Below are 56,863 nucleotides of genomic sequence, written 5' to 3'. Positions count from 1 at the left end.
CCATGTCGATCGCCTTTGCCAGGGCCTTGCCGGACAGCACCGAGCCGTCGGTAGCAACCAGGATGCTCTTCATCGGAATCTCCCATGCGGTGTTCGGGCAACGACAGCACGCGGCGCGAGCTGGCAGCTTGATGCACATCAAGCCGATGCGGACAATCATCTCGGCGCAGTCGCCTCGTTGAGCGCCACGATCACCTCCTCGTCGGAGACCTGGCGGAAGTCGCCGTAGAAGTTGCCTATCGCCCCGAATAACACGTGTGACTCCAGACACTCGATCTGATCGGCTTCGCCCCGCAGTCCTTCGATGGTTTCGACCGGAGCAACCGGAATCGCCAGCACCAGCCGATGCGGATGACGCAGGCGCAACGCCCTGAGTGCGGCGCGCGTCGTCGCACCCGTCGCGACGCCGTCATCGACGACAATCACGGTGCGATCCCTGAGTTCCGGCTGCGGCCGCTGACCAAGATACCTGCGCCGGCGGCGCCCGATCTCGGTGATTTCCGCATCCTTGATCCGGCTGAACTCGGCTTCTGAGAGCTGGGCCATCCGGATGACCTCTTCGTTGCGAACCACGATCGGCGTCTCGCCGTCCACCACCGCGCCAGCAGCGAGCTCGGGTTGCTGAGGCACGCCGATCTTCCTGACGATCAGCAGGTCCAGCGGCGCGCTGAGCGCCTTGGCCACTTCGAGCGCCACCGGGACCCCACCGCGTGGCAAGGCGAGAATGATGGGTTTGTCGCCTCGATAGCGCATCAGCGCCTTAGCGAGGCGCTTGCCGGCATCGGTGCGGTCAAGAAAGCTCATCGTCGCCTCCTTCAACCTCGACAGGCGTTCGCCGGCAGGAAGCTGCCCCACCACAACCGGACAGGGCAGCCGCAGACCGTCTCACCCGCGCGAGGTCACAGCGATCTTCTTCTCGGGCTTCAGCGCTTCTGCCGACTTGGGCAGCGACACGGTCAGAATACCCTTGTTGAAGTGCGCCTCGATCTTGTCGGGTTCCACGCCTTCGGGCAGCGCGAAGCTGCGTTCGAACGAGCCGAACTGCCGCTCCTGCAGGTAGTAGTCCTTGGATTTCTCCTCCTTCTCTTCCTGCTTTTCGCCCTTGATGACGATGTTGCCGTTGCGCAGGGTCACCTCGATGTTCTTTTCATCGAGGCCTGGCAACTCGGCAGTGATCTCGAAGGACTTGTCCTTCTCGACGATGTCGACCGCCGGGGTGTTCCACGCCATCTCGCCGCGCAGCAGCTCGAGCGTGGGCAGGCTCGGACGGAACGGCCGGAGCCACCCGCCATTGAAATCCTCGAACAACCGGTCAACTTCACGACGAAGGTCGTCGAGGGGATGCCAGGCAGGTGCCGCAGCGGTCTTTTTGCCCTCTGTTTTCACGGGCAACTTGGTCTCAGCCATGATCGGATCCTCCGTTTGCTGAACGCAGCAAGACTAGGTCCGGCGTGGCCGGCCGGGTTTGATCCGCATCAAACGAGCATGATCGCCGGGGCCGGCGCCGACTCGGCATTTGAGCTGGATCAAGCATCGCAAAGGGGTTTGGTGCTCTGTTCTCTGGCTGACGGCCACGAGCCGCCCGCATAGCGAGTGGAGACCAGTATGAGTGACAGCAGCCTCAGACAGAACATTCTCGATGAACTCGAGTTCGAACCGTCGATCGATGCCAATGACATTGGCGTTGCCGTCGAGGACGGCATCGTGACTCTTTCGGGCCACGTGCAGAACTACAGCCAGAAACAGGCGGCCGAACGGATCGTTGCCCGGGTGAAGGGGGTTCGCGGCATCGCCGAGGAACTCGAGGTGCGGTATCCGGGTGGTTCCGGCGTTGCCGACGACGAGATCGCCAGGCGCGTGCTCGATACCCTCAAGTGGAGCACCCGGGTTCCCGATGGCAAAGTCCAGGTGACAGTGCAGAAGGGCTGGGTCACGCTGACCGGCAGCCTCGACTGGAACTACCAGAAGGTCGGCGCGGCCAATGCCATCGAGGACCTCAAAGGCGTGACCGGGGTTACCAACAAGATCACGATCAAACCGCAGGTGACCTCCGTCGACGTGGGGAAGAGGATCGAGGAGGCGCTGAAGCGCAGCGCCGAAGTCGAGGCTGGGGACATCAAGATCGATGTCGCCGCCGACAAGGTCACGCTCAAGGGCCGCGTCAAGACCTGGAGCGAGCGCTGGCTGGTCGAGGACACCGCCTGGGCGACACCCGGTGTCACCCACGTCTCCGACGAACTGATCGTCGGCGGCTGACGAGAGCGGCGCCCCGGCACGTGCACGGCTCGGGTCTGGGGCTCTATGTAGCGGGCGAGATTGCCCCGCAATGGCGATCTCACCCTCGCGGCAAGCGAGGGCGACGGGTCAACATTCCACCGTCTCCCTGCCGCAGGAAAAAGCTGCCTGACGCTGGGACAACGCACCCAGCCCACAGCCGCCCCCCCCCGCGTCCAGCGGTCATTGATCTCCCCCAAGCCTCACCACCCGGGAACATCTGCAGCTGTCATCAGATGACAGCAGGTGAATGTATCTGAAGTTGTTGCGGTTCGCGCTCCAGCGTAGCTTCCCCGCAAGCCAGCCGCACAATGCGGCACTCAGCGGTTTTTGAACGGTCCTCGCAGCTGGAATGGACGCAAGCACCTGATGTCCGAGAGCGATGCGCTGTCGGCCAGGGCGGCGAGTCCCGCAACAGGGGACCGGCACTCGATCCATGCCCAGGTTTCGGCCGTCAGTCATGGATGCTGTTGGGGCGAAGGCGAAACCCTGTTCGGCGATCATGCCGGGAGAGACATATGGATCTGGTATCAATTCTTGTCCAACTGGTCGGCGGCGCCGTGGGTGGTTCGGCCAGCGGCAAGACCATCAAGAGCGCTGACCTGGGTGCACTCTGGAACTCAGTAGCCGGCGCCATCGGTGGCCTGGGCGGCGGCTCGATCATCGCAGCTCTTGGCGGGGCCGCTGGCGGTGCCGCCGGCGGGCTCGACGTCGCATCGATCGCCACCCAACTGCTCGGCAGCGGCCTCGGCGGCGTCGTCCTGCAAGCCATCGTGGGCCTGCTGAAAAACAACATCGTCGGCAAGTAACACGACGCGGGCGCCCGCGCGCTCACCATCCCAACCTGGACCGCACAAGGAACTGCAGTGTATAAATTCGAGCTATTCAAGGACAGAGCGGACGAGTTCCGCTTTCGCTTTCGCGCAACGAACGGCGAGATCATGTTCTCGTCGGAGGGCTACTCGCAGAAGGCGTCTGCTCTTAAGAGCATAGAGTCTCTGAAGCGCAACATTCCCGCTGCAGCGATCGAGGACCAGACGTCAGCGGAAGCTTGACGCCTGGACGCACCTCTTCCTGCCCTGACACGCCCAACCGGTCGTCGACCGGCTCGGCGACACACCCAACCGCAAGACGAAAAAATGACCTTCAAGTTCCTGTTGCCGCTGGCCGCTATCTCGATGCTTGCCCTGGCGGCCTGCGACAGTTCCACCCCCAGTTCCAGCGCCCCGACATCTGCCAATAGTCCGGCTGCCGCGGCCCCGGTTAACCTCGATGACACAATGAAGGCGTTGCAGGATGCTGCCGCCGGCATGTCACCTGGCGACAAGGCGGCTGCAGTCTCCGAGGCTCGCAAGGCGAGTGAGGAAGTGGCGCGCAGCCAGGGCCTTTCCGACGAATTGATCAAACAGGCCGGCGATGCCGCCGAGTCGGCGGTCAAGAAAGCTCTCGGCGTCGAGTAGGTCGCAAAGCTCCTTATGCCTCCGGCAGAGTTACGAAAGGGGAGTGCTTGGGCACTCCCCTTTTCTGCGACAGACAGAAAGCCGCATAAGCCCGATCGCGATCGCCTCGAACAATTCCGAGAAGCTGCTCTCACACGCGCGCCGGTTTCTTCACGGACGAAAGCCACCGAACAGCTTCGTCACCCAGGAGGCCGCGCTGCACGCTCCAACCAAGCAGGATGGGTACTGTGCGACGGGACGGGACACCGCCTCCCCAATTATCGTACCACCAGAACGTGCCCGGATCGTGCGTCCCACGGCTCGGCATGAAGCCATTTCTTGACTCCACAGTCCAGAATTCATAAATGCCTGACCATGGCAAGGTTCAAAGAGTTCGATCGCGAAGCGGCATTGGCTGGAGCACTGGATGTGTTCTGGGCCAAGGGCTATGACGGCGCGTCGACCGACGACTTGCTCAAGGGCATGAAGATCGGACGGCAGTCCATGTACGACACCTTTGGGGACAAGCACTCGCTGTTCCTCGAAAGCCTGCGGTCGTATCACAAGCTCGACAGCAAGAACTTTTTCGACCACCTTGGGGACGATCCATCTCCGCTGGAGGTGCTGCACGGGTTTCTGGCCATATTCACCCGCCGCAGCGCACAAGAGAACGCCCGAGGGTGCATGGGCATTAACGCGACGACCGCGTTTGGGCAGACGACGCCAGAAGTAACCGAGCTCGCGCGCAACACCGCTTCGACGGTACAGACGATGCTCGCGAGCCTGGTTGAGGCAGCCAAGGCTCAGGGAGAGCTGGCCGAAAACCTGGACTCCGCCGCGACCGCCGCTTTCCTGTATGCCACGCTGCAGGGCCTTACGGTCAGGGCCCAAGCTGGCGCCGGTCGGGACGAGCTCGCTGCGGTTGCCGACTTCGCCATGAACGCCCTCACCGCAATGTAGCAACCCCTAAATCAATTACCAGCAAGCCTTCACATTTCTGGACTGATCAGTCCAGAAACCACTCCCCTCTGCCCGACGAAAGGATACAACATGTCGGCATTTCTCCCCCTACGCGATAAACGCGCCATCGTCACCGGCGGTTCACGCGGCATTGGTGCTGCAATCGTCAGGAAACTCTCCGAACAGGGCGCGCACGTGGGCTTTACCTATTCCGCCAGTCCGGATTCAGCCCAACGGCTCGTTGAGGAGATTGAGAGTGCGGGTGGACGTGCCTTCGCGCTGCAGGCCGATAGTGCCGATCCGAAAAACCTCCAGACCGGCATTCGCTTGGCCGTCGATCGGCTGGGCGGCCTAGACATTCTCGTCAACAATGCAGGCACGCTGGCCCATGCGCTACTCGAAGATTTCAGCCAGGCCGACTTCGACAGAACACTGGCGATCAATGTGCGAGCGCCGTTCTTTGCCATGCAGGAAGCAGCTCGACACCTGCAGTCCGGCGGTCGCATCGTAAATGTTTCCAGTAATGTCGCCGTCAGCGCAGCCGTCCCCGGCTCCAGTGTCTATGGCCTCTCCAAGTCCGCCCTCACGGCTATGACCCGGTCGCTAGCCCACGAGTTCGCGCCCAAGGGCATAACAGTCAACGCCATCCAGCCTGGCCCAACAACAACCGACATGACGTCAGGAAAGGAGGAGTTCATCCTTGGCAGAGTGCCCGCCGGGCGAATGGCGCACGCATCAGAGCCTGCAGCGCTGGTGGCGTATCTGGTTGGTCCCGATGCGGGCTTCATCAACGGAGCCGCAGTGACCATAGACGGCGCAATGACAGCTTAGCGATTGAACGCCGCCCACCGTCGGCTCGGAGGCGGGGCGGCCGGAGGCGCGCTTGTGGTGGTGGGCTCAACCGCTCAGCACAACATACTAGTCTCCTGGCCGGGGTGGGGTGTGGGCCATGAAGCGCGCGACGTCCGCCCCCTCCCTCCAGTGCTTTACTCTCAGAACTCTGCCGAAAGACGCGTCGCAGTCCACGGGTTGTGACCGATCCCGCCTGTCAGAGTGCGATGCTCGTATCTGCCGGTGAACTGGCCGACATAGATGACAGGATCGGGGTGCGGGATGCGCGCGCAGACGCTGAAGGGTCACTGGCGCCGGCGAGCACTCGTTCCCTGATTGACCTTGCAGGCGTTGGGCCGCGTCGTGTCTCCCTCAGCAACCGTCGCGCCTCGCCTTTCCCTCATGCCTGTTGTTGCCGCGCATAGGCCGCGGCCGTTCCAGCTTGCCTGGCTTCAAAGGCCCGCTCCCGCGGACCAAGCTGCTTCAGCGCAAGGCTACGCGCCGAAGCACGGCCTCAATCACAAGTTGAGTGGGAATTGGCGCACCCGACGAGATTCGAACTCATGACCTCTGCCTTCGGAGGGCAGCGCTCTATCCAGCTGAGCTACGGGTGCAGCGGGACTAGGCAATAGGCGATTGGTGCGACGAGTGCAAGACGGTCGGCTCAGCACGAGCCGACCGGTGGGAAAGCTCAGGCGGCGCGGTGCCAGAGACGATCGAGTTCGCCGAGCAGCCGGAAGGTGACGCCGTCAGCGGCTTCGAGATCGCCCAGCGGTTCGACCGGGGCGCTGTGCTCACGCGCGGCGTGCAGGGCCGCGAACACCGAGGCGATGCCGTCCTCGAGTTCGACATCGAGCAGCGGCGCGTCGTCATCGGCACTGTCGACCTCGGCATCGAGCTCGACCACCGTGTCGGCATAGGCGGCCGGCATGTTCTCGAACGAGCTGGCGGCGAACGGTTCGGCTGCCTCGTCCAGCAGGGCGGCCTCGATGGCGTCGGCGATGTCGGCGGAGGCGATCACCTGGGCCGGGGCCTCATCGCCGAAATCGGCGGCGGCATCGGCCGGTTCATCCGCCGCAATGGGCGCATGGACCGCCTCGTCGGACCGCATCGGGAGCGCCTCGGCGCCGATGACGTCGTCAGCCGAGGCGAGATCGGTGGCGGCAAGCGGCTCGTCCGCGTTGCCATTTGCGGCATCCGAGAGTTCCAGGGCGCCGGCCTCGGGCGCCGTCAGCTCCACTCCGCCGTCCGCCGGTTCGGCCGCTTCGTCAAATCCCTCCACCGCCGCAGCGGCTTGGGTATCGTCTGCCAGGGCGGCGACGATCGGGTCGATATCGGAAGCGGCGTCCTGCCGGTCCTTGATCTCGCTCATCGTTCTCTCCGAGCTCGGGTTGAGACGATGGCGAGGCTAGAAGGCCGAAATGGCCCGTTTCAGGCCTCAATCCGGCACTCCAATGACGATTTCGTGACAGCCGGAACCGTTTCGGCGGCTCAGAACGGCGCCGGAACGCGGAAATTCACCCAGTGTCCCGACGGGTGATTGAAGCCCAGTTCCTCGGCGTGGAGTTGCAGCCGGTCGGCGGCAGCGAAGGCCTCGCCGGTCGAGTAGAAGGGGTCGCCGAGGATCGGGTGGCCGAGCTCGAGCATGTGGACGCGCAACTGGTGGGTGCGGCCGGTGAGCGGATAGAGCCGTACGCGGGTGATGCCGCCTTCGCGTTGCTCGACCTTCCAGTCGGTGACGCTCGGCCTTCCCCTCTCATAGTCGACGCGCTGGCGCGGCTTGTGCTCCCAATCGGTGGCGAGCGGCAGGTCGACGCGCCCCTCGTCGGCTTCGATATCGCCCCAGACTCTTGCCACATATGACTTTTTGGCGCGGCGCTGCTCGAATTCCTGGCCGACATGACCAAGCGCCTTCTTGCTGAGACACATCACCAGGACGCCCGAGGTGTCCTTGTCGAGCCGATGCGCCATGGCCGCCGTAGGCCAACGCTGCTTGACCCGCGCCTCGAGGCAATCGGCCAGAGCCGGATCCTTGCCGGCAACCGAGAGCAGACCCGAGGGCTTGTCGAGCACGACGATATCGTCGTCGGCATGCACCACGGTGAGCCACGGCTCGGTGGGCGGGCGATAGTCGAAACTGGTCGGCATGGGATTGAGCATTGCGCCGCTCATAGCAGGATCGGGCGACGGTGAGAAACTCTGCGTTACGTACCTCATCCCCTCTGGCAATCGACGCCAATTGCGGCGATGCTGGCAACAAGATTGGAGCGGCGCGCCCGACGGGCGGATCGGCCGACTTAACCGACAGGGACGGAGAAAGTGACTATGGACGGCAAGCGTCGCGTTGGCGTGGGCATTATCGGGTGCGGCAATATCTCGAGCCAGTACCTCAAGGCGATGCGGGATTTCCCGGTGCTGGAGGTGATCGCCATCGCCGACATGAAGCCGGAGGTGGCGGACAAGAAGGCTGCCGAGTTCGGGCTCACCGCGGTATCGGTCGAGGCGCTCTTGGCCGACCCCAGGGTCGAAATCATCGTCAACCTCACCATTCCACGGGCGCATGTCGAGGTCGGCCTCCGCGCCATCGCGGCGGGCAAGCACGTCTATGGCGAGAAGCCGCTCGGCATCACCTATGCCGAGGGCAAGACCCTGGCTGCGGCGGCGTCGAAAGCCGGCCTCAGGGTCGGCTCGGCGCCCGACACCTTTCTCGGTGGCGCGCACCAGGAGGCACGGGCGCTGCTCGACAGCGGCGCGGTGGGCGACATCGTCGGCGGCACGGCGTTCTTCGCCTGTCCGGGGCACGAGCGCTGGCACCCCGATCCGGCGTTCTACTATGACGTCGGCGGCGGGCCGGTGCTCGATATGGGGCCGTATTACATCACCGACCTCATCAACCTGCTTGGCCCGGTGAAAAGCGTGCAGGCAATGAGCGCGACGCCACAGAAAGAGCGGCCGATCTATTCGGAGCCCAAGAAGGGACAGCTGATGCCGGTGAAGGTGTCGACACATGTCGCCGGGCTGCTGCAGTTCCACTCGGGCGCCATCATCCAGGTGACGCTGAGCTTCGACGTGCCGGGCCACGCGCACCTGCCGTTCGAGCTCTACGGGACCAAGCAGAGCGTGCTGGTGCCCGACCCGAACATGTTCGGCGGCGAGGTGAAGACCCGGGCGGCGGGCGAGACGGACTGGACCGCGGTGCCCTACGCCCTGCCCTATGCCGATGCTAACTATCGCTCCCTCGGCGTCGCCGACATGGCGCACGCCATCCTCGAAGGCCGGCCGCACCGCGCCTCGGGCGACCTGGCACTGCACGTGCTCGAGGTGATGGAAGCATTCGAGACGGCGAGCCGCGAGCGCCGGGCCGTGGAGATCACCACGCCGGTAGAACGGCCGGCGCCGCTGAAGGAGTCGGTGATCGATTAGGCGGGCGATAGCGGGATCATTGCCCGGCTGGTGGCTGTGGACCCCCACCCCTGCCCCCTCCCCCGAAGGCGCTGCGCATCGGCTCAAACCGTGAAAGAGCCCCGGGTTCCCCCGCGCAAAAGCTTCTGTTAATAGAGACTTTATGTTCAGGGCCCCTGCTCTCTCGCGCGCTGTGCGCCTCACGCTCGTTGTGCCTGTCCTCGCCGGGCTGGTGGCGGGCTGCTCGATGGCGGGCTTGCCGGGGTTCAAACCGGCCTCGCCGGCGGCAATCGCGGCGATTGCCCCGGTACCCGAGACGCGGCCCGAGAGCGAGGGTGAAGCCTTCGTGCCGCTGGCCTTTGCCGAGGCGCCGGCCCGCAGCTCATCCTCCGGGGTCGATGGGCTGATCGCCAAATATGCCAGCGTCTACGATGTGCCGGAGTCGCTGGTGCGCCGCGTGGTGCAGCGCGAGAGCGGCTTCAACCCGGGGGCGCGCAACGGGCCCTATTACGGGCTGATGCAGATCCGGCACGATACGGCGCGCTCGATGGGCTATGGCGGCTCCGCATCGGGCCTGCTCGATGCCGAGACCAACCTCAAATATGCGGTGAAGTATCTGCGCGGCGCCTATATCACCGCCGGCTACAACTCGGATGGCGCGGTGCGGTATTATGCACGCGGCTATTACTACGACGCCAAGCGCCTGGGCCTGCTCGAAGAGGCCGGCCTGCGCTGATCGGCGTGCTGTCACGCATTCGAGAAGAACGGAACCACCGGCCTCATTCCTGCGACAGCATCACGTCCGTTCGGGAGCCATCTCGAACGAGGTGCTGCTTTGAAGCAGGGAATGATCCGGTGGAGCCGGGCAGCGCGGGGGCGGCGCTGCCGGCGCTCCCCGCGTCCTGCCGGGAGCATTTGCCTGGGGCACCCTGCGTTCGTTGCAACGAGGTTGCCCGGTTCTTGTCCTGTCGCGCCTTCGAGCCGGAAAAGTCTCACAACTTTTCCTGAAAGCACTCAGCTTTCGATGGCGAGGCGGACCAGCTCGGCGGTATTCCGCGCGCCGATCTTTTCCATGATGTGCCGGCGATGCACCTCGACCGTGCGGTAGGAGAGGCCAAGATCGACGGCGATCTCCTTGTTGGTGCGGCCATCGACGACATATTGCAGGATCTGCCGCTCGCGATAGGTGAGCGTGCCGAAGCCCTTCACCGTCACGGTGGACGGGCCGTCCTTGGATTGCTCGACATGGATGTCGCCGCGGAAGATCTCCTGCGCAGCAACCGCCAGTTCGACCGGCGCATAGGGCGGGGAAAACACTGAGCTGGCACCGTGCTTCATGGCGGCCACCACCATTTCAGCACGTACGTCGGGCGGGGCCAGCAGGAAGGTGTGGATGCCCAGGTGCTGGCCGCGGATGGCGCTGAGCGCTTCGAGCGCCTCGCCGATGTCGCGTTCCTCGCCACACAGCGGCATCAGCACCAGGTCCGGCCGTCGCAGCGCCATGAGCCTGGTGAGAGCCAGCACATCGGGGACCATGGATACCTGGAAGCCCTGCGCGATGAACTCGTCACACAGTGCCTTGGATATCCGTGCTTCCGGGTGCGTTAGATAGATCAGCCGGTCTCTGTTGAGATAGGGCCGATAGGGTATCGAGTCCGCAAGTCTGTCCACTTTGCCACCTGGAGGTTGCAGGCCAAAGCTGTTGCCGGTCTGTACCGGCACCAGTAGGTAACGGAGCTCATCCCCGTACCCTCGAATCGCGTCCACATAAGTATTAGAGCACGACTGACAGAAGGCTGACAATGCACAGTAACCGGGTCGTTACCTAATTCCGCAGTGTAATTTGCACACCATCTACGGTGATAACGATAGTCATCCATTAGTTCTATTTTAATCCAAATAGGAAGTTCCACTGCCGAGCTCTGGAAAAGCTGAATTCCGGTATCCGCATTTGTAGCGCGGCTAAAGTTTGCGGAAACGTTTTCGGTGTCGCAAGTTTAGGTCGGCCGAAGTCCGCAGCGACACCCAGATGCCTGCGCCGGCTGGGCTTCCCGTCACGTGCAGGCACAACAGTGGTGCATAACCCGGGGGCGACGATTCACCGACGCAACAAGTGCGCCTAACAGTGTGGTGTGGGAACGACACCTCAGAGGGTTTGGTTATGTTTAGAAGACTATCGGCCGAAGCATTCGGCACATTCTGGCTGGTATTCGGTGGTTGCGGCAGCGCCATTCTTGCGGCGGGCGTGCCCGATGTCGGCATCGGTTTTGTCGGTGTATCGCTGGCATTCGGCCTCACGGTGCTCACCATGGCCTATGCGGTAGGCGGCATTTCGGGTGGACACTTCAACCCGGCGGTCTCGCTCGGCCTCGCGATCGCCGGCCGCTTTGCCTACAAGGATCTGGTGCCCTACTGGGTGGCGCAGCTGATCGGCGGCGTTGCGGGTGCGGCCGTGCTGTTCATCATCGCTTCGGGCGTTGCCGGCTATACGCCGGGTGGCTTTGCCTCGAACGGCTACGACACGCTGTCGCCGGGTGGCTACGGGCTCACCGCGGTGCTGGTTGCCGAAGTGGTGCTCACGGCGTTCTTCCTGATCGTCATCCTCGGCTCCACCGCCAAGGCAGTGCCGGCCGGTTTCGCGCCGATCGCCATCGGGCTCAGCCTGACGTTGATCCACCTGATCTCGATCCCGGTGTCCAACACCTCGGTCAATCCGGCCCGCTCGATCGCCGCGGCGATCTTTGCGCAGAACGGCGCGCTGGGCCAGGTCTGGCTGTTCATCGTGGCGCCGCTGATCGGCGCCGCCATCGGCGCGGCGATCTGGAAATACGTGCTGTCGCCGGGCGAAAGCCCCGCCAATATCGGCCAGGTCGAGTAAGACCACGTATCGACACAAAACCAAGGGCCGGGAGACCGGCCCTTTTCCTTTGCGCATTCGGGTACGGGCTAACCAGGTCGGACGCGGTCGCGGCGCCGGACGGGATCGCAAGTAGCACTCTCCCACCCACCGGCTGTCATCCCAGCGAAAGCTGGGACCCATCTATCAGCTGGTGCGGGCGGCGAGTTGGGTCCCAGCTTTCGCTGGGATGACATCGAGTGAGTCCGCAGATCGAGAACATGACTGCAGATTTCGGGAGGGCATTGGTGAAACCACCCGGGGCCGACGGGCGTTTGTTCCGATCGCAGTCGTTCATCCGGATGTGCCGGCATGTTCACGCATGGCATCGAGCCCAGTTTCACCGATCGACACGAGGCCGGCCGGGCATTGGCCGCCGAACTCGCGCTTCTCCACCTCGACAACCCATTGATCCTGGCGCTGCCGCGCGGTGGAGTGCCCGTCGCGCGTGAGGTGGCGACCGCACTTGGCGCCGAGCTCGACCTGCTGCTGGTGCGCAAGATCGGCGCGCCGGGACATGAGGAGTATGGCATCGGCGCCGTGGCTGAAGGGGCGCATCCGCAACTGGTGGTGAGCGAAGCGGTGCTCGGTCTGGCCGGGGCATCGCAAGGCTACCTCGAGGCCGAACAGGAGCGGCAGCTGGCCGAGATCGAGCGGCGACGGCTGCTGTGGCGCGGCGGCCGACCGCCGATTCCGGTGACCGGACGCACCTGCGTCGTCGTGGACGACGGCGTCGCCACCGGCAATACCGCCCGTGCCGCGATCCGGTCGTTGCGCTTCGATGGCGCGGCCCGGATCATCCTCGCCGTACCGGTGGCGCCGCCCGACGTGATCGAGCAACTGGCGCAGGAGGCGGACATGCTGGTCTGCCTGAAGACGCCCGAGCCATTCCTCGCGGTGAGCCTCCACTACCGGCATTTCGGCCAGCTCGGCGACGAACAGGTGACGGAACTTCTCGGCTAGCGCGTCACGATCAGGGCGCCGCGGGCCGGATGTAATCGGAGTAGACCCAGCCGCGTCCGCCATTAGGGCCGCTGACCAGGGTCCAGTTGCCCTCGATGCGGGTCACCGACAAGCGGGCGCCGCGCTCGAGAGCGACGACCTTGGCGCTGCGCTTGTTGGGTTTGGCGCGCACCCAGAGGGACTCCACCGCCACTTCATGGGTGAGGGCTGGCGGTTCGGAAACGCTGGTCGTGCCGGCAGTGTCCATTGGCTGCACGGGCACGGACTTCGCGATATCGAGGTCGGTAGCGGCAATCCTGGGCAAGTAAGCCACATAGCTGGGCCGCGGGTCCGATTTCACCGGCGCAGCGGCGACTGCCTCGGCCAGCCGTTCGACGGTGAATACGGCTCCGGCGGTGATGACGAGACCGGCAGCGGCGAGCGTGCCGGCGAACCACACGAGAGAGTGAACGGACCGCGCCATGGGTCAGCTCCGTATCGCCTCCCGGCCCGGTCGGAGGTTAGCTGTGAGGTCGGCTGGCGCCTCGGAAGGCGACGCACCTCAAGTCGCATCCGGGCCAAAAGGTTCCGGCGGCATTTCCTCAAATGCCGCCGGCTTGCAGAGCTTCGTCAGGTTTCACCGATGCTGGCCGGAACCCGCCGCAGCACATGCAGCAGGTACTCCTTGCGGTTCAGCGGATTGTTGTCGGAGCGCCGCCGGATGGGCGGCGGCCCGGCAACGGCGCGGTAGCCGGCAAAGCTGGTCTCGAGGACGCCCTCGCCATGCGTCAGCCCGGGCAGCAGTTGCTGCAACTCATGTACCCTCGCCGCGGCGATCTCGCCTTCGACCACGTAGCTCGCGCCTTCCAGCACCGGCTGGCCCGGCAGGGCATCGAGCCGCGCCAGCACCGACAAGGCTGCCGCCAGCGCCTCGGACGGCACATCGATGAGGAAGTGGTGGATCGGCTTGCAGACCGCGGTGCCGGCGAGCCGCAGCGCCTCCATCAGCACGAGCGGCGTCAGGTTGCGAAAATCGCCGGCGGCGCTCATCGGCGCCTTGTGGGCGGCATCGGTGACGCCGACGATCGCGTCGGTCACCTGCCAGCCCATCAGCCCCTGCCGCAGCGTCTCGCCAATCGCCGCTTCTATGGCTTCATAGAATGCCACCGGCATGGCGCCGAACATCGCCTCGAGCCGGATATCGAGACCCGAGCCGACCGGTCCGGGCGCGATGCGAATGCCGACCGTGGCGAGGAACGGGTTGGGCGGCTTGAAGATCAGCTCGACCGCCGCGCCGCTGCCGAGCGGGCGCTCGACGCAGATCATGGTGGTTTCGCGGAACGCTACCCTGAGCCCGTAGTCGGTGAGGAGCGTCGCCTCGATCACCTCTTTCTGCACCTCGCCGTAGAGCGAGACGAAGATCTCCTGCCGGATATCGTCCTTGCGCAGGTTGATCAGCGGATCCTGCTCGGCCAGTTGCCCGAGCGCCGTCCACAGGGCGCGGCGATCGGCGGCCGCGACCGGCACCACCAGCGTTTCGAGCGTCGGAGGCGCGAAGTGCTGCGCTGCCGGGCGCGGCGCGATGCCGATGCTGTCGCCGATCCGCACATCGAGGCCGCGCAGCCGGGCGATCTCGCCGGCCACCACCCGATCGCGCCGCACGACGGCGCCGCGCTCGAACACCTCGACGCCGGTGATCTTGGCGTCTTCGCCGCGCAGCTGCAGACGCTCACGGTTATGGAGGGCGCCCGCGAACATCCTGACATAGGCGAGCTTTTCGCCGGCCGGACCGCGATCGACCTTGAACACCGTGCCCGAGGCCGGGGCCTCGAGCTCGGCAGACGGGGCGGGCAGCAGCTCGGCGATGCCTGACAGCAGCGTCTCCACCCCGGCCCCCGATATGGCCGAGCCCATGAACACCGGGTGCAGCCGGCCGGCACGGCTCTGCTGCACCAATGCTCCGCGCAGCCGGTCGTAAGGCAGGTGGCGGTTGTCGACATAGGCAGCAAGCACGGCCTCGTCGTGCTCGGCGAGATGTTCGGCGAGGCTGTCGCGGAAAGCCCCGTCGTCGGGACCGAACGGGGCAAATGCCGCAGCAGCAGTGCCGAGCCCCTGCCCCATGCCCATCGGCACAATATCCGGCGTCAGCCGACGGCGGATGGTCGCAAGCACCCCGGTCCGGGTCGGCGCCGGCCCGATCGAGCTTGTTGATGAAGATCAGCGTAGGAATCTTGAGCCGCTTCAGCGCCCGCATCAAGACGCGGGTCTGGCCCTGCACGCCTTCGACCGCCGAAACCACCAGCACGGCGCCATCGAGCACGTTCAGCACCCGCTCCACCTCGGCGATGAAATCGGGGTGGCCGGGGGTGTCGATCAGGTTGATCGTCGTGTCATGGGCGACGAACGACACCACGGCAGCCTTGATGGTGATGCCGCGCTGGCGCTCCAGCGCCATTGTATCGGTCTGGGTATTGCCGCCATCGACGCTGCCGAGGCGGTCGATGACACCGGCTGCGTAAAGCAGCCGTTCCGTCAGAGATGTCTTACCGGCGTCGACATGCGCCAGAATCCCAAGGTTCAGTGTTCGCATTGCGCGTCACGTTCTCAAGTTGGGGAAGGGCTCCTTTCTCGATGAACATGACTCGGGGCATTGCGATCTCCATGGGTTCGCCAGGGGCGGTGTTAGAGCACGGGGTGGGAATGCGGGCAAGCGCCTGACTGATAGAGACGGCCCCCTCCCGGCCTCCCCCATGAAGGGGGAGGTGAAGAGTTGAGGCTCTGTCTTGAACTGTGCCCATGAACCAGCGGGACACCTCCCCCTTCATGGGGGAGGAGGGAGGGGGCCGTCTGCTGCAGTCAGCGGCCCAAGGCGCTAGTTCAGGTAATCCTTGTAGACCCAGCCGGTGCGGCCCTGGTCGTCGGTGATCTTCAGCCAGCCGCGCCGGTTTTCGCTCACCGTGACCTTCTCGCCGCCGGCAAGGCCGAACACCCGGCCGTTCGACTTGCCCGGGCCAGAGCGGACATTGACGCCGGAGCCGGCAACGGTGCGGGTGTCGCCGGAGGCGGCCGCTTCCTGTTTGGCGGGTGCGGGTTCCGGCTCCGGCTTGGCTTCCGGCTCGACGGCAGCCTGTTCTTTCACCGGTTCCGGCTCGGGTTCGGCAATCGGCTCGGGCTCAGGCTTGGGCGCGGATTTGGCCGCCTCGGCGAGCTTGCGCTCAGCCTCCGCCTTGACGCTTGCAGCAGTTTCGGCCGGCGCTTCGGCAAACGCGGCGACATCGAGCGGCGTCGGGCGTTCCAGCGGCTTGGTCGTCTCGCCGGCAACGGCATCGGCGGCCTCGACCGCGGTTTCGTCCTGCGATACCGGCGGCCCGGCGCCATCGCCTTCGGCATAGGTTTCGGGGTCGTTGACGGCATTGGCCACCGCGCCCCGCAGCCAGCCCTCATCATCGGAAGCGAGCGCCACGAAGGTATTGCCAATCATCTGGTCGACGCGCTGCGCTCGCTTGACGCCTTCCGGTACCGCCGGAGCCTTGCTCACAGCGACGGCGGAAGCAGCGGGAGTTGGTGCAACCGCCTCGGGGGCGGGCGTGGCGGCCGGGCTGAGCGAAGCCTCGACAGGAGCAGGCAATGTCGCAGCGGGCGCGGCGCTGGCGGCGGCAACCGGCGCCTTGCCGGCGAAGCATTGGCTCAGCCCGCCGCACTGCAGGCCGATAAGCACTGCGCCGATGGCGCCAATGCCAAGCACCGCCAGTGCCGGCGCCCCGACACGGACCAGAAGTTGCTGAGTTGTTGCCCTTCGCCGACGCGCCGAGTGGCGCGAAAGCTCGTCGAATGCCCCGTTCATGGCCCTTACAATGATTAACAAGCTTGGGGAAAGTCTGTCCCGAAAGCGACGCAAATCGGGCAATGCCTTGACGGACTCCGGATTGCCACGATCGGCCGGGCGAAGCATCTAGCCTGCCAATTGCAGCACGACGCTGCCGCGCTTGCGTCCGGTATCGACGTGGCGATGCGCCTCAACCACCTGATCGAGCTGATAAATCCGGTCGATGACCGGCCGCAGCGCGCCCGCCTTGGCGAGCTCGATTTCGAAGGCCACATCCTCGGGCCGGGGCTTGAAGCTGATCGGGATCACCCGCTTGCCGCTGCGCCGGCTGTTCCGGCCGGCGCCGAGCATGCCCTTCAGGTCGAGGATCACCAGCAGCAGCGCCCCGCCCGGCTTCAGCGAGTGCTCCACCCGCTCGAACGGTGCATTGCCGACGCACTCGAAGATCACGTCGTACTGCTTGCCGTTCCGGGCAAAATCCTCAGCCTTGTAGTCGATGACGTGGTCGGCGCCGAGCGAGCGCACCAGCTCGGCATTGCCGGCGCTGGTCACCGCCGTGACCACGGCGCCGAAGTGTTTCGCCACCTGCACGGCCGAGGTGCCGACGGCGCCGGAAGCGCCGTTCACCAGCACCTCGTCACCGGGCTTGATCGGGCATCGCCGGATGCACTCGCCAACGGTGTGGCCGCCGAACACCAACGCTACGGCGTCCTCGAAGCTCCAGCCCTCGGGCTTGAGCACCATCGCCTCGGTCTCATTGAGCGTGACGTATTCGGCATGTCCGCCGAACTTCATGCCGGTGAGGCCCACCACCGCGTCGCCCGGTTTGAAGCGGGTCACGCCATCGCCCACCGCCTCGATCACGCCGGCGAAATCCATGCCGAGGATTTTCTTGCGCGGTGCGAAGATGCCGATGGTCAGCGGCCCGAAGAAGCCGAGCCCCTTGGGCAGGTCGCGGGTGCGCAGCCGATAGTCGCCGGCGCTGACGGTCGAGGCGTGGACGCGGATCAGCACCTCACCTGCCCTCGGCACCGGCTTGGGCAGGTCCTCCACCCGCACCACCTCCGGCCCGCCGAACGACCGATACACCGCTGCCCGCATTGCGTTAGCTCCCTCATGCCCGACCCAAGCTAGACATGGTGCGCGTCGGGGCAATTACAATCGGGGCCGCGGCGCCGGGGCGCCGCCATGTCAGCCTTCGTCAGGGTTCATCCCCGGCGGCTTCTCGGTTAAGGTCCGGCCCCGACCATCCGGAATCGTTTCATGCATCTCGTTCTCGTCGACGGCTCAGGCTTCATCTTCAGGGCCTTCCATGCCCTGCCGCAGCTTACCCGCAAGAGCGACAAGCTGCCGGTCGGCAGCGTGATCGGGTTCTGCAACATGATCTGGAAGCTCGGCGAGGATCTCTCGGGCGATGACGCGCCGACGCATATGGCGGTGATCTTCGACTATTCGAGCAAGACTTTTCGCGATGAGATTTACGCCGAATACAAGCAGCACCGGCCGCCGGCGCCGGAGGAACTGGTGCCGCAGTTCCCGCTGACCCGCGCCGCCACCCGCGCCTACGGCCTGCCCTCGATCGAGATGGAAGGCTATGAGGCCGACGATATCATCGCGACCTACACGGCGCTCGCCAAGGATGCCGGCGGCAAGGTGACGATCGTTTCGTCCGACAAGGACCTGATGCAGCTGGTGGAGCCGGATGGCTCGGTGCGGCTGCTCGACACCATTCCACGCCCCGGCCAGCCGCCGCTGCGCTGGATCGGTTCGGACGAAGTGTTCGCCAAGTTCGGCGTCGGGCCCGACAAGGTGATCGAAGTGCAGGCGTTGTGCGGCGATGCGGTCGACAACGTGCCGGGCGTTCCCGGCATCGGGGTGAAGACCGCGGCCGAGCTGATCAACACCTTTGGCGATATCGAGACGCTGTTGAGCCGCACCGCCGAGATCAAGCAGCCGAAGCGCCGCGAAGCGCTGGAAGCCAATGCCGAGCTCGCCCGCATCTCGAAGCGGCTGGTGACGCTCAACCGCGAGACGCCGGTGGAGCTGCCGCTCGAGGACCTGGTGCGCCAGCCGGTCGAGCCGGCAAAGCTGTTCCCGTTCCTCAAGGCGATGGAATTCTTCGCCATCTCGAAGCGGCTCGGCACCCTGCTCGATGCCGACCCCGAGGCCTGGCCGGCCGACCCTGAGCTGGCGGCCAAACCCGCCGAGCCGGTGGGCTTTGACAACAATGCCCGGGCCGAAGCGCGCGCGGCGCGGCAATCGGCCGAGGGGCGGGCGGACTCCGCCCCGGTGCTGCATGCCAAGCTCGAGCACGAAAAGATTAAGGCGATCCCGCTCGATCATTCGAAATACGAGATCATCCGAGATGCGGCGCACCTGCAGCGCTGGATCGACGCGGCTTATGCCGAGGGCATCGTCGCCACCGACACCGAGACGACCGGGCTCGACAACCAGACCGCCGACCTCGTCGGCATCTCGTTCTCGACCGAGCCGGGCAATGGCGCCTACCTGCCGCTCGGCCATACCGAGGGGCACGGCGACCTCTTAGGCGGCGGCATGGCCGAGGGGCAGATGGACCTCCGCGCCGCGCTCGACCAGCTGAAGCCGCTGTTCGCCGATCGCTCGATCCTGAAAATCTTCCACAACGTCAAATACGACCTCGGCATCCTTGCCCGCTACGGCATCGAGGTGCGCTCGTTCGACGACAATTTGCTGCTCAGCTATTCGCTCGATGGCCCGCAGTTCAACACCATGGGCGAGCTGAGCGATCACTGGCTCGGCCTCGCGGGCATGTCGATCAAGGACCTGATCGGCTCAGGCAAGACACAGAAGACCTTTGCGCAGGTTTCGATCGCCGACGCAGCAAAGTATGCCGCCGAAGATGCCGACCTGACCTTCCGGCTTTGGAAGGTGCTGAAGCCGCGGCTGGTGGCCGAAAACATGACCACGCTCTACGAGACCATCGAGCGGCCGCTGGCCCCGGTGCTGGCGCGCATGGAGGGCCGCGGCATCACCGTCGACCGGCAGATCCTCAGCCGACTCTCGGGCGATTTCGCGCAGCGCGCCGCGGCGCTCGAAGCCGAGGCCTACGAGCTGGCCGGCTCCAACTTCAACCTCGGTTCGCCCAAGCAGCTGGGCGAAATCCTGTTCGACCGCATGGGCCTGCCCGGTGGGACCAAGACCAAGACCGGCGCCTGGTCGACCGGCGCCGACGTGCTCGAGGAGCTCGCGACGCAGGGCATCCCGCTCGCCCGCACCATCGTCGACTGGCGCCAGCTGACGAAGCTGATGGGCACCTATACCGATGCGCTGCCGAGCTACATCAACCCCAGGACGGGCCGCGTCCACACCACCTATTCGCAGCACTCGGTGCTGACCGGGCGGCTGAGCTCGAACGACCCGAACCTGCAGAACATTCCGGTGCGCACCGAAGATGGCCGGAAGATCCGCACCGCCTTTGTCGCGCCCGCTGGCAAGACGCTGATCAGCGCCGACTATTCGCAGATCGAACTCCGCGTCCTCGCCCATATCGCCGATATCCAGGCGCTGAAGGATGCGTTTGAGGAAGGGCTCGACATTCACGCCATGACGGCGTCGGAAATGTTCGGCGTGCCGGTCGAGGGCATGCCGTCGGAAGTACGGCGCCGCGCCAAGGCGATCAATTTCGGCATCATCTACGGCATCTCGGCCTTTGGTTTGGCCAATCAACTAGGAATCGAGCGCTCGGAAGCCGGCGAGTACATCAAGACCTACTTCGCCCGCTTCCCCGGCATCCAGGATTACATGGCCGAACAGCGCCGCAAGGTGAAGGCCGACGGCTATGTCGAGACCATTTTCGGGCGCAAGGTGAACTTCCCCAACGCCAACAGCTCGCACCCCGCCGAACGCAGTTTCGTCGAACGCGCGAGCATCAACGCCCCGATCCAGGGCTCCGCCGCGGACATCATCCGCCGCGCCATGATCCGCATGGAACCGGCGCTGAAGGCCGCCGGCTCAGATGCACAGATGCTGCTGCAGGTGCACGACGAACTGATCTTCGAGGTGGACGAAGGCAAGGAAGACGGCGTGATCCCTGTCATCGTCAAGACGATGGAGAACGCGTCGGAACCGGCAGTGCGGCTGACCGTGCCGATCAAGGTGGACGCGCACGCGGCCAAGGATTGGGACGGGGCGCATTAGCGCTTTGCCATCAGTCGGGACACCCTCCCCCTCGCGGGGAGGGTAGCGCAGCCCGGGAGCAACGCGACCTGGCGCAGCTAGGGTGGGGGGCGAAGCGCGCTCAGGCTCAACGATGGCGCACCCAGTGCCCTAGGGTTAATCGCACATGGCGCAACACGCACCTCTTGCCTTCTCCCCTTGTGGGAGAATGTGCCCGAAGGGCGGATGAGGGGCCGCGCAACGAAGTGTAGCGCGGCTGGAGCGAAGCGACGGACGTCCAGCACGCGGAGAGAACCCCTCATCCGGCCTTCGGCCACCTTCTCCCACAAGGGGAGAAGGCAATCGCTGCACCGCCAGCGCCCGATGCCCCCAGTCAGCCCTTCTTCGCCTTAGGCTTCGGCATCGGCAGCGCCGCCGTGGTCACCCGCACCAACTCCGCCATCCACTCCGCATCATCCCAGCGCTCCCCGGCAATCCGAAAACTCGGCCTGGCGCCGCTGTAAGCCGGCTGCTCATCCACCGCGTCGCCGAGAAACGCCCGCCCCTCCGGCGTCGGCTTCAAAAAGAACTGGTCGTCACAGACCAGCGCAACGATCTTGCCGTCGCAGTAGAGCCCGTACTCGCCGAACATCTTGCGGGCGGAGACGGAGCCCGCTGAGTCGAGCTGTTCGAGGAGGTAGTCGACGGTGGATTGTTGTGACGATGCTTCTAGCTCCAACAAACTTATCGCCTCTACCCAAACATCAATCAGTATTCTAGAACACACTCACTCGTGCTACTAACACGGCGCGTGCATTTGGGGGATCGCATGCCTTTTCAGCAGATTACAATATTTCGACTCGATGCTTCGGTTACGTCGCTTGATGATTTCATCAAGACAGTCGACTCCAAGGGCAATGACCTACCACAGGCGCGCAGCTTAGCTCTGCCTACCGTCGAGGGCATCGAGTCCGCAACGGCGAAGGCCGTCGTACGCACCTCTTTTGGGAAGCTTACAACTGAAGACGACATACCGTGGATGGCCTTCATCAACGAGCGAGTGACCGGCGATCCATTTGAGTATGAGGCACAGAACAAGCATCCCAGTGGCTGCATCGCCCTACAATTGATCAGCTCTGGAAAGACTACCCACTATGCGCTGACCTTCGGACAGGGCGGTGAAGGGTTGATCGTCGGAGATCGTATTGATCGTGAGTTTGGCATTAAGGTCGCGATGAATATTTCGCAAGACGGGGCCCTTAGGCGCATTCAAACCAGCATCCATGAGATCATATCCACGCAAGCGGAGCGGCAAATAAGTACTGGTGGGCCACTTTCTTCATTCAACATTGATGGAGAAAAAGAATTGCTCCGAACGCTATCCGGCAAAGCCAAGACCGAATTCGCATTCGTCAAATCCTTCACGGGACGAGAATCCATAAGTCTCAGGATAGAAGGCGACGATCCAATATCATGGGAGGCCTTGCTTCCCTGGATCAACTCTCTAAGCGACGCTTCTGAGAGGATCGACTACAGGCACCTCTTTCCTGACTACGACAACTTCGTTTTTGAAACGAACAAGACCCTCATCGGTGCACTTGACGACCTCATTTTTGACCGGATACGGAATGAGCTGTTGGACGACATATTCATGGCTCCCCCAGAGTTCGTCGACTTCGACGAACTCATATTCTCGTACAATTCCGACCGCACCACGGAGTACGACGATCTATCTCTCCTGGATTGGCTCAGGTCACGTGACCGAAATTTTCGGTCTGACTCAAGCGTGAACTCCTTGAAGCGAGCCTCTGTCTTCGCCTTTGACGTCAACACTGCAGCGAGGGTCAGGACTTGGAGCGTATACAAATGCTTGGTGGCGGAGGTGACTGTTGACGGGACGATCTACGTTCTAAGCATGGGACAGTGGCGGCGAGTGTCGGCCAACCTAAAGCAGCAAATCGATGACGCTGCCGCGCACGTCCCAACTGCGATGCCCGCCTATCTTCCGACCGATGTGAGCATTTGGTCGCCCGATGGCGCCGTTGACGTTGCTGGCATCGCGACGGGTGAAAACCGTGAGTCCGTTTACAACGAGGCAGCGCGGAACGCCTCCGTCGAACTCTTCCTCTTTGATACTGCAAAGATCGAGATCGCCGGTGAGAAGCGTTATGAGGTCTGCGATCTCCTTCACACGAACAAGGCGTTTGTTCACGCGAAGCGCTTGCGATCACATTCGGCATCCATCAGCCACTTATTTGTTCAGGCGCGCTTCTATGCGGATGCCCTTCTGGGCGACTCTCGATGCCGCGCAGGGATGCGAGACTACATCACCGCCAATCCTGCGGGCCGACCGGCGGCGCCGTTCTTGGACGTAATTCCAATAGACCGATCTGAGCTTGTTCCAAATCAGTACACCGTTGTCTTCGCGATCCTCGTTGAGGAGAATAGGGGGATCGCCGATCTGCCATTCATGGCACGCTACGAGCTTGTGAAGACGCATAGACATCTGGTTGATGTCCTTGGTTTTCGGTGCCTCGTGTGCTTTCCTCGGATAGTACTAGGCCCTTAGGAACAGGAGGCCTTCGGCATCCATCCCCGCCCCCACGCGTTCCCCCTGCTCCAACAAACAAGGAGCAGTGTCATGTCGAACCTTTCCGGTATCCGCGAGCATATGGAAGTCATTGGCGCCGATGGGGTGCATGTGGGGATTGTGGATCGGGTTGAGGGTGGGCGGATCAAGCTTACCAAGGCCGAGGCGCCGGGTGGCAGCCATGAGGGGCACCACCATTATGTGCCGGGCATCCTCGTCGCCGCCGTCGAGGGCGACAAGGTGAGGCTGTCGGCCGATGCGGCCAATGCCGAGCTGTTCGAGGAAGAAGAGGACGGCAAGACGCGGCACTGAGGCGGGCCTCTGTCACCCTCCCCCTCGCGGGGAGGGTAGCGCAGCCGGGAGCGGCGCGACCTGGCGGAGCTTGGGTGGGGGGCGACGCACGCTGGATGGAACGCGGTTTCGCTTCGCAGCTACGGTCCCGATGCCAAGTACATCCCCTGATGGGAAGGGGCCCACGCACCAATCGAGCGCGCTTCACCCCCCACCCTTGATCCCTCCCCGCGAGGGGGAGGGTGACGACTGCAACATCGAGCGCTGATCGTTCTGCGTGTCGTGAGCTTACGTTATCAAGACCCGGCGAAACTGGAATTTCGCGCTCGCTGCGCTTCCGTTTGGGGCGCGGCTATGCCATTGGGATTGCATACTGATTATTCTTTGCGGTGGGCTCCAATGAACAAGACTGTGCTTCTGCTGGCTGCAGGCGCCTCGGCGCTGGCCATTTCCTCGGCCTCGGCGGCCGATCTCATCATCGACACCCCGGTCGAGACCGGCGTGGTGCAGGCCAGCGGGAACTGGGACGGCGCCTTTATCGGCGTGTTCGGTGGCTATGGCTGGGGCGAGCTTGATCCCGGCCCGGCTCCCTTCGCGTTTCCCGACCCGGCCGGTTGGCTGCTCGGCGTCAACGCCGGCGCCAACTTCACGCTGGACAACGGCATCGTGCTGGGCGTCGTCGGCGACATCGCCTGGGCCGACATCACCGATACGGTCACAACAGTCGCGCCGTTTACCCTCACCTCGACTATCGACTGGGCCGGTTCTCTTCGCGGTCGGGTCGGCTTCGATGGCGGCGCCTTCCTACCCTACCTGACGGCGGGCGTGGCCTTCGCCCACAATACCTTTGCCGCGACGAGCGGAATGGGGCCGTCGGAAGCCGATGCAACTCATGTCGGCTGGACGGTCGGCGCCGGCGTCGAGTTCGCCGCCACCGAGAACCTCTCGGTCGACCTGCTTTACCGCTACAGCGACTACGGCGATGCCAGCTATGAGCTCGGCCCCGAGATTGGCCTCACCGCGCACCAGGTTACGGTCGGCCTGAACTGGGGCTTCTAACCTCGCGGTCGACACTTGTTGATCCGCACCGGTCAGCGACAGAGTTCGACGGGCGGCTTCGGCCGCCCATTTCATTTTCGGCTACCAGAGGTTGCGGCCGTCGATGACGTTCACCGGCAGCGACTGCATCAGCTCGTAGTCGTCGAGAATCTTGACGTTGATCGCCATTTTCTTCCGCTCCGGCACCGCGGTGTCCTCGAGCGAATAGTCGGGGCTGACGCCGTAAGTGGTACAGCCACAGCGGGTGCAGAAGTGGTGTTCGTGCAGCGGGCTCACCGGGGAATAGACCGCACCATAGGTGTCAGAGAGGATGCGCGGGCCGCCGACATCGTAATAGGCCCAGAGGCCGCCGGATTTGGTGCACCAGGTGCAGGTGCATTGGGTGGCCTCGGTCGGCGCCTCGGGCAGCTCGATGCGGGTGCCGCCGCAGTAACAGGTGGCGATGGTGCTCATCGGGGGTCTCCTTGTCTGATCACGACAAGGTTTGCCTGGGGCATGCTGACAAAGGCTGTCAGCAGTGACGCGGGCCACCAGGCTTCGAGCCCTCCAAGACCCCCTCTCTTGCAATTTCTAAGGCTTAGCCAAACGGCTAAACCTAAGAAATCGCTTTCTCCCCCGCCAAGGAGAGATGATCCGTGGCTTCCACTTGCATCGGAGCATCAGTCGGGACTCTCCCCCTTGGCGGGGAGAAAGCGAAAACTTGGGCTTAGCGCAGCTAAGTCCTTAGTTTTCGCAAGAGAGGGGGTCTTGGGAGCCACCGGGTCTGCCCCCTTCCGGGGGAAGGATGGGAAGGGGTGGGGCCCATGCACCAGCTGAGCGTGGTTCACCCCCCACCCTTGATCCCTCCCCGCAAAGGGGAGGGTGACGACTGCGTGATCGAGCCAAAGAAGGCCGGCGGTCTCCCGCCGGCCCCGCTCACTATGTCGATCAGCCCGGGAAGCTCGGCTTGGCCGGGAGTTCCTGCTTCAGGAAGGCCGGGACCACTGCCTTCATGATCTCGACATTGGCGGGGTTGAAAAACACGTTGATGTGGCTGGTGCCGGGGAGGACCAGCAGCTGGGTCTTGGGCAAACCGAGCATGTCGCCGTTGACGAGGCCGCCGGCGGCCTGGTGGTGTTTGGCGATGTAGTCGAGCCCGACGATATCGGCGTCACCGTAGATATAGAGCGAGGGCACGCTGATCTTCTTGAAATCGGCCGACCAGTCGAAGGTGGTGAGGTCGAGCTGTTTCAGCTTTTCGACCAGCACCGGAAAATTCTCCGGGTGCGGGTTCAGCCGCTTGTATTCGCCTTCGAACGGGGTGTTGGCGAACATCTCGGGGGTGATCCCCTCGATCATCTTCATGAAATCGGGGCCCATGGTCTCCTCGTCATATTTGTAGCCAGCGGACGCGGCGACGATGCGGGTGACCTTTTCGGGGTGATCGATGGCGAAGCGGATGGCGACGCCGCCGCCCATCGAAAAGCCGAACAGCGCGGCCTTATCGATCTTCAGTTCGTCGAGCAGCGCCGCCACGTCGTCGGACATGCCTTCATAAGTGATCGGGGTGTCGCGATCACTGGTGTGGCCGTGGCTCTGCAGCTCGACGGCGATCACCTTGTGGTCCTTGGCCAGGGTCGGGATCAGCCCGGCCCAGTTGCTGTCGACCGACATGTAGGCGCCGTGCAGCAGCACCAGCGGTTCGCCGTCGCCATGCACCTCATAGTACATGTCGAGGCCGTTGATTTTGGCGGTTTCAGCCTGGGCGGCGCCGGCAAAGCCGAGGGCAAGGGCGGCAAGAAGGGCGGTCTTCATGGTCGTTTCTCCTGTTGTCGTCGGCGCGTCCCTCGCGCCTTCTGACTTCACGACGAGCGGTGAAATCGGGAATCGACAGGCCACACGAAAAAACTTCAGGCGGGGTCCGGGGGTTCCAATCCGCCGGGGTCTGCGCGTGGTAGGCTCAGGCATGTTCGAGCATTTCGTTGCAGCGCAGGAGCCGGTTTACGCCGAGGTGCTGGCCGAACTGCGGGCCGGGCGGAAACAGACGCACTGGATGTGGTTCATCTTCCCGCAGCTTCGGGCCCTCGGCCGCAGCGCCACGGCTTTGCGCTTCGGCATTGCCGACCTCACGGAGGCGCGGGCGTATCTGGCGCACCCGGTGCTGGGAGCGCGGCTCCGCGAGTGTGCGGAGATCGTCAACGGGGTTGGCGGAAAGACGGCGCACGAGATCTTCGGCTCGCCGGACGATGTGAAGCTCAGATCGTCGATGACGCTGTTCGCGCATGCGGCGGAGAATGCGGGGCCGTTCCGGCGGGTGCTGGAGCGGTATTATGACGGGGCGGAGGATGCGGTGACGTTGGGGCTTATTGGATAGCCCACCGCGCCCTGCCCCATACTCGGTGTCATCCCAGCGAAAGCTGGGACCCAACTCGCCGCAGCGCAGGTGGATGGATGGGTCCCAGCTTTCGCTGGGATGACAGCCGGCGGGGGTGGTTGGATTTGGGGCCACCAAGGGATGCAAAAGCCCTACCCCTCGGCCTCCAGCGCTGCGATCAGTTCGATCTCGCTCTCGTAATTGCCGAGCTCGGCCAGGGCCGTTTCCAGCATGGCGACCCGCCGCTTGATGGTGCGGTGCTGTTCGGCCTTGGCGGCGACCTGGGCGTCGAGGCGTTCGGCGAAGATGTTGCGGTCTTCGTCGGTGCGGCGAATGCGGGCGCGCAGCGTCTGCAGGGCGCCGATCTCGGTGTCGGTGCGGGCCATGGAAAGCCGGGCATCGGCGAGGCCGGTCTGCACGGCGGCCGACATCTGAGCGATGAAATCGACGTTCTCGAGCTTCAGCCGGGTGGCGATGGCGGTTTCGACCGCGGCATCGAACATGTCGGCGAGGATCGCCGCCACCTCGCGGCGATAGCTGGTCACGGCCTCGTCGTCGATAATGCCGGTCTCGTCGAACAGCCGGCGCGAGTCGGGATCGGAGAGCAGGCCAAAGGCGCGGACCACCAGTACGAAATGCTCGGGGTCGCCGCCCCGGTCGGGGTGGGCGACCTGCACCTTGCGGCGGTAGGCCTGCTTGATGTCGGCGTGACGGGCGGCCTTGCCGACGCCCAGCACGTCATAGGGATCGAACACGGTCATCGCTGGGCTCATAGCAGGTCATCGCCGGTGGTTGAAGCCAAGGGTAGCGGCAAGGACGAAATCTGCCTATATCCCCGATATGTTCCCGACCGTTCCGACCGCTCCGCTCCGCCCGTTCTCCGCCATTGTCTTCGATATGGATGGCACGCTGCTCGATACCGAGATGGTGTTCAAGCAGATCGTGTGGGATGTGAGCACCGAGCTCGGCTTCGAAATGACCGAGGCGGTGCACCACGCCATGGTGGGCTCCAGCCACGAGACCACCAACCGGCTGCTGGTCGAGGCCTATGGGGTCAGCTTCCCCTACACGATCTTCGACGAGAAGTGCCGGGTGCTGATGAAAGAGAAGATGAGCGAGGCCGTGCCGGTGAAGACCGGCGTGCATGAGCTCCTGGCCGAGCTGACGGCGCGGCGTATCCCGGCGGCGGTCGCCACCTCTTCGCGCTCGGCGCACGCGCTGGGCCATCTGGGTGGCGCGGGGATCCTCTCGAGGTTCGAGACGGTGGTGACGCGCGACGACGTGATCAACCCCAAGCCGCATCCCGAGCCCTACCTGATGGCGGCAAAGCGCCTCGGGATCGATCCGAGCCTCTGCATCGCGGTGGAAGACTCGCATACCGGGGTGCGCGCCGCGCATGCGGCGGGGCTGCAGACCATCATGGTGCCCGACATCGTCGCCCCCTCCGACGAGATCAGCGCGCTCTGCGTCGCGGTGATGCACAGTCTCCATGATCTGAGGACTGCGGCGTTCGCCAAGGCCTGACCCGGCCACAAGTCCAGCTGGAATCGCCACGTTAATTCACGTCCTCGCAGGGGGCGTGGAAACTGTGTCGTTCGGGCAACGATTCGGATCGATTAACTTTTATCGATTGCCGAAACACCCCCTTACCCATCTCCAAATCTCAAGAAAATCAGGGCTTTCGCCCGGGTGCGAGAGCCATTAACCTCAAATTAGGAACCTAACATTCATGGTTAAGTAACTGTAAATTCTGGGTTCCATCGCTACCCAAGCTCGGCTACGTTCCGGTCAAGGGTAACTAGACAACTGGGGCTGCCTCGGGGGCGGCATCGGGGGAAGGTAGGCGGATTGCGAGCAAGGTCGATCGCACCAGCGATGCGTGTTCTCACGCATGCATTGGCGTTCGCCGCAGCAGCACTCGTGCTGCTGGTGACTTTCGCTCCGTCGTCTGCTGAAGAACTCGTCAACGAGACCGTGGTTCCCGCCGCCATCACCCAGACGGTGGCGCTGAAGCGTGAGCAGTTCCACACCAGTGCAGCGCCGCAGCTGACCAATGAGCTGCTGCAGGCCTATGTGGATCGCCGCAAGCAACTCGACAATTTCGAAGGCTTCGATGTTCCGGCCCCGAAGGCGGAACTGACCGAAGCCATGCTGATGGGCTACATCGCCAAGCGGCAGAACCAGGCGCTCGACGCGATCGAGAGCGTCGATATCTCCGACAAGCCCGCCCTCACCTCAGCCGTGCTTTCCAGCTATGCTAAGGCCGATTTCGTGCCGACCACCAAGCGGGTGAAGCTGGCGGAAGGCGAAAAGCTCTGCCTCGCCCAGGCGATCTACCACGAAGCGCGCGGCGAAAGCCGTGAGGGCCAGCTGGCCGTCGCCAACGTCATCATCAACCGGGCGATGAGCAAGAAGTATCCCTCGACCATTTGCGGCGTGGTGTTCCAGAACGCCGACAAGGGTCGCTACAAGTGCCAGTTCACCTTCGCCTGCGACGGCCGCTCGGACATGGGTCGCGAGCGTAATGCCTGGAACCGGTCAATCAAAATGGCCGAAGACGCGTTCTACGAATTCCAGCGCGGCGAGCGCCCGGGCGTCGTGCCGAACTCGGTATTGTTCTACCACACGACGGCCGTGGCGCCGAAATGGTCCCACACCTTCAACCGCGTCGCCGCCATCGGATCGCACGTCTTCTACTCGACGAACTGAGACCTAGCAGTCACCGGATGAATGGGCCCTGAACGGGGCCTTTTTCATTTTGGGGGGCTGCGCCATCGTGCCCTCCAGGTTCCCCTCTCTTGCGACTTCTAAGGCTTAGCCAAGAAGCTAAGCCCAAGAAATCGCTTTCTCCCCCGCAAGGGGGGAGATGACGGAGAGGCCGGTGACATGATGCCTACCGACAGTCCGCAGACAGCGTGGCTTTCGCACCGCCAGCGCCCCACGCTCCATCTCCCCCTTGGTGGGGGAGAAAGCGAAAACTTGGGCTTAGCGCAGCTAAGTCCTTAGTTTTCGCAAGAGAGGGGGCCGTGGGGAGCCACAAGCCCCAGAAACAACAATCCCCGCTCGCGCGGGGACTGTCACACCCAGCAATGTCCGCCGCCCTACTCTGCGGCGGCCTGCACTGGCTCGAACTTGCGGTAGTTCGTCGCGAACAGATCCTGCAGCTTTGCGGCCGCCGCATCGTAGGCGGCGACGTCGGACCAGTTGGCGCGGGGGTCGAGCGCCCGGGGAGTGACGCCTTCGACACGCAAGGGCACCTGCATGCCGAACAGCGGCTCGGTGCGCATCTCGGCGCGTTCCAGCTCACCCGCGAGCGCCGCATCGAGCAGCCGGCGGGTAGTGGCGATGTCGATGCGCTTGCCGACGCCATAGCCGCCGCCGGTCCAGCCGGTGTTGAGCAGGTAGATGCGCGCGCCCGAAGCCTCCAGCCGCTGCTCGAGCAGCCGGCCATAGACCGTGGGGTGGAGCGGCATGAACGGCGCGCCGAAGCAGGCCGAGAAGGTGGCGACCGGCTCGGTGACGCCGCGCTCGGTGCCCGCCACCTTGGCGGTGTAGCCCGAGAGGAAGTGGAACACCGCCTGTTCGGGCGTGAGCCTGGAGATCGGCGGCAGGACGCCGAACGCATCGGCGGTGAGGAACACCACGGTGCGAGGCGTGCCGCCGACACCACCCTCCGCCACCGCCGGCAGGGTTTCCAGCGGGTAGGCGGCGCGGGTGTTCTCGGTGAGCGAGATATCGTCGTAGAGCGGCACCAGGTTATCGTCGAGCTTGAGGTTCTCGAGCACGGTGCCGAAGCGCTGCGTGGCGGCGTGGATCTGCGGCTCTGCCGTGGGGCTGAGCTTCACGGTCTTGGCGTAACAACCGCCCTCGAGGTTGAACACGCCGTCGGCGGTCCAGCCATGCTCGTCGTCGCCGATCAGCAGGCGCTCGGGATCGTTCGACAGCGTGGTCTTGCCGGTGCCCGAAAGGCCGAAGAACAGCGCCACGTCGCCCTCGCGGCCGATATTGGCCGAGCAGTGCATCGGCATGGTGCCGGCGAAGGGGGCGTGGAAGTTGAACAGCGAGAACACCGATTTCTTGATCTCGCCGGCATAGGCAGTGCCGGCGATCAAGACGAGCTTTCGCGCCATGTCGAGCGCGATCACCGTGCCGGTGCGGCTGCCGTGGCGGGCCGGGTCGGCGGCGAAGCTGGGGAGATGCAGGATGGTGACGTCGGTCGTGCTGCCGACGGTTTCCGGCCGGATCAACAGGTTGCGGATGAACAGCGCATGCCAGGCGGTTTCGGTGAAGACGCTGACCCGCAACTGGTGCCGCTCGGCGGCGCCGGCCTGGAGGTGCTGGCCGTGCAGCGTCCGCTCGGCGGTGGCCGCGACCATGTCGGCGAGCAGCGTTTCGAACTGCTCGGGCGCCATCGGCTGGTTGTTGTCCCACCAGACCTGGTGCTCGGTGGCCGCGTCGCGGACGATGAACTTGTCCTTCACTGAGCGGCCGGTGAACACCCCGGTGGTGACCGCCAGCGCGCCGCCGGCCGCCAGCCGCCCCTCGCCCTCGGCGAGTGCGGTTTCCACCAATGTGGGAGGCAACTCGTCCCAGCGGACGCGGGCCAGGGCCCCGATCCGGTTTGCGAGTTCGAGATGAATTTGGTCGTCGCTAAGCTGTGCCATGGCCGTTACCCCCGGTCTGGAATGACCATGAGTTACGGCCGCATAGGGCCCCTCGCCCATCCGGAAATCCGGCTTAAGACGGAAGTCCTGCGACTTCGGTTGAGTGCGGCATGCTCGCAATCATTGGCTACACGCCTTATTTATGCGCAATTGTGGCAGTCAATGCTCGCCACAATTGAAGGCGCGATGTTGAATCGTGCCCTCGAGATCCGGATGAAAGGGAGCTCAATGCCCAAGATCGCACTGGTGGACGACGACCGCAATATTCTGACTTCGGTGTCGCTGACGCTCGAAGCCGAGGGCTATCAGGTCGCCACCTATACCGATGGGGCTTCGGGCCTGGAAGGTCTGACCGCCGACCGGCCGGACCTCGCCATCCTCGATATCAAGATGCCCCGCATGGACGGCATGGAACTCTTGCGCCGGCTGCGCCAGAAATCCGATGTGCCGGTGATCTTCCTCACGTCGAAGGACGAGGAAATCGACGAGCTGTTCGGGCTCAAGATGGGCGCCGACGATTTCATCACCAAGCCGTTCAGCCAGCGCCTCCTGGTCGAACGCGTCAAATCGGTGCTGCGCCGTGCCGCGCCGCGCGACCCCGCTGCTGCCGGGGCAACTCCTGGCGCCGAGGCGGCGCCGAGCAAGGCGCTGATCGAGCGCGGTTCGCTGGTGATGGACGAAGAGCGCCACACCTGCACCTGGAAGGGCCAGCGGGTGACGCTGACCGTCACCGAGTTCCTGATCCTCCAGGCCCTGGCGCTGCGCCCCGGCGTGGTGAAATCGCGCAACGCGCTGATGGACGCGGCCTATGACGACCAAGTCTATGTCGACGACCGCACCATCGACAGCCACATCAAGCGGCTCCGCAAGAAGTTCAAAGCCGTTGACGACGATTTCGAGATGATCGAAACCCTCTACGGCGTAGGCTACCGCTTCAAGGAGCAGTAAGAGGACAATTGGCCGTCACCGAAGAGGAGCTGCCGGGTTCCAAGCCCGCATCCGCGGAGGTCGGCATTATGCCGAAGCTCAACCGGATCGCCGGGGCTGTCGGCACGGTCGTGCTCGCAGCGATCAAGCAGATCCAGCGCGCCCTGGCGCTGACGATCTTCTCGAGCCTGGCGCGCCGCATCATCGTCTTGAACCTTGCCGGCCTCGCCGTGCTGGTGATCGGCATCCTGTTCCTCAACCAGTGGCGCACCGGGCTGATCGAAGCGCGCGTGCAGAGCCTGCGCGTGCAAGGCGAAATCATCGCCGCGGCAATTGCCGGCGACGCCACGGTGGACAGCGACGTCATCACCGTGAACCCGGACCGGCTGATCGAGCTGCAGGGCAGCGAGGTGGTCTCGCCGCTGAGCTTCTTCGATCCGAGCCTCGAATTCCCTGTCAATCCCGAGCGCGTCGCGCCGCTCTTGCGCAACCTCGTGACCCCGACCCGCACCCGGGCCCGCATCTACGATCAGCAGGGCCTGCTCATCCTCGACAGCGCCAACCTCTATGCGCGCGGCGAGGTGCTGCGGCAGATCACCAAGCCGCAGGACAATGGCAGCTTCTTCCTGCTCGACTGGTGGAACGCCTTTGTCGACTGGCTGCCGGGCGACGATTATCCGCAATACCAGGAATTCGGCGCCGACGAAGGCACCCGCTACCCGGAGGTAGCGGCGGCATTGGGCGGCGCGCCGACGGCGATCGTCCGCATCGACCCCAAGCGGCAGTTGGTGGTGTCGGTGGCGGTGCCGATCCAGCGGGTGCGCGCCAATGTCGGTGTGCTGCTGCTTTCCACCCAGCCGGGCGATATCGACCAGATCGCCAGCGCCGAGCGCTGGGGCATCCTGAGAATCGCGCTGGTCGCGGCCACGGTGACGGTGATCCTGTCACTGCTGCTGGCCGGCACCATCGCCGGGCCGCTGCGGCGGCTGGCAGGGGCTGCCGAGCAGGTACATTCGACGGTCAACAGCCGTACCGAGATCCCCGACTTCTCCGACCGCACCGACGAGGTGGGGCACCTTTCGAAGGCGCTGCGCTCGATGACCTCGGCGCTCTACAATCGCATCGAGGCGATCGAGCGGTTCGCGGCCGACGTGGCGCATGAGCTGAAGAACCCGCTGACTTCGCTGCGTTCGGCGGTCGAAACGCTGCCGCGGGCGCGTCGCGCCGAAGATCGCGAGCGGCTCAATGCCATCATCCAGCACGATGTGCGCCGGCTCGACCGGCTGATCTCCGACATCTCCAACGCCAGCCGGCTCGACGCCGAACTGGCGCGGCAGAGCGCCGAGCGGGTCGATATCGCCCAACTGGCCGATGCCATGGTGTCGATCCAGAAGGACGTCGCGGCCAATCGCAAGGTCGATGTGGCGCTGGAAAAGCACGTCAGCCGCTACGTGCCGATCGTTCTGGGCCATGACAGCCGGCTGGCGCAGGTGATCAACAACCTGATCGACAACGCCGTGTCGTTCTCGCCCGAGGGCGGCAAGGTGCTGGTGGTGGTGCGCACCAGCGACGATACCATCACCATCACGGTGACCGATGAGGGGCCGGGCATCCGCGGCGATATCAGCCGGATCTTCCAGCGCTTCTACACCGACCGGCCGGACGGCGAGCATTTCGGCGACCATTCCGGCCTTGGCCTCGCCATCAGTAAGCAGATCGTCGAGGCGCATGGGGGCAGCATCACCGCCGAAAACCGCTCCGACCGCAGCGGCGCGCTGTTCACCGTCAAGCTGAAGCGGGCGGCGGCCGAGAAGCGCCGGTGAGTGAAGGGCTCAACATCCACGCCACGGGGCTGGTGCTCGACGGCACCGGCCTGATCCTGCGCGGCCCATCGGGCTCCGGCAAATCGTTGCTGGCGCTCGACCTCATCGAGCAGTGGCAAGGGCGCGGGCTGCCGGCGCTGCTGGTCTCGGACGACCGGGTGGTAATTGTTGCCGAGGGCGGTGAACTCCGGATGCGGCCGGCGCCGAATATCGAGGGGCTGATCGAACTGCGCGGCCGCGGCATCGTCCGTCGGCCGTTCGCCACCGAGGCACGGCTGCACCTCGTCATCGACTTGGTCGACACCTTGGAGCGCATGCTCGAGGAGGATGTGCTGGTCACTGAACTCAGCGGCGTGCCCCTCGCCCGCGCACCGGTTCCGCGGGCCGGGGTGATCGACGCGCGGCACCAGTTGCTGCTGATCCGCGAGGCGATCGCCGCCGTCAACGCCCCGGCTCCGGCGGCGCGACAAAAAACCACTTGAATCAGGGCCGCCCAAGGGCAAGACTCCCGGCTCCTCTGGGAAACCTGTTGCCCGGCCGGAACCTGCGAGACTTTGGGGATATTGCATGATCGGCATGGTTCTGGTGACGCACGGAGCGCTCGCCGTAGAATTCAAATCCGCCCTCGAGCATGTGGTCGGCCCGCAGGAGATGGTGGAGACCGTCGCCATCGGTCCCGATGACGACATGGAGGAGCGTCGCAACGACATCCTCAAATGCGTCGACGCCGCCGACCAGGGCCAGGGCGTGGTGATCCTCACCGACATGTTCGGCGGCACGCCGTCCAACCTCGCCATCTCGATCATGCAGCAGCGCGAGGTCGAGGTGATCGCCGGGGTAAACCTGCCCATGCTGGTGAAGCTCGCCCGCGTGCGCGCCGACCTCGAGATCAAGCAGGCGGTGAAGGAAGCCGCCGAAGCCGGGCGGAAATACATCAACGTCGCCAGCGAGACGCTTGGCGGGTAGCTGGCTACCGCTCAAGCACCGCGACAATCGGACCGGCGGCGTGTCCGCCGCCCACCACCATGCCGTTGTCGTCGGCAAGACCCGACACGAACCCATCGAGATAGAGCGCATCCGGGCACGCCAGCGCATCCCTGAACAGGCGGGCGAAGCGACCGAAGCTCACGACCTTCTCGGAAATGGCGAACACCACCTTGCCGTCGGCACGAACGCCGACGCCGTTGCGCACGTAGCGCGAGGGACCGTTGTCTGAAAAGTTCGGGTGAATGGCGCCATCGATCATCAGCATCGGGCCCGATTGCGTGGCGTAGGCAATGTCTGGCGTGGGATTGAACGCCTCGGTTGGTACTACCGACACGTGATGGTCGACGGTGACGAGGAACACGCCGTTGGGCTTCAGGTAGAAGTTGCCCTCACCGTCTGCGGTAACCAGGGGTGCGAGCGTCTTGCCGGCTTCGACGTAGAGCCCCTGCGGGCTGCGGTCGGGCAGGTACATGCCGGCATTCATGGCAAAGACCACCGATGGGCCGTTGGTGGCGAAACTCTCGAGCGACCCGTAGGGTTGGCCATCCGGCTCGTGCAGGAACAGCCGGATGTCCTGGCGCTTGGGATCGACAGTGCAGGCGATGAACGCGTCACCTTCAAAGGTCACGGTCTCGCACAGCTTGGGCAGTGTGGTCGCGGCGACCGCGGAGAGGCTTGCCAAGGTCCATAGTGCGAGCCCGGCAACAAGACCTCTGAAACCTGCTCTCACGCTCCTGCCCCCCGCGCCACCCGACTGCTTGTGCCATTTCGGGCGTAGCCCGTCACCAGAAGGGAGCATCAGCGAGGCGGAAATCCATCAACGTCGCCAGCGAGACGCTTGGCGGGCAATTGGTTTTCCGGCATCTTAGCACCATGGATACCGCAGCTGGTTCAGATCGGGCACTCGCGCAGCAATTGACCATCGTCAATCGCAAGGGCCTGCATGCGCGGGCTTCGGCCCGCTTCGTACGGACCGCCGAGTGCTTCGAGGCCGAGATCAAGGTGGTGCGCGACGGCCAGGCGGTAAACGGCAACTCGATCATGGGGCTGATGATGCTGGGGGCGGGCCCCGGCTCGACCATCCTGGTCCAGGCCACCGGCAAGCAGGCGCGCGAGGCGCTCGACGCCATCACCACGTTGGTCAATAACGGCTTCGACGAAGACTCGGACGGCGCGCCCGCCGCCTAGCCGGCAGCGGCAGTCCCGCCGAGACGCAAGGCTCCTCCTCGGCAAATCCCCCTTGCGCGGGGCCCTACCTGCCCTTAACCACGCCGCCTGAAGCTGATAATATCTGCCACAATCACCATATAGGCCGATGGCAGCGCCCGAATGGCGCGCACATGGACCGCGAACAGGCTTAGGCAATGAACTGGATCAACAACGTCGTCCGTCCCCGTATCCGCTCCTTCCTCAAGCCGAAGGATACCGGATCGGAGAATCTCTGGGTCAAGGATCCGGAGTCGGGCGAGATGGTGTTCTACCGCGACCTCGAAGCCAATATGTGGGTGGTGCCGAATTCCGGCTACCACATGAAGATCAAGGCCTCGGACCGGCTTGCCACCTTCCTCGACGAGGGCAAGTACGATGCCGTGCCGCTACCGGCGGTGCCGCATGACCCGCTGAAGTTCCGCGATTCCAAGCGCTATGCCGACCGCCTCAAGGAAAGCCGGTTGAAGACCGGCACCGAAGACGCTGTTACCGTCGGCACCGGCGAGCTGTTCGGCCAGCCGGTCACCGTGGGCGTGCAGGATTTCGATTTTATGGGCGGCTCGCTCGGCATGGCTGCGGGTTCGGCCATCGTCACCGGGCTCGAGACCGCCGCCAGCAGGCGCACGCCGTTCATCCTGTTCGTCTCCTCGGGCGGCGCCCGCATGCAGGAAGGCGTGCTGTCGCTGATGCAGATGCCGCGTACCACCGTAGCGGTGCTGCGGCTGCGCGAAGCCGGCTTGCCGTTCATCGTGGTGTTCACCAACCCCACCACCGGCGGCGTCACCGCCTCCTACGCCATGCTGGGGGATGTGCACCTCGCCGAGCCCGGCGCGCTGATCGGCTTTGCCGGGCCGCGCGTCATCGAGCAGACCATCCGAGAGAAGCTGCCGAAAGGCTTCCAGCGCTCGGAATATCTCTACGAGCACGGCATGATCGACATGGTGGTGCATCGGCACAACCTGCGCGAGACCATCGGCTCGCTGGTCGGCATCCTCACCAAGTCGCCGCAGCGCGAAGAGCTCAGCGAAACCGCCCCGGCGCGGCTCGCGACGCCGGTTGCCGCCAATGCCGGTGACGATCTCGTCGGCATGCCCGAGGCGGCGCACGCCGAATAAGGCTGCCTCTTCATCACGCGAAAACCGGGTGCTAGAAGCGCGCCATGCTCCTGTTCGAGAATCTGGTTCCCGTGTCCCGCACCGACGCTATCCTCAAGCGGCTGCTCAAGCTGCACCCGAAGCTTATCGACCTTAAGCTCGACCGCGAGGTGCGCCTGCTCGAGCGGATCGGCAACCCGCAGGATCACTTGCCGCCGGTGATCCATGTCGCCGGCACCAACGGCAAGGGCTCGACGCTCGCCTACCTGCGCGCCTTCCTCGAAGCCTCGGGCAAGAAGGTGCACGTGATGACCTCGCCGCACCTGGTGCGCTTCAACGAGCGCATCCGGCTGGCCGGCAAGCTCGTTTCGTCACGCAAGCTCAACCAGGCGCTAGAATTCTGCGAACAGGCCAATGGCGGCGAGCCGATCACCTTCTTCGAGATCACCACCGCGGCGGCGCTGAAACTGTTCTCCGAGGTGAAGGCCGATTACCTGCTGCTCGAAACCGGCATGGGCGGGCGGTTCGACGCCTCCAACGTGGTGGCGCAACCGCTCGGCACGGTCATCACGCCGGTCGACTACGACCATCAAAACTTCCTCGGCAACAGCCTCGACCGGATCGCCTGGGAGAAGGCCGGCATCCTGAAGCGCGGCGCCAAGGCGGTGTTCGGCCGGCAGCGCGATGAAGGTCGCGCCGTGCTGGTGCGCGAGGCGGCTCGGCTCGGCGTCACGCCGCTGATCGCCGGAGAGGATTTCGACGGCCGCGCCGAGGATGGCCGGCTGGTCTACCAGGATGAGCAGGGCCTGCTCGACCTGCCGCCGCCGGCGCTGGCCGGCCCGCACCAGTTCGACAACGCGGCGCTGGCCATCGCCGCGACGCGGCATTTCGGCCTGCCGGTGAGCGAAGCCGATATCGCGAGGGGCCTGCGCGAGGTGGTGTGGCCGGCGCGTCTGCAGCCGGTGCATGGCACGCTGCTGCAGTTGCTGCCACCAGGCTCCGAGCTCTGGCTCGATGGTGGGCACAATGCCCACGGCGCCGCAGCGCTGGCCTTGGCGCTGGAGGAGATGCAGGTCCGGCGACCGTTGCCGCTGGTGCTGATCATGGGGCTGATGAATACGAGAAAGCCCGCCGACTTCCTCGCGCCCTTTGCCGGGAAGATCGAGAAGGTGTTCGCGCTGACCATTCCGGGCGAGCCCAACGCGCACGCCGCCGCGACCATTGTGGAACAGGCACGCGAGGGCGGGTTCGAGGCCGCGCAGTCGAGCTCGATCCTCAATGCGCTGGCCGACGCCGCCAAGCTCGGGCACCCGGCCCGCGTGGTGTTCGCCGGCTCGCTGTATCTGGCGGGGCACGTGCTGCATCAGAACGGCACCCCGCCGAGCTGATAGCGGCCAGCTTCGGCGCGGTAGCGTGCCTGACTGATAGAGACGACCCCCTCCCATCCTCCCCCATAAAGGGGGAGGTGAAGAGTCGAGGCTCTGTCTTCGATCGTGCCAAACGCACCAGCGGGGCACCGCCCCCTTTATGGGGGAGGATGGGAGGGGGCCGTCTCTATCGGCGAGCGCCCTCACAGGGCACTGAGTGTGCTCCTCAATACCTTGCATCCTCCAGCCCGCAGAACGGGTCGACCGGTGAGTTCCGGTTCCACTGGATATCGCCGAGCAACGCTTCCACCACCGCCCGCTGCATCGTCTCGGTGGTCGAGTAGGCGTTGATGTAGGTCGGCACCCGGGGCGCGTCGTAGAGCATGTAGGGATAGCCGAACGAGATCATCGCGGTCGGGATGTCGTGCCAGTGGCGCTGCATCGCCTTGCCGAAACTGCCGGTCAGCCGCAGCCAATCGAGGAAGATCCGGCCGCGGGTCAAGAGCGTTTCGTCGCCGAACAGGTAGAGCACCAGGTCGAAGCTCTGGGCGCTCACCTCGGTGGTGGCGTCATGCAGCGTCACCTCGAAACCCCTCTCGCCAAGCAGGTCGGGCAGCGCGAAGGGCAAGGGGTGCGGCAGGAACGGGAAGACGATGCCGCCGGAGATCACCAGGATCCGCTTGTGCCTCACGGGATCGAGCGGCAGCAGGTTCTGGGTGTCCTTGACCAGGGTCGGCGCCCGCTTTGCCACGGCGTGGGCATAGGCCCGGTTCTCGGCACTGCCGATCGCGCCGCCGGTGGCGGGCTGGTGGAGGCCGACCGCGGCCTTGAGGCCGAGCTGGCGGATCACCGCCTCGTCGACCCGCTGCCAGCTCAGCCGGCCATCCGCCAGCGCCGCTTCCAGATAGGCGAGGTCCTGCTCGTAATCATCGGAGAACAGGATCACGTCGCAGCCGGCGCTGACGAGTTCCGGCAGTGTGTCGCTGCGCTTGCCCCAGGCGCCGAGCCCTGCCATCGGCGTCGCGTCCGAAACGATCAGCCCGTTGAAGCCGAGCCGGTTGCGCAGCAGTTCCTCGTTCAGCAGCCGGCTGACCGAGGCCGGCCGGAACGCCTCGAGCCCGGCATCGGGATCGAGCGCGCGCACGAAAGCCGGGAGCGCGATATGCGCCGACATCACCGAAAGCGCGCCGGCGGCGATGGCCCCCCGATAGAGCCGCCCGAAACTGGCCTCCCACGCCTCCATCGACAGCGGGTTGATGGTGGTGACGAGGTGCTGGTCGCGATCGTCAAAGCCCTCGCCGGGCCAGTGCTTGATCGCCGAGGCGACGCCGTGCTGCTGGAACACCCGCATCTGCGTGATGGCGTGCCGCTCGATGGTCGCGACGTCCGAGCCGAAGCCACGGGTCGCGACGATGGCGCTGCGGAACGCGGCGTTGATGTCGAGAACCGGGGTGAAGCTCCAGTTGATGCCGATGGCCCGGGCTTCCTCGGCCATGATCCGGCTGACCTCGGCAGTGACCTCGACATCGTCGATGGCTGCCAGCGCCAGCGGATTGGGCATCTCGGCGCCGGCCGCGAGGGACATCCGGCTGCCTTCGAGGTCGGCCGAGATCAGCAGCGGCACCGGCGCAGCGGCGTTGAGATCGGCAAACAGCGCCCGCTCCGCCGCCACATCCGCGCCGGCATGCCGGGTGATGCCGCCCGGCCGGAACGCCCGAATTCGCTCGATGTCGGCGGCATCCATGCCGCGCGACAGCAGCGTGAACAGCTGGCGGAGCTTGTCGTCCGGTGTCAGCGCCGCAAAGCGCTGCCGAACCCAGGCAAGCGCCTCGGCATCGAGGTTGAACGGAGCTTTGGTGAGGTTGTCGAAATTCATGCAGTCCTCCGGTGCGGAGGGCTGACTAGAGCAATTTCACCGTTTCATTGAAACGGCGAAATGCTCCAACTCGCTGAACTGTCGCGCTCTCGAACCGGAAAAGTCTCACAACCTTCCTGAAAGCGCTCCGTGCCTGATCGCACCGGAAAGCCCTGCCTCAAATTAGGCCGCGAACTGGTCGAGCCACTTGATCAGCTGCACGCGCGACTGCCCGGCGCCGACCTTGAAATCCACCGGTTCGCCATCCTTGAAGACGATCAGCGTCGGCATGGCGCGCACGTTGTACTTCACCACGGTCGAAGGGTTGGCATCGACGTCGAGCTTGACGATCTTCACCTTGGCGGCGAGCTCGGTCGAGAGGTCGTCGAGGATCGGGTCCATCGCCTTGCAGGGCGGGCACCATTCGGCCCAGAAATCGACCAGTACCGGCTTACTTGAGTTCAGCACTTCGGCTTCGAAGTTCTGGTCGTTGACGCGCGTACCCATGATCGTCTCCATCGTCGATTGGCGATGGACGGTACAGGGAGTCGGGCGCGGTGGGAAGGGATGGGTTTGCGTGGAGATGCGCATCGGGGGAACGTTGCCCTCGAAGCTCCCCCAACCACGTGTCACCCCGGCGAAGGCCGGGGCCCATCCTGAGGTGGCGCGGCCCCGCGCTGGAGCCCAAGCATCTCAGGATGGATCCCGGCCTGCGCCGGGATGACAGCGGTGGGGGTGGATGCATCGTCAGCTCCGGCCGGCAAACAAAAACGCCACCGGCGGGAGCCAGCGGCGTTTTCTTACCGGAAGCAGCGAGTGACGCGCCCTTAGGCAGCGTGGCTCTCGAGCCACTTCGCGAGGCCGGCCTTGGGGGTACCCGCGCCGATCTTCATGTCGGCGGCTTCGCCGCCCTTGAACAGGATCATCGTCGGGATCGAACGGACGCCGTACTTGACGGTGGTGTTCGGGTTGTCGTCGACGTTGAGCTTGACGATCTTCACCTTGCCCTGCAGCTCAGTCGAAAGCTCTTCCAGAACCGGCGAGATGGCGCGACACGGGCCACACCACTCGGCCCAGAAATCTACGAGCACGGGCTCCTTCGAGGACAGGACTTCCTCGCCAAAATTGGCGTCGGAAACGTGGGTTGTCATTGGGATTGCCTTTTGGGTTGAAAGCGGCGGTCTGTTTGATCCAAAAGCTAGGTAGAGTCCAGCGTGACTTCAACGAACGTCACCGGATGGTGAACCCCCGCGCCGCGTTCGCCAAGGCGGCGTCGGGCAATTTTAGCAGCGATTCCAACTCAGTCCAGAGGATGCCGGCTTCTATCCTCTGCCCCGGGAAAAGCTGCTTTGCAACAAGCGCATAGAGCCCGAGCTGCAGGAGATAACCGGGTTTGACCCGCTCGGGTTCCATCACCGGGTCGGCATCAGACTTGAAATCGACCAGCAGCACGCCACCCGGCGTCACGACCATCCGGTCGATCCGGCCGGCAATGGTCACGGTCTCGCCCTTGTGCTCGGCAGTGGCGAGGAACGGGACTTCGGCGCGGCTGTCCTCGGCAAACAGGTGTGCCAGTTCCGGCCGCGACAGGATCGACAGCGCCTTGGTGGCGAGCCCCTGATGCCGGGCCGGCGCTTCGGGCAACAGCAGCGGCAGGGCGCGCGCCGCGACCGCTGGTCGATCGGCTGGGGCGACCCTGGCGAGGTGCTGCAGCAAGGCATGAAGCGCCGTGCCGGCGAGCCGCGCCGTCGTGGGGTCGAGCCCCTCTTCGAGCCGCGTCGCCAGCGTGCGGTCGGGATCGGCCGGCGTCTCGACGCTCGATGGCCGCAACACCTTGCGCACCTTGCGCTCCGGCAGCGGCTTCAGATCGAGCCCCGGGCCGCCGAGATCGACCGGCGCCTCGACCGGCTTGAGCTTCGCCGGCGCCGGCCGCTCCCTGGGATAGAGCAGCGCCGAGGTATTGCCATCGGCATCGGTGACCGTTTCGCTCAGCGGCCCCAGCCCCTGCTCGATCGCCTCGTACCAGCTGCCATCAACCTTGCCCTGCTTGGTCAGGTAGCCGGTGACGTAAAGCTCGTCCTCGGCCCGGGTCATGGCGACATAGAGCTTCCGCCAGTATTCCTTGAGCTGGTCGCTGTCGGCCTCGTCCTTGAAGCCAGTGGTGGCCGGGGCGTGGGTTGCCGATGACGAAGCGTGAACGAAGAGCGGCGGCTGTGCCCGCAAGTAGATGCTGCGCCGGTCGCGGCCGCGCTCGGTGCTGGCGGCATCGGCAAGGATGACGATCGGCGCCTCGAGCCCCTTGGCGCCATGCACCGTCATCACCCGCACGCCGGCGCCGCCTTCTGCCAGCTCGCGCTTGATCGTCACCTCGCGCGAGCGCAGTTCGGCCAAAAAGCCGAGCAGCGAGGGCTGCGGCGATTGCTCATGCGACAGCGCCAGGTCGAGGAACTCGGCCATCACGTCGTCGATCTCCGAGCCGAAACGGCCACGCATGCACTTGAGACCGCCGCCGGCATAGAGCACGTCGGCGTAGAAGTTGAACGGCCGCTCGAAATCCAGCCGGTTGCGCCAGCGATAGAGCTGCTCGTAGGCCGCCTTCACCGAGGGGATTTCAGCGCTTTCGATGGCCCGCCACAGGCGCTTGTCGCCGCGCGGCTGCGCCACCGCCAGCAGGTCATCCTCGCTGACGTCGAACAGCGGCGAGCGCAGCAAGGCCGCCAGCTGCAGGTCGTCGGCCGGGTTACTCAGCACATCGCCGAGCGCCATCATGTCGAGCACGCCGATATGGGTGGTGACCGCCAGCCGGTCGGCCCCCGGCGTCGGCACCCCGGCGCGGATCAGCGCCCGGATGATCTCGTGGAACAGGATGCTGCGCACCTGGACCAGGATCAGCACATCGTCGGCGCTCACCGCCTTGCCGCGCGGCCCCAGCGGGCGCTTCTGGTCGATCCAGCCCTTGATCTCCCGGGCGATCTTCTCGGCCACCTGGCGCTGCGCGCTCTGCGTCTGGATCAGCGGCGGCTCGGTCGGCCAGTTCTCGGGGTCGGTCTCTTCCGCCTGGTCCTTGATCGGCGGCCAGAGCGTCACCACCCCGCCGGCATCGGCACGGGCGGTCGAATGCGCGACGCCCGTCGCCTCGAGCGCCCCGTCCTTGAGGTCGGCGCGCTTGAACACCTCATCGACGGCGTTGAGGACGTTAGGCAAGGTGCGAAAACTGTAGCGCAGCGGCACCGGGGTGATCTCGAAATGCGCGGCGCGGGCGCTGAAGGCGTATTGCCGCCCAGCCTCGACGAACACTTTTGGGTCGGCGCCCTGGAACGAGAAGATCGACTGCTTCTGGTCGCCCACTGCGAACAGCGTGCGCGGTCGATCGGCGGCGCTGTCGCCGAAGAAGAAGTCGTCGATCAGCGCCCCCACCACCTGCCATTGCAGCGGGTTGGTATCCTGCCCCTCGTCGACCAGGATGTGGCTGAGGCCGGCATCGAGCTTGTAGCGGACCCAGGGGCCCTGCTGCTCGTCGCGCAGCAGCGCCGCGAGCCTTTCGATCAGGTCGTCGAAATCGAGCAGCGAACGGGCGCGCTTGGCCTTCTCGTAATGCGCCGAGATCGCCGCCACCACGTCGAGCATCGCCTCGCTGCGCGCCACCAGCTCAGCGGTGACCAGCTTCTGATGGAGCTGCTCGAGCCGCTGCCCCTCGGCCACGAGGCGCGCCGCGATATCGGGGATCAGCACCGCGGTGGCCTTCTTGATCAGGGTCTTACGCGCTGTGCGATCGGCCTGGGTCAGGAAGGCATCGAGCAGGTCGTCGGCATCCGGATTGGCAGGGTCGATCTGGGCGAGGCGATCGACGAAATCGGTGCCGTAGGGGTCGGGGGTGATGAGCGCGAAGATCGCTGCGTGGTCGTCGCGGCTGAGGCCGTAGCCGGAACTGATTTCCGCCATCACCTCGTCGATGCCGCCGACATTGCCGACGAGCTTGTGCAACTCGCGCTTGGCCGCCTGCGGCTGCGCCAGCACCCGGCGCAAGGTGCGCTGCTGGTTCAGCGCCTCGAGGATGGCAGTCTCGATCTGAAAATCACTGAGGAGGCCGAACAGCGTTTCGACCGCCGCCGCCTCGCCGCTGCCGCGCAGGCCTGCCGCCAGCACGGTCTCGCGCGCTTCGAGCAGCATGCTGTCGCGCTGGTGCTCTTCCAGCACGCTGAAATCGAACGGCACCGCCGCCTCGCGCGGGAAGCGGTGCAGCACGCTTTCGCAGAAGGCGTGGATAGTCTGTATCCGCAGGCCGCCCGGCGCTTCGAGCGCCCGGGCGAACAGCGAACGGGCGCGGAGCCGCATCGCCGGCGTCGGCGGCACGCCGGAGAGCGCCGTCAGGTCCTTGATCAGCTCGTCTTCGCTTTCGAGCGCCCATTGGCCCAGCCGTTCGGCGACGCGGCCGCGCATCTCGGCTGCCGCGGCCTTGGTGTAGGTGAGGCAGAGAATCTCCTCGGGCTTGGCGCCAGAGAGCAGCAGCCGCAGCACCCGGGCGGTCAGCACATAGGTCTTGCCCGAGCCGGCATTGGCCGTCACCCAGACGCTGCGCTCGGGGTCGGAGGCGTCGCGCTGCGCCGCAACGATCTGCTGCGGCATCGGGCTCAGAAGGCGCCGGCTCATGGATCATCCACTCCCGCGGTCAGCGTCCATTCGTCGGTGCGCGCCAGGTGATCGTACGGCCCGGGATACGATTTCCTCCCGGTTTCCACCCGCGGCCGGATGCGCGCCGCCATCGGCAAGCCGTCGACCAGCAGGAAGGCCTCGACGTGGCGTTGCATGCGGCGTTCGATCTCGCCCACCGCGTCCATCAGGCTCATGCCCTTCACGAGCTTGAACGGCTTGATCTGGAAGGCCGCCGGCCCGAGGCCGATCTTGATATAGGTGAGCGCCGAGCTGTCGCGGGGCGAGATGCCGGGGAACACCCCGGCGCGCGCCATTGCCGCTTCGAGGAGCAGCTGCGGCGCCTCGAACGCCGTCATGTCCTTGGGCTGCGGCACCCCGCCGGTCTTGAAGTCGATGATCTCGAGCGTGCCGTCGCGCTTCACGTCGAGCCGGTCCGCCTTGCCGACCAGGGTGAAGTTATCGAGCGCCGGAAACAGCCATTCGCCCTTGGTCTCGGCGTGGCGTTCGACGATCTCGGCGTCGCGCCGCCGCTCATAGTCGAGGAACTGCCGGGCGGCACGCTCGAAGCGCTTCAGCCAGATGTCGCGGCGCTCCTTGATGGCGTCGAGCCCGGCAAAGGCGTCGCGCGCCATCTCCATCATCTCGGGCAGCGCTTCGGGCAGTTCGAGATCAAGCCCGGCGTGGACGAATTTCTCGAACACGCCGTGGATCATGGTGCCGCGCTCGCGCGCGCTGGGCTCGGTACCGAGCGGCTCGATCCGTTTGAGGGCGAGCACATGCCGGGCGTAAATGTCATAGGGCGAGCGCATCAGCGGCTCGATTTCGGTGATCGACAGCCGCCGTGGGCGGATGCGGGCGGGCGGATTGGGCGCCGGGCGGTCGGCCGGGCGCGGCACGCCGGCATGATCGATCGCATCGGCCTCAGCCAGCCAGCGCATGCCCCGCGCCCGCGCCAGCCTCGCCTCGCTCTCGCCGATGAAGGCGTAGAGCCGCTGCAGCAGCGGCGAGGGCAGCGCCGGTGAGGTGCCGATGCGCTCGGCATAGGCGATGATCACCTCGGCATTGCCGGCGGCCATTACGAAATCATGCGCCGCCTGACCCTGCCGGCGCTCGGGCGGCTCGAGCCCGATGCCGATGCGCATGCCGCGGCTGAGCCAGGGGCCGGGGTCGGCGACCGGCGGCCAGATGTCCTCGTTCATGCCGGCGAGGATCATCAGGTCGGGGTTCATCAGGCGGGCTTCGAGTTCGCCCCAGATATGGATGTCGTCGCGCGCCGGCACCGGGTTCTGCGTCTTGCTGCCGGTGAGCAGCGCCTCGAGCACGGCTTCGAGGTCGAACGGCTGAAAGGCGGTGCCGCCCTGGTCGAGCGCCGCCAGTTCCTCGGCCCAACGGCGGAGCTCGGCGATCCCAGGCAGCTCGGCCTCGGCGATCAGCGCGTCGAGCGTCGTCAGCAGCGCCGAGGCGAGCTCGGGGGCGGTGATGCGCTCGCGCGTCCTGAGCGTCACGATCGGCGCCATCGCAGCATCGAGCCGATCGAGCAGTGCCGGCAGTTCGGCGTGGTCGGATAGGGCCCGCAAGCCGGCGATGCCGGCGCCGGGACGCTCCGAACGCAACCGCAGGTCGAGATGGTCGGTGAGCTTGCGGACGAGGAAGCGATCGAGGTCGAGCGACACGGCGGCGTTGCGCAGCAGCGAGATGATGTCGACCGGCGCATAGTCGTCGGTGGCGATGGCCAGCACCTGCCGCGCCAGCCGCCCGGCCGCCGACTGGAACAGCGGCGTGCCCGCCGCATCGTCGACCACCACGCCGTGGCGGTTAAGTTCGGCCGCGATGCGCCGCGCCAGCGTCTGATCGCGCGCCACGATGCCGACGGTCTTGCCCTCGGCCAGCGTAGCGCGGGCGGCCAGCGCGATGGCGCGCGCCTCGACGTCGGCGTTGCGGGCGGCGAGGATGCTGACGCCGTCGAGCGCCCGGCTCACCGGAATATCGGCGCGGAGGATCGGCCAGGCCGGCGTTTCGCTGGCCGGCGCCAGTGCTGCCTGCACCAGCGCGGTACGGGGCGTCTCACCGCCCAGTTCCACCACCTCGCCGACGCCGGCCTCGAGGCTGCGCAAGAGCTTCATCAGGCCATATTGCGGATGGCCCTGGGTGGTCTCGCCGTTGATCATCCGGTCGTGGCGATCCGGGGTGAACGAGGTATCGAGCCCCGGCAGCACGACGACGCCGCGCGGCAGTGCTGCCACGGCCTTGAGCAGCGCCGCGGTGGCGGGGATCGAGCCGGTGGAGCCGGCGGCGATCACCGGGCGCTCGCCATAGACGAAGCTCGCCGCCCCCGCCTGGCGCAGCAGCCGCTCGTTGCGGGCGGTGGCGGCGTCGATGCGGCCACGTTCTGCGAGGATCGCCGGCCAGGCCTGCAGCGCCACGTCGAGGAACTCCAGCACCTTCTGCCAGTTATCGGCCAGCTCTTCGGGCACCAGTTCCTTGAGCTTTTCGGTAGCGATGCCGGCGATGGTGAAATCGTCGATCACCTCGCCCAGCGAGTCGGCGAGCCAGAAGATCTCGGCCGGGTTGGGCGGGGTGGCAAAGCTCTCGGCCCGCTCGGCGAACAGCCGCACCAGATGCGACAGGGTCAGCCGGCGTTCGAGCAGCGAGGCCGCGGGCTTGCTGGCCGGCGCATCGAAGGGCGGCAGGAACGGCTCCTCATCTGCCACCTCACCGCCAAAGGTCCGGATGTCGGGCAACAGCACCGTACCACCGAGGCGCCGCGCGAATTCTTCGGCAAGGACGAAGCGGGCGCGCCGGGTGGGGAGGATGATGGTGATGTCGCTCAGCCAGAAGGCGCCCTGGCGCGGCCAATCGCCCAGCAAGCGGCCATCGAGCACCCGCTCGGCGAGCGTCGCGAGAAAGGGCGCGTGGGGCGCGATAGTGAAGAGCGAGTCGCGGCGCATGGTCGGCGATTTGACTCGGTGGGACGCGGGAAGTCCAGCGGCGTAGTGCCGCCGGTTGAGGGGGCGGCTATATACGCTTGCCCACCCAATGGCGCCGCAAACTCGGTGTCATCCCCGCGAAAGCCGGGACCTCCGTTTTCTTGGCCGGCACCGCAAACAGGGGTTCCCGCTTTCGGGGGAATGACTCCGTGGGTGTGGCGATTGAGGAGCGGTGTGCAGAGTACGCGATCCCGTGGAGAGCTACAAAACCCGTCCGTCTTCGAACTCCACCGTCACCATTCGACCGTCGCCACCCGAGGGCACTGCAAGGGAGACGCGAACCGTCGCCTGCTGCACCACCTCGTCCGAGCGCTCCGGCCATTCGACCAGGACGATCGCGTCGGTCCGGTCGAACAGGCCGAGTTCGTCGACCTCGCGCGGGCTGGAGATGCGGTAGAGGTCGGCATGCAGCGCGGGATGGCCGTTGGCTTCGTAGGGCTGCACCAGGGCAAAGCTCGGCGAGGGCACATCGAGCCCGGCATCACCGACGAGGGTGCGGATCACGGTGCGGGCCAAAGCCGTCTTACCGGCGCCGAGATCGCCTTCGAGCAGCACCAGGTCGCCCGGACGCAGCACCGCAGCGAGGCGGCGGCCGAGATCGGCGGTCGCGTCGTCGTCGGCGAGGAACAGGGTCTGTGGCGTGGCGCTCATCGGTTTCGGATAGCCGAGGATGGCAGCGGACGCAAAGCCCTACTCGGCGGCGCCGGCCATGGCGGCGTCGCTGGGGAGGCTCACGACAATGCGGGTGCCACGCGGCTCGCGCCGCTCCACCGCTATGGTGCCGCCATGCATGTTGACGAAGGCGCGGACGATCGAGAGGCCGAGGCCGGCGCCGCGCTGGCGGACCGGGCCGGCCAGCGCCTCGTTGCGATCGAGCAGCGCGACGCGCATTTCCTCGCTCATCGGGGCGCCCTCGTCCTCGACGACGAACTGGATGCGACCGGTGCGGCCGCTGACCGTGAGCCGTACCTCGCCACCCGGCTCGGAGAAGCGGGCGGCGTTCGAGAGGAGGTTATAGAGCACGTTCACGATGCGGGTGCCGTCAGCGATGAACGGCGGCAGGTCGGGTTCGACGATGACCTTGAGATTGAGCGAGGGCTCGCCATCGATATCGGGGAAAGTGGCGGCGAGGCCGGCACGCGCCTTGTCGACCAGGGTCGCGACATCCTGCGGCTCGGGCTGTAGCTCGGCAATGCCGGCATCGACCGTCGCGAGGTCGAGAATGTTGTCGATCAACACGCCCAGCGTGGCGCTCGAGGCGCGGATGAAGTCGGTGTAGCTGTGCTGCTTGTCGTTGAGTTCGCCGGCGGCGCCCGAGGCGAGCAGGTCGGCAAAACCGATGATGTTGGTGAGCGGCGAGCGCAGTTCGTAGGAGACGTTCTGCACGAACGCATCCTTCAGCCGGTCGGCGGTGATCAGGGCGTCGTTGCGCTCCTTCAACACCCGCTGGTAGTTGGCGCTCTCCGTTACATCGAGGAAGGTCATCATCGTCTGGCCGTCGGGCAGCCGCACGATGGCATAGTCGATCAGCTTGCCGTCGGCCCGGGTGATGCGACCCTGCCGATCGGAGCGCGTCGGGTTGAGATCGATGATCGAGCGCTTCAGGTCGCGCCAGATCGTCGCCCCGTCTTCGGGCAGGGCCCGCGCCGCGGCCTCGGCGATCTGGTCGATATGCGGCGTCTCGGCGAAGAGGTTCGCCGGCAGCTTCCACACCGTCGAGAGTTTCGGGTTCGACAGCGTCAGCCGCCCATTGGTGCCGAACACCGCCACGGCTTCGCTCAGCGCGTTGAGGGTCGAACGCTGCACGTCCAGCACAACCTTGTGCTGGCTCTTCAAGTTCAGCTGGTCGGTGATATCCTCGAAGACATAGATCACCCCGCCCTTCGGCCCGGCCGGAGCGGCAATCACCTGCACGGTGCGCCCGTCGGGCAGGTGCCAGGGCTCGAGTTCCTTGGGCACGCGCAGCTGGTAGGCGCTGAGGTGCCGGGTGCGCCAGCCCTGATAGTCGGGCTCGTTGGGCAGCTTGCCGTCAGTGCGGAGCTTGTCGAGGATGGCGCGCTCGTCCATGCCGAGCTTCAGCCAGTTCGGGTCGATATCCCACATGGTGCAGTAGGCGCGGTTGAACTGCACCAGCTCGCGATTGGGATTGAAGATGGCGATCGGCGTCGCCAGTGCATCGATGATGGCGCTGAGATGCGACAGCCCGGCATCGCGCGGGGCACTGTCCTGGCGGGCATGCAGGTAGCCGGCCGAGCCACCATTGACCGGGAAATCGACGACCTCGAAATCGCCGATCTCACCCAGCGTCACCATGGTGCTCTGGGGCTTGCGCGCATCGCCAAGAATGGCGCGGTTGCGCTGCAACAGGCCGTAGTCGACCAGTTCGGCCGGCTGGCTCTCGCTGGTCTTGCGGCCCAGCGCCCGCGCCAGGTCGTGGTAGGCGGCGTTGGCGAAGACGAGGCGGCCGGCTCCATCGCGCAGGAATGCCGGCTTGCCGAGGCTGGCGAGCACCGTACGGGCCGTGGCGTGGTCGGTGGCGGTCTGCGTGGCTTGCGATACCGAAGCTGCTGCAACCAGTTCGCCCTGCGGTGCAATCGCCGCCGGCCGGAGCCGGAGGGCGGCGCCGTTGCCGAGCAGCGAGCCCGAGGCGCGCACGGTGCGGCCATCGCTGGCCTTGAGCGTCAGCTCGAAGCCGCGGCCGCCGACGCGGAGATTTTCGATGGCGCGGGCGATGCGATCGGCATCGGCCTCGCCGAGCCAAGAGGCGAAATCCAGTACCGCTTCAGCGCGGCGCCCGGGGGGCAGCAGGGCCGAAGCCTGGCCGAGGAAGCGCGGGCCTTCGCCGGCGCTGGCCCACAGCACGATGATTTCGCGGCCGCCCGAGAGCAGCGCCTCATATTCGTCGACGCGGGCGCGGAGCCCGGCGATCTGTTCTGCGGCGCGGGAGCGCGCCAGCCGATTGTCGCGCAGCATGCGGCGCACCAGCGCCATGGCGATCAGCGCGAAGGCGCCGGCGCCGAGTGCGATGGCGACGGGCGCAGCACCCATCACATTGTTGGCAGTGATGCCCTGGGCCAGGGCGGGGGACGCACTCAAAAGGGTTACCAGACTCGCTGATAGACCTGCGAATCCCCAATCGTTCCGGACCCTATCCGGCGCCATATACTGCCCCTAACCGATTATGCCGCTCATCGCTGCCCGGACCGGACAGCGAACACCGCACTTGCCGCCGCGCCGAGCCCCATTGATTCGCCGCGCCTTCGGCAGGCCAAAACCCGTAACCGCCGAATCACCAGACATTACCGGGCGCGGAATCGCGCAAAAAGAGTCTAATTGTATGTGAACAGCGGGGAATGCCCCGAGAATGGGAGTTGACCCGAGTCCGAACAGTGAACGCTTCGTTAACGCCGCGCTGATTTGGGGGGATTATTTTGCCGGGTGCGGTGCGTGGGCCACCGGCCCCTCCTGTGATCCTCCCCCGCGTGGCGGGGGAGGGGGACCGCCCGAAGGGTGGTGGAGGGGGCGGCAAGACCGCCGGTTAGATTTGGCCGCCCCCTCCACCAGCTTTGCTGGTCCCCCCTTCCCCCGCCACAAGGGGGAGGATCACCGCACCGCCGGTGCAATGAAAAAGGGCGCCCGCTGGGCGCCCTTCAGAGTTCGAAGCGTAACCCGTCAGTAGCGGTACTGCTCGGACTTGAACGGGCCGGTTTCGCTGACGCCGATATAGTCGGCCTGCGATTTCGACAGCTTGGTCAGCTTGGCGCCGAGCTTGGCGAGGTGGAGTTCAGCCACCTTCTCGTCGAGGTGCTTGGGCAGCACGTGCACGGCCTTGGTGAGCTTGTCGCCATTGGTCCACAGCTCGATCTGCGCCAGGGTCTGGTTGGCGAACGAGGCGCTCATCACGAAGCTCGGGTGGCCGGTGGCGTTGCCGAGGTTGACGAGGCGGCCTTCCGACAGCAGCACGATGCGCTTATTGGCCGAGAGCTCGACGATATCGACCTGCGGCTTGACGTTGGTCCACTTGAAGTTGCGGAGCTCCGCCACCTGGATCTCGTTGTCGAAATGGCCGATGTTGCAGACGATCGCCATGTCCTTGAGGTTGCGGATGTCGTCGAGGCTGACGACGTCCTTGTTCCCCGTCGCGGTAACGACGATGTCGGCGCGGTGCGCGGCGTCCTCGAGGGTCACCACTTCATAGCCGTCCATCGCCGCCTGCAGCGCGCAGATCGGATCGACTTCGGTGACCAGCACGCGGGCGCCTGCGCCACGCAGCGACTGGGCCGAGCCCTTGCCGACGTCACCATAGCCGCAGACGATCGCTACCTTGCCGGCCAGCATCACGTCGGTGCCGCGGCGAATGGCGTCGACGAGGGATTCACGCGTGCCGTACTTGTTGTCGAACTTCGACTTGGTGACGCTGTCGTTGACGTTGATCGCCGGGAAGGGCAGCTCGCCCTTCTGCTGCAGCTGATAGAGCCGCATGACGCCCGTGGTGGTCTCTTCGGAGACGCCGCGGATGTTGGCGCGGATCTTCGAGTAGAATTTCGGGTCCTGCGCCAGGCGCTTCTTGATCAGCGCGAAGAAGATTTCCTCTTCCTCGGAGTGCGGGTTAGCCAGCACCGACGGATCGGTCTCGGCCTTGGCGCCGGTCAGCACCAGCATGGTGGCATCGCCGCCATCATCGAGGATCATGTTGGGGGTCTGGCCGCCGGGCCATTCCATCATGCGGTCGGTGTAGTCCCAGTATTCTTCGAGGCTCTCGCCCTTCTTGGCGAACACCGAGATGCCGGCGGCGGCGATGGCGGCGGCGGCATGGTCCTGGGTCGAGAAGATGTTGCAGCTGACCCAGCGGACATCAGCGCCGAGCGCCTTCAGCGTCTCGATCAGCACGGCGGTCTGGATGGTCATGTGGAGCGAGCCGGCAATGCGGGCGCCCTTCAACGGCTGCTTTGCGGCATATTCCTCGCGGATCGCCATCAGGCCGGGCATTTCGATCTCGGCCATGCCGATTTCCTTGCGGCCATAATCGGCGAGGCCGATGTCGCGGACCACGTAGTCGTTGTTGCTGGCCATCGGCCCTGTCTCCGTCTTGTCGTGCTGTTGCGGTCTTATACTGAAGCTGGAGGCCGCTATCAACCGGGATATAAAGAAAGCTTTATGTCTCACCTCTTGACCGCCGAAGGCCAGCAGTGTGTGGTTGCGGGCGGGGGGCTTGAGGAGAGAAAGCCGTGCGACGCACGACATTGTTTCGACAGGCTATTTTTGCCGCCTCGGCGGTATGGACCATACTGCTTGCGGCGCCGGCTTCGGCCTGTTCCGACCTGCCCAACATCTGCGCGATGAATGCGCAACACCACCAGAATATGGTCGACATTTCGTCTGGAATGTATTCCTACGGCGATTACTACGGAGAGGAAGAATATTACGGCGACGACTATTACGACAGCGGCTACTATAGCGGCGACATCGACTATTCGGCCTATGCCGAGGATCCGGGCCGTTCGCTGAGCAACGAGGCGGCAAGCTTTGTCAGCGCAGTAAGCGCCGAGCAGGCGGCGCTCGAGGAACGGCTGCAGGACCCGGGCTTCCGCAAGGCCTATGAGCGCTACAGCAAGGGCGGCTGGGACTATTTCCAGGACAACGCCAAGGCTGCACCGGGCGAGTATTGTGCCGCCCTCTACTGGCGGGGCGAAGGCATGGTGCGCCTGTCCGGGCCGGGCGGCGACTATGCCGGAGCACTCATCACCTTCTGGGGCCCGAATGTCCCGACACCTGCAGAGGTGAAAACCATCAGCGTGACGCTCGATCAGGCCGATGGCGCGCCGCAGAAGGTCAAGGCGTTCAACTATCGTCTCGCCGGCGATGCCTGGGGCGCCATCGCACTGGCCGTGCCCAGTATCGAGGCGGCGCTCGACGGCATGGAAGACACGCAGAGCTTCAAGCTGCTGGTCGGCAACAAGAAAGTTGCCGAGGTCGAGTGGCAGGGTGGCCTCAAGGCAAAGAGCAAGCTGGAAAGCTGCCTCAGCCGCGGCTGAGCCGAGCGACAAGATGGCGGCCGATCAGGCTGCCGCTTTGGCCCGCTTCATGCGGCTCGACAAAGGCCCCTCAGGGCCGGCGCTCGACATAACGCACGCGACGGCGCCGGAACGGCAACATCAGCACCCCGACGATTGCCGACAGGATCACGTAGCCCACGCCGAAGCCGGCGGCGGCATAGCTCAGCCCTTCGACCGTCACCGGCACCGCCGGCTGGTAATCGCTGAGGGTGCGCTGGCCGATCTCAGTATCGAAATACTCCGGCATCCGGGTAAATCGCTCCCAGCCGGCGGCGCCGCGCACTTCGGCCAAGGTGGCAGAGAGCTGCTGATAGCGTGAGAAGGTCCGTGCCATCGACTCGCCGCGGGCGGCAATGAAGCTGTCGCCGGTCTTCGAATAGCGGTCGATCGCCTGCTCCAGAGTGAGACCCGCCTCCTTTGCCGCGACCTCGAACTCGGCAGTGATGATGCGCAGCTCGTCGACCGCGCCGCCCAGGCGCTGGGTGTATTGCTGGGCATATTCGGGGAACTGGCTGAGGCACAGCCCAAGCGCCAGGCCGCCAAGTATGCCGAGTGTCCTGCGCATCAGAGAGCTCCGTTCCCAACTGCAACGGCACGACAGCGCGTGCCGTTCCGAACATAGGAACAGTTGGTGAGCGAGAGGCTAACTCGCCAGACCTCGGAAGTCGGAGGGCCTTGCTGCGGTCAGGCGGCCGCCTTCGCCCGCTTCACGCCGCTCGAGAGGCCCGCGACCAGTGTCGTCACCGCGGCAACGGTGCCGGCCGTGGCCTTGCCGTTCTCGAGCGAACCGAGCACGGCGTTGCAGATGGCAGTTCCGACGGCGATGCCATCGGAGTCGCGGCCCATGCGGGCGGCGTCGTCGGCGGTCTTGATGCCGAAGCCGACCACGACCGGCAGGTCGGTATGGCCCTTGATGCGGGTGACCGCTTCGCCCACCGCGGCATGGTTCTTGATGCTGGCGCCGGTGATGCCGGTCATCGAGACGTAATAGACGAAGCCCGAGGTGTTGTTGAGCACCGCCGGCAGGCGGGCGTCATCGGTGGTCGGGGTGGCGAGCCGGATGAAGTTGAGGCCGGCCTTCAGGGCAGGAATGCAGAGCTCTTCATCTTCCTCGGGCGGCAGGTCGACGACGATCAGGCCATCCACCCCCGCGGCCTTGGCAGCCGTGAGGAAGGCATCGACGCCGAAGATGTAGATCGGGTTGTAGTAGCCCATCAGGACGACCGGGGTCTCGTCGTCCTTTTTGCGGAAGGCCTCGACCATCGCCAGCGTCTTCTTCATCGTCTGGCCCGCCGCGAGGGCGCGCTGGCCGGCAGCCTGGACGCCCGGGCCATCGGCCATCGGGTCGGAGAACGGCATGCCGAGTTCGATGATGTCGGCGCCGGCGCCCGGCAGCGCCTCGAGGATGGCCTGGGCGGTGGCGAGGTCCGGATCACCGGCCATGGTGTAGGCGACGAGCGCCGGACGGTTCTGCGAGGCACAGAGCGCAAAACGTGCGGGGATGCGGGTGGTCATCAGCTGTTCATCCCGAGGTAGCGGCCGACACTTTCGACGTCCTTGTCGCCGCGGCCGGAAAGGCAGAGGACGATGGTTTCGTCCTTGCTCATAGTCGGCGCGACCTTCATCAGCTGCGCCAGGCCATGGGCGCTTTCCAGCGCCGGGATGATGCCTTCGAGCCTGGTGCAGAGCTGGAAGGCGTCGAGCGCTTCCTGGTCGGTGATGGGCGCGTAGGTGACGCGCTTGGTATCATGCAGGTAGGAGTGCTCGGGGCCGACGCCGGGATAGTCGAGGCCGGCCGAAATCGAGTGCCCCTCGAGGATCTGGCCGTCGGCATCCTGCAAGAGGTAGGTGCGGTTACCGTGCAGCACGCCGGGGCGGCCGCCGGTCATCGAGGCGGCGTGGCCGTTCTCGACTTCGATGCCATGGCCGCCGGCTTCGGCGCCATAGAGCTTGACCGAGGGATCGTCGAGGAAGGCGTGGAAGGTGCCGATGGCGTTGGAGCCGCCGCCGACGCAGGCGACGACCGCGTCGGGCAGCCTGCCGGTCTCGACCTGCATCTGCGCCTTGATCTCTTCGCCGATCACCGACTGGAAGTTGCGCACCATCTCCGGATAGGGGTGCGGGCCGGCAGCGGTGCCGATCAGGTAATAGGTGGTCTCGACATTGGTGACCCAGTCGCGCAGCGCCTCGTTCATGGCGTCCTTGAGCGTGCCGGCGCCGGCGGTAACCGGGCGGACCTCG

50 protein-coding genes, 1 tRNA gene and 2 pseudogenes (2 of these 53 cut by a window edge) are annotated in these 56,863 nt (G+C 65.3%); 25 read left to right on the top strand and 28 right to left on the bottom strand.

Annotation, left to right across the window (positions count from 1 at the left end; genetic code table 11):
- The 3 genes from AC1ROK_RS05320 to AC1ROK_RS05310 form a co-directional block, all read right to left on the bottom strand.
- Positions 1-73 carry the beginning of a universal stress protein gene (locus tag AC1ROK_RS05320; protein ID WP_492844531.1) on the bottom strand. It extends 446 nt beyond the left edge of the window, so only the first 73 of its 519 coding nucleotides appear in the window; it begins with the start codon at positions 71-73; its stop codon lies off the left edge, out of view.
- 83 nt (positions 74-156) lie between these two features.
- The gene (locus tag AC1ROK_RS05315) at positions 157-804 is read right to left on the bottom strand and encodes a phosphoribosyltransferase (RefSeq protein WP_492844530.1); all 648 of its coding nucleotides are present in this window, start codon (positions 802-804) and stop codon (positions 157-159) included.
- An 81-nt stretch (positions 805-885) separates the two neighbouring features.
- Positions 886-1,407 (bottom strand): Hsp20/alpha crystallin family protein, encoded by a 522-nt coding sequence (locus AC1ROK_RS05310; protein WP_492844528.1) that lies wholly within the window; start codon positions 1,405-1,407, stop codon positions 886-888.
- A gap of 198 nt (positions 1,408-1,605) precedes the next feature.
- On the opposite strand from AC1ROK_RS05310, the gene AC1ROK_RS05305 reads away from it, so the two are divergent.
- The 6 genes from AC1ROK_RS05305 (at position 1,606) to AC1ROK_RS05280 (ending at position 5,504) form a co-directional block, all read left to right on the top strand.
- Positions 1,606-2,256, top strand: a complete 651-nt coding sequence (locus AC1ROK_RS05305; protein WP_492844526.1) for a BON domain-containing protein — start codon at positions 1,606-1,608, stop codon at positions 2,254-2,256.
- A 536-nt stretch (positions 2,257-2,792) separates the two neighbouring features.
- Positions 2,793-3,083: a hypothetical protein gene (locus AC1ROK_RS05300; RefSeq protein ID WP_492844525.1), complete on the top strand. Its 291-nt coding sequence runs from the start codon at positions 2,793-2,795 to the stop codon at positions 3,081-3,083.
- A gap of 57 nt (positions 3,084-3,140) precedes the next feature.
- Entirely contained in the window at positions 3,141-3,329 is a 189-nt protein-coding gene (locus AC1ROK_RS05295) for a YegP family protein (RefSeq protein ID WP_492844523.1), read from the top strand.
- Positions 3,330-3,413: 84 nt separating this feature from the next.
- Entirely contained in the window at positions 3,414-3,734 is a 321-nt protein-coding gene (locus AC1ROK_RS05290; RefSeq protein ID WP_492844521.1) for a hypothetical protein, read from the top strand.
- A gap of 354 nt (positions 3,735-4,088) precedes the next feature.
- Positions 4,089-4,673, top strand: a complete 585-nt coding sequence (locus tag AC1ROK_RS05285) for a TetR/AcrR family transcriptional regulator (RefSeq protein WP_492844519.1) — start codon at positions 4,089-4,091, stop codon at positions 4,671-4,673.
- A 90-nt stretch (positions 4,674-4,763) separates the two neighbouring features.
- The gene (locus AC1ROK_RS05280) at positions 4,764-5,504 is read left to right on the top strand and encodes an SDR family NAD(P)-dependent oxidoreductase (protein ID WP_492844517.1); all 741 of its coding nucleotides are present in this window, start codon (positions 4,764-4,766) and stop codon (positions 5,502-5,504) included.
- 537 nt (positions 5,505-6,041) lie between these two features.
- Here AC1ROK_RS05280 and AC1ROK_RS05275 read toward each other — a convergent pair.
- From AC1ROK_RS05275 to AC1ROK_RS05265, 3 genes are all read right to left on the bottom strand, one after another.
- Positions 6,042-6,118 (bottom strand) — tRNA-Arg (locus tag AC1ROK_RS05275).
- A 77-nt stretch (positions 6,119-6,195) separates the two neighbouring features.
- Positions 6,196-6,876, bottom strand: coding sequence for a hypothetical protein (locus AC1ROK_RS05270; RefSeq protein ID WP_492844515.1), 681 nt, complete (start codon positions 6,874-6,876; stop codon positions 6,196-6,198).
- Positions 6,877-6,995: 119 nt separating this feature from the next.
- Positions 6,996-7,676, bottom strand: coding sequence for a pseudouridine synthase (locus AC1ROK_RS05265; protein ID WP_492844513.1), 681 nt, complete (start codon positions 7,674-7,676; stop codon positions 6,996-6,998).
- A gap of 153 nt (positions 7,677-7,829) precedes the next feature.
- On the opposite strand from AC1ROK_RS05265, the gene AC1ROK_RS05260 reads away from it, so the two are divergent.
- A complete protein-coding gene (locus AC1ROK_RS05260) occupies positions 7,830-8,927 on the top strand; it encodes a Gfo/Idh/MocA family protein (RefSeq protein WP_492844511.1) in 1,098 nt (365 codons plus the stop codon).
- Between the two features lie 277 nt (positions 8,928-9,204).
- A pseudogene (locus AC1ROK_RS05255) lies at positions 9,205-9,642 on the top strand (transglycosylase SLT domain-containing protein); the annotation flags it as partial.
- Between the two features lie 278 nt (positions 9,643-9,920).
- On the opposite strand, the gene AC1ROK_RS05250 reads toward AC1ROK_RS05255, so the two are convergent.
- Positions 9,921-10,577, bottom strand: a complete 657-nt coding sequence (locus AC1ROK_RS05250) for a response regulator transcription factor (protein WP_492844509.1) — start codon at positions 10,575-10,577, stop codon at positions 9,921-9,923.
- Positions 10,578-11,067: 490 nt separating this feature from the next.
- Here AC1ROK_RS05250 and aqpZ point away from each other — a divergent pair, with 490 nt between their 5' ends.
- Together aqpZ and AC1ROK_RS05240 are read left to right on the top strand one after the other, a co-directional pair.
- A complete protein-coding gene (gene aqpZ, locus AC1ROK_RS05245; RefSeq protein ID WP_492844507.1) occupies positions 11,068-11,784 on the top strand; it encodes an aquaporin Z in 717 nt (238 codons plus the stop codon).
- Positions 11,785-12,114: 330 nt separating this feature from the next.
- A complete protein-coding gene (locus tag AC1ROK_RS05240; RefSeq protein WP_492844505.1) occupies positions 12,115-12,765 on the top strand; it encodes a phosphoribosyltransferase in 651 nt (216 codons plus the stop codon).
- Between the two features lie 10 nt (positions 12,766-12,775).
- On the opposite strand, the gene AC1ROK_RS05235 is transcribed toward AC1ROK_RS05240, so the two are convergent.
- The 4 genes and pseudogenes from AC1ROK_RS05235 to AC1ROK_RS05220 form a co-directional block, all read right to left on the bottom strand.
- Positions 12,776-13,228, bottom strand: a complete 453-nt coding sequence (locus tag AC1ROK_RS05235; RefSeq protein ID WP_492844504.1) for an SH3 domain-containing protein — start codon at positions 13,226-13,228, stop codon at positions 12,776-12,778.
- A gap of 146 nt (positions 13,229-13,374) precedes the next feature.
- Positions 13,375-15,334: pseudogene (locus AC1ROK_RS05230) on the bottom strand (GTP-binding protein).
- 282 nt (positions 15,335-15,616) lie between these two features.
- A complete protein-coding gene (locus AC1ROK_RS05225; protein WP_492844502.1) occupies positions 15,617-16,588 on the bottom strand; it encodes an SH3 domain-containing protein in 972 nt (323 codons plus the stop codon).
- Between the two features lie 108 nt (positions 16,589-16,696).
- Positions 16,697-17,671: an NAD(P)-dependent alcohol dehydrogenase gene (locus AC1ROK_RS05220; RefSeq protein WP_492844500.1), complete on the bottom strand. Its 975-nt coding sequence runs from the start codon at positions 17,669-17,671 to the stop codon at positions 16,697-16,699.
- A gap of 162 nt (positions 17,672-17,833) precedes the next feature.
- On the opposite strand from AC1ROK_RS05220, the gene polA reads away from it, so the two are divergent.
- Positions 17,834-20,749, top strand: coding sequence for a DNA polymerase I (gene polA, locus AC1ROK_RS05215; protein WP_492844498.1), 2,916 nt, complete (start codon positions 17,834-17,836; stop codon positions 20,747-20,749).
- Positions 20,750-21,101: 352 nt separating this feature from the next.
- Here polA and AC1ROK_RS05210 read toward each other — a convergent pair whose 3' ends face one another.
- The gene (locus AC1ROK_RS05210) at positions 21,102-21,446 is read right to left on the bottom strand and encodes a TfoX/Sxy family protein (RefSeq protein ID WP_492844496.1); all 345 of its coding nucleotides are present in this window, start codon (positions 21,444-21,446) and stop codon (positions 21,102-21,104) included.
- A 90-nt stretch (positions 21,447-21,536) separates the two neighbouring features.
- Between AC1ROK_RS05210 and AC1ROK_RS05205 the strand changes: the two genes are divergently transcribed.
- From AC1ROK_RS05205 to AC1ROK_RS05195, 3 genes are all read left to right on the top strand, one after another.
- The gene (locus AC1ROK_RS05205) at positions 21,537-23,276 is read left to right on the top strand and encodes a DUF6119 family protein (protein WP_492844494.1); all 1,740 of its coding nucleotides are present in this window, start codon (positions 21,537-21,539) and stop codon (positions 23,274-23,276) included.
- Between the two features lie 72 nt (positions 23,277-23,348).
- Entirely contained in the window at positions 23,349-23,609 is a 261-nt protein-coding gene (locus tag AC1ROK_RS05200; RefSeq protein ID WP_055876270.1) for a DUF2171 domain-containing protein, read from the top strand.
- Positions 23,610-23,987: 378 nt separating this feature from the next.
- On the top strand, positions 23,988-24,647 hold the full coding sequence (locus AC1ROK_RS05195; protein ID WP_492844491.1) for an outer membrane protein: 660 nt from the start codon (positions 23,988-23,990) through the stop codon (positions 24,645-24,647).
- Between the two features lie 81 nt (positions 24,648-24,728).
- Here the strand turns inward: AC1ROK_RS05195 and AC1ROK_RS05190 are convergent, their stop codons facing one another.
- Positions 24,729-25,100: a GFA family protein gene (locus AC1ROK_RS05190; protein ID WP_069910443.1), complete on the bottom strand. Its 372-nt coding sequence runs from the start codon at positions 25,098-25,100 to the stop codon at positions 24,729-24,731.
- A 474-nt stretch (positions 25,101-25,574) separates the two neighbouring features.
- Positions 25,575-26,441, bottom strand: coding sequence for an alpha/beta fold hydrolase (locus AC1ROK_RS05185; RefSeq protein ID WP_492844489.1), 867 nt, complete (start codon positions 26,439-26,441; stop codon positions 25,575-25,577).
- Positions 26,442-26,592: 151 nt separating this feature from the next.
- Between AC1ROK_RS05185 and AC1ROK_RS05180 the strand changes: the two genes are divergently transcribed.
- Entirely contained in the window at positions 26,593-27,000 is a 408-nt protein-coding gene (locus AC1ROK_RS05180) for a DUF1810 domain-containing protein (protein WP_492844487.1), read from the top strand.
- Between the two features lie 152 nt (positions 27,001-27,152).
- On the opposite strand, the gene AC1ROK_RS05175 is transcribed toward AC1ROK_RS05180, so the two are convergent.
- Complete coding sequence (locus AC1ROK_RS05175) at positions 27,153-27,761, bottom strand: DnaJ domain-containing protein (protein ID WP_492844485.1); 609 nt, start codon at positions 27,759-27,761, stop codon at positions 27,153-27,155.
- A 79-nt stretch (positions 27,762-27,840) separates the two neighbouring features.
- On the opposite strand from AC1ROK_RS05175, the gene AC1ROK_RS05170 reads away from it, so the two are divergent.
- Positions 27,841-28,524 (top strand): HAD family hydrolase, encoded by a 684-nt coding sequence (locus AC1ROK_RS05170; RefSeq protein ID WP_492844483.1) that lies wholly within the window; start codon positions 27,841-27,843, stop codon positions 28,522-28,524.
- Positions 28,525-28,875: 351 nt separating this feature from the next.
- Positions 28,876-29,709: a cell wall hydrolase gene (locus AC1ROK_RS05165; protein WP_492844481.1), complete on the top strand. Its 834-nt coding sequence runs from the start codon at positions 28,876-28,878 to the stop codon at positions 29,707-29,709.
- A 392-nt stretch (positions 29,710-30,101) separates the two neighbouring features.
- Here AC1ROK_RS05165 and pckA read toward each other — a convergent pair whose 3' ends face one another.
- Positions 30,102-31,664 carry a phosphoenolpyruvate carboxykinase (ATP) gene (gene pckA / locus AC1ROK_RS05160; RefSeq protein WP_492844479.1) on the bottom strand — a complete coding sequence of 521 codons (1,563 nt, stop codon included), beginning with the start codon at positions 31,662-31,664 and terminating at the stop codon, positions 30,102-30,104.
- A gap of 228 nt (positions 31,665-31,892) precedes the next feature.
- Here pckA and AC1ROK_RS05155 point away from each other — a divergent pair, with 228 nt between their 5' ends.
- From AC1ROK_RS05155 to AC1ROK_RS05140, 4 genes are all read left to right on the top strand, one after another.
- Entirely contained in the window at positions 31,893-32,612 is a 720-nt protein-coding gene (locus tag AC1ROK_RS05155; protein WP_055047573.1) for a response regulator transcription factor, read from the top strand.
- Positions 32,613-32,680: 68 nt separating this feature from the next.
- Positions 32,681-34,414: a stimulus-sensing domain-containing protein gene (locus tag AC1ROK_RS05150; protein ID WP_492844476.1), complete on the top strand. Its 1,734-nt coding sequence runs from the start codon at positions 32,681-32,683 to the stop codon at positions 34,412-34,414.
- Positions 34,411-34,896, top strand: a complete 486-nt coding sequence (locus AC1ROK_RS05145) for an HPr kinase/phosphorylase (protein WP_492844474.1) — start codon at positions 34,411-34,413, stop codon at positions 34,894-34,896. Before AC1ROK_RS05150 ends, AC1ROK_RS05145 begins: the two co-directional genes overlap by 4 nt.
- A gap of 85 nt (positions 34,897-34,981) precedes the next feature.
- On the top strand, positions 34,982-35,380 hold the full coding sequence (locus AC1ROK_RS05140) for a PTS sugar transporter subunit IIA (RefSeq protein WP_055876237.1): 399 nt from the start codon (positions 34,982-34,984) through the stop codon (positions 35,378-35,380).
- Positions 35,381-35,384: 4 nt separating this feature from the next.
- On the opposite strand, the gene AC1ROK_RS05135 is transcribed toward AC1ROK_RS05140, so the two are convergent.
- A complete protein-coding gene (locus tag AC1ROK_RS05135; protein WP_492844472.1) occupies positions 35,385-36,083 on the bottom strand; it encodes a phosphodiester glycosidase family protein in 699 nt (232 codons plus the stop codon).
- A gap of 191 nt (positions 36,084-36,274) precedes the next feature.
- Here AC1ROK_RS05135 and AC1ROK_RS05130 point away from each other — a divergent pair, with 191 nt between their 5' ends.
- The 3 genes from AC1ROK_RS05130 (at position 36,275) to AC1ROK_RS05120 (ending at position 39,092) form a co-directional block, all read left to right on the top strand.
- Positions 36,275-36,589, top strand: coding sequence for an HPr family phosphocarrier protein (locus tag AC1ROK_RS05130; RefSeq protein WP_055876232.1), 315 nt, complete (start codon positions 36,275-36,277; stop codon positions 36,587-36,589).
- Positions 36,590-36,765: 176 nt separating this feature from the next.
- Complete coding sequence (accD, locus tag AC1ROK_RS05125) at positions 36,766-37,725, top strand: acetyl-CoA carboxylase, carboxyltransferase subunit beta (RefSeq protein ID WP_492844470.1); 960 nt, start codon at positions 36,766-36,768, stop codon at positions 37,723-37,725.
- Between the two features lie 44 nt (positions 37,726-37,769).
- The gene (locus AC1ROK_RS05120; RefSeq protein WP_492844468.1) at positions 37,770-39,092 is read left to right on the top strand and encodes a bifunctional folylpolyglutamate synthase/dihydrofolate synthase; all 1,323 of its coding nucleotides are present in this window, start codon (positions 37,770-37,772) and stop codon (positions 39,090-39,092) included.
- Between the two features lie 205 nt (positions 39,093-39,297).
- Here the strand turns inward: AC1ROK_RS05120 and AC1ROK_RS05115 are convergent, their stop codons facing one another.
- The 8 genes from AC1ROK_RS05115 to ahcY all read right to left on the bottom strand — a co-directional run bounded on the left by AC1ROK_RS05115 (position 39,298) and on the right by ahcY (position 53,639).
- Positions 39,298-40,947, bottom strand: a complete 1,650-nt coding sequence (locus tag AC1ROK_RS05115; RefSeq protein WP_492844466.1) for a glycoside hydrolase family 3 protein — start codon at positions 40,945-40,947, stop codon at positions 39,298-39,300.
- A gap of 162 nt (positions 40,948-41,109) precedes the next feature.
- The gene (gene trxA / locus AC1ROK_RS05110; RefSeq protein ID WP_055047561.1) at positions 41,110-41,433 is read right to left on the bottom strand and encodes a thioredoxin; all 324 of its coding nucleotides are present in this window, start codon (positions 41,431-41,433) and stop codon (positions 41,110-41,112) included.
- A gap of 320 nt (positions 41,434-41,753) precedes the next feature.
- Positions 41,754-42,077, bottom strand: coding sequence for a thioredoxin (gene trxA, locus AC1ROK_RS05105; RefSeq protein ID WP_055047562.1), 324 nt, complete (start codon positions 42,075-42,077; stop codon positions 41,754-41,756).
- Positions 42,078-42,156: 79 nt separating this feature from the next.
- Positions 42,157-45,576, bottom strand: coding sequence for a double-strand break repair helicase AddA (gene addA / locus AC1ROK_RS05100; protein WP_492844463.1), 3,420 nt, complete (start codon positions 45,574-45,576; stop codon positions 42,157-42,159).
- Positions 45,573-48,527 carry a double-strand break repair protein AddB gene (addB, locus tag AC1ROK_RS05095; RefSeq protein ID WP_492844461.1) on the bottom strand — a complete coding sequence of 985 codons (2,955 nt, stop codon included), beginning with the start codon at positions 48,525-48,527 and terminating at the stop codon, positions 45,573-45,575. The genes addA and addB overlap by 4 nt, the downstream gene beginning before the upstream one ends.
- Before the next feature lie 240 nt (positions 48,528-48,767).
- Positions 48,768-49,217 carry a tRNA (adenosine(37)-N6)-threonylcarbamoyltransferase complex ATPase subunit type 1 TsaE gene (tsaE, locus tag AC1ROK_RS05090; protein WP_492844459.1) on the bottom strand — a complete coding sequence of 150 codons (450 nt, stop codon included), beginning with the start codon at positions 49,215-49,217 and terminating at the stop codon, positions 48,768-48,770.
- 39 nt (positions 49,218-49,256) lie between these two features.
- Entirely contained in the window at positions 49,257-51,662 is a 2,406-nt protein-coding gene (locus tag AC1ROK_RS05085; protein WP_492844457.1) for a sensor histidine kinase, read from the bottom strand.
- A gap of 576 nt (positions 51,663-52,238) precedes the next feature.
- Positions 52,239-53,639, bottom strand: a complete 1,401-nt coding sequence (gene ahcY, locus AC1ROK_RS05080; protein ID WP_492844455.1) for an adenosylhomocysteinase — start codon at positions 53,637-53,639, stop codon at positions 52,239-52,241.
- A gap of 155 nt (positions 53,640-53,794) precedes the next feature.
- On the opposite strand from ahcY, the gene AC1ROK_RS05075 reads away from it, so the two are divergent.
- Complete coding sequence (locus tag AC1ROK_RS05075; RefSeq protein WP_492844453.1) at positions 53,795-54,601, top strand: hypothetical protein; 807 nt, start codon at positions 53,795-53,797, stop codon at positions 54,599-54,601.
- Positions 54,602-54,671: 70 nt separating this feature from the next.
- On the opposite strand, the gene AC1ROK_RS05070 is transcribed toward AC1ROK_RS05075, so the two are convergent.
- From AC1ROK_RS05070 to trpB, 3 genes are all read right to left on the bottom strand, one after another.
- Positions 54,672-55,187, bottom strand: a complete 516-nt coding sequence (locus tag AC1ROK_RS05070; RefSeq protein ID WP_492844451.1) for a DUF2937 family protein — start codon at positions 55,185-55,187, stop codon at positions 54,672-54,674.
- 119 nt (positions 55,188-55,306) lie between these two features.
- Positions 55,307-56,137 (bottom strand): tryptophan synthase subunit alpha, encoded by an 831-nt coding sequence (gene trpA, locus AC1ROK_RS05065; RefSeq protein ID WP_492844449.1) that lies wholly within the window; start codon positions 56,135-56,137, stop codon positions 55,307-55,309.
- Positions 56,137-56,863, bottom strand: the 3' portion of a protein-coding gene (gene trpB, locus AC1ROK_RS05060; protein ID WP_492844447.1) for a tryptophan synthase subunit beta. 494 nt of this gene lie beyond the right edge of the window; only the last 727 of its 1,221 coding nucleotides appear in the window; the start codon falls outside the window, past its right edge — the gene reads right to left on this strand; its stop codon occupies positions 56,137-56,139. Before trpB ends, trpA begins: the two co-directional genes overlap by 1 nt.

This window comes from Devosia sp. GW821-FHT12F11 (assembly GCF_058806655.1).
This window is presented reverse-complemented; position numbering and strand designations above follow the sequence as displayed.

Coding starts and splice junctions, on each gene's coding strand:
- AC1ROK_RS05190 (WP_069910443.1), bottom strand. CDS start 25,100: ATGAGCACCATCGCCACCTGTTACTGCGGCGGCACCCGCATCGAGCTG.
- polA (WP_492844498.1), top strand. CDS start 17,834: ATGCATCTCGTTCTCGTCGACGGCTCAGGCTTCATCTTCAGGGCCTTC.
- tsaE (WP_492844459.1), bottom strand. CDS start 49,217: ATGAGCGCCACGCCACAGACCCTGTTCCTCGCCGACGACGACGCGACC.
- AC1ROK_RS05265 (WP_492844513.1), bottom strand. CDS start 7,676: ATGAGCGGCGCAATGCTCAATCCCATGCCGACCAGTTTCGACTATCGC.
- addA (WP_492844463.1), bottom strand. CDS start 45,576: ATGAGCCGGCGCCTTCTGAGCCCGATGCCGCAGCAGATCGTTGCGGCG.
- AC1ROK_RS05220 (WP_492844500.1), bottom strand. CDS start 17,671: ATGCGGGCAGCGGTGTATCGGTCGTTCGGCGGGCCGGAGGTGGTGCGG.
- AC1ROK_RS05235 (WP_492844504.1), bottom strand. CDS start 13,228: ATGGCGCGGTCCGTTCACTCTCTCGTGTGGTTCGCCGGCACGCTCGCC.
- AC1ROK_RS05285 (WP_492844519.1), top strand. CDS start 4,089: ATGGCAAGGTTCAAAGAGTTCGATCGCGAAGCGGCATTGGCTGGAGCA.
- AC1ROK_RS05170 (WP_492844483.1), top strand. CDS start 27,841: ATGTTCCCGACCGTTCCGACCGCTCCGCTCCGCCCGTTCTCCGCCATT.
- AC1ROK_RS05195 (WP_492844491.1), top strand. CDS start 23,988: ATGAACAAGACTGTGCTTCTGCTGGCTGCAGGCGCCTCGGCGCTGGCC.
- ahcY (WP_492844455.1), bottom strand. CDS start 53,639: ATGGCCAGCAACAACGACTACGTGGTCCGCGACATCGGCCTCGCCGAT.
- AC1ROK_RS05260 (WP_492844511.1), top strand. CDS start 7,830: ATGGACGGCAAGCGTCGCGTTGGCGTGGGCATTATCGGGTGCGGCAAT.
- trxA (WP_055047561.1), bottom strand. CDS start 41,433: ATGGGTACGCGCGTCAACGACCAGAACTTCGAAGCCGAAGTGCTGAAC.
- AC1ROK_RS05205 (WP_492844494.1), top strand. CDS start 21,537: ATGCCTTTTCAGCAGATTACAATATTTCGACTCGATGCTTCGGTTACG.
- AC1ROK_RS05165 (WP_492844481.1), top strand. CDS start 28,876: ATGCGTGTTCTCACGCATGCATTGGCGTTCGCCGCAGCAGCACTCGTG.
- AC1ROK_RS05305 (WP_492844526.1), top strand. CDS start 1,606: ATGAGTGACAGCAGCCTCAGACAGAACATTCTCGATGAACTCGAGTTC.
- accD (WP_492844470.1), top strand. CDS start 36,766: ATGAACTGGATCAACAACGTCGTCCGTCCCCGTATCCGCTCCTTCCTC.
- pckA (WP_492844479.1), bottom strand. CDS start 31,664: ATGGCACAGCTTAGCGACGACCAAATTCATCTCGAACTCGCAAACCGG.
- AC1ROK_RS05070 (WP_492844451.1), bottom strand. CDS start 55,187: ATGCGCAGGACACTCGGCATACTTGGCGGCCTGGCGCTTGGGCTGTGC.
- AC1ROK_RS05115 (WP_492844466.1), bottom strand. CDS start 40,947: ATGAATTTCGACAACCTCACCAAAGCTCCGTTCAACCTCGATGCCGAG.
- trxA (WP_055047562.1), bottom strand. CDS start 42,077: ATGACAACCCACGTTTCCGACGCCAATTTTGGCGAGGAAGTCCTGTCC.
- AC1ROK_RS05290 (WP_492844521.1), top strand. CDS start 3,414: ATGACCTTCAAGTTCCTGTTGCCGCTGGCCGCTATCTCGATGCTTGCC.
- AC1ROK_RS05200 (WP_055876270.1), top strand. CDS start 23,349: ATGTCGAACCTTTCCGGTATCCGCGAGCATATGGAAGTCATTGGCGCC.
- AC1ROK_RS05155 (WP_055047573.1), top strand. CDS start 31,893: ATGCCCAAGATCGCACTGGTGGACGACGACCGCAATATTCTGACTTCG.
- AC1ROK_RS05140 (WP_055876237.1), top strand. CDS start 34,982: ATGATCGGCATGGTTCTGGTGACGCACGGAGCGCTCGCCGTAGAATTC.
- trpA (WP_492844449.1), bottom strand. CDS start 56,137: ATGACCACCCGCATCCCCGCACGTTTTGCGCTCTGTGCCTCGCAGAAC.
- AC1ROK_RS05120 (WP_492844468.1), top strand. CDS start 37,770: ATGCTCCTGTTCGAGAATCTGGTTCCCGTGTCCCGCACCGACGCTATC.
- AC1ROK_RS05130 (WP_055876232.1), top strand. CDS start 36,275: ATGGATACCGCAGCTGGTTCAGATCGGGCACTCGCGCAGCAATTGACC.
- AC1ROK_RS05240 (WP_492844505.1), top strand. CDS start 12,115: ATGTTCACGCATGGCATCGAGCCCAGTTTCACCGATCGACACGAGGCC.
- AC1ROK_RS05310 (WP_492844528.1), bottom strand. CDS start 1,407: ATGGCTGAGACCAAGTTGCCCGTGAAAACAGAGGGCAAAAAGACCGCT.
- AC1ROK_RS05150 (WP_492844476.1), top strand. CDS start 32,681: ATGCCGAAGCTCAACCGGATCGCCGGGGCTGTCGGCACGGTCGTGCTC.
- aqpZ (WP_492844507.1), top strand. CDS start 11,068: ATGTTTAGAAGACTATCGGCCGAAGCATTCGGCACATTCTGGCTGGTA.
- AC1ROK_RS05225 (WP_492844502.1), bottom strand. CDS start 16,588: ATGAACGGGGCATTCGACGAGCTTTCGCGCCACTCGGCGCGTCGGCGA.
- AC1ROK_RS05300 (WP_492844525.1), top strand. CDS start 2,793: ATGGATCTGGTATCAATTCTTGTCCAACTGGTCGGCGGCGCCGTGGGT.
- AC1ROK_RS05175 (WP_492844485.1), bottom strand. CDS start 27,761: ATGACCGTGTTCGATCCCTATGACGTGCTGGGCGTCGGCAAGGCCGCC.
- AC1ROK_RS05270 (WP_492844515.1), bottom strand. CDS start 6,876: ATGAGCGAGATCAAGGACCGGCAGGACGCCGCTTCCGATATCGACCCG.
- addB (WP_492844461.1), bottom strand. CDS start 48,527: ATGCGCCGCGACTCGCTCTTCACTATCGCGCCCCACGCGCCCTTTCTC.
- AC1ROK_RS05315 (WP_492844530.1), bottom strand. CDS start 804: ATGAGCTTTCTTGACCGCACCGATGCCGGCAAGCGCCTCGCTAAGGCG.
- AC1ROK_RS05180 (WP_492844487.1), top strand. CDS start 26,593: ATGTTCGAGCATTTCGTTGCAGCGCAGGAGCCGGTTTACGCCGAGGTG.
- AC1ROK_RS05185 (WP_492844489.1), bottom strand. CDS start 26,441: ATGAAGACCGCCCTTCTTGCCGCCCTTGCCCTCGGCTTTGCCGGCGCC.
- AC1ROK_RS05280 (WP_492844517.1), top strand. CDS start 4,764: ATGTCGGCATTTCTCCCCCTACGCGATAAACGCGCCATCGTCACCGGC.